This window comes from Streptacidiphilus carbonis (assembly GCF_000787775.1).
Lineage (GTDB): Bacteria > Actinomycetota > Actinomycetes > Streptomycetales > Streptomycetaceae > Streptacidiphilus > Streptacidiphilus carbonis.
The window spans coordinates 54910-95809 of the sequence record NZ_BBPM01000020.1 but is presented as its reverse complement, the minus strand read 5'-3'; the positions used below and the strand labels follow the sequence as shown (position 1 = coordinate 95809).

The 40900-nt window shown below is 72.6% G+C and carries 31 protein-coding genes, 1 pseudogene and 1 riboswitch; of the genes and pseudogenes, 20 read left to right on the top strand and 12 right to left on the bottom strand.

The features are described 5' to 3' along the window. Nucleotides 1–53: 53 nt before the first annotated feature. From TR46_RS17950 to TR46_RS17930, 5 genes are all read right to left on the bottom strand, one after another. Nucleotides 54–2528 (bottom strand): MFS transporter, encoded by a 2475-nt coding sequence (locus TR46_RS17950; RefSeq protein WP_084718656.1) that lies wholly within the window; start codon nt 2526–2528, stop codon nt 54–56. Between the two features lie 164 nt (nt 2529–2692). Further along, nucleotides 2693–4783 (bottom strand): DUF2264 domain-containing protein, encoded by a 2091-nt coding sequence (locus TR46_RS17945; RefSeq protein WP_042401868.1) that lies wholly within the window; start codon nt 4781–4783, stop codon nt 2693–2695. Beyond that, nucleotides 4780–5700 carry a carbohydrate ABC transporter permease gene (locus TR46_RS17940; protein WP_084718654.1) on the bottom strand — a complete coding sequence of 307 codons (921 nt, stop codon included), beginning with the start codon at nt 5698–5700 and terminating at the stop codon, nt 4780–4782. The genes TR46_RS17945 and TR46_RS17940 overlap by 4 nt, the downstream gene beginning before the upstream one ends. Beyond that, on the bottom strand, nt 5697–6632 hold the full coding sequence (locus TR46_RS17935; protein ID WP_152626552.1) for a carbohydrate ABC transporter permease: 936 nt from the start codon (nt 6630–6632) through the stop codon (nt 5697–5699). The genes TR46_RS17940 and TR46_RS17935 overlap by 4 nt, the downstream gene beginning before the upstream one ends. Before the next feature lie 70 nt (nt 6633–6702). Continuing rightward, nucleotides 6703–8037: an ABC transporter substrate-binding protein gene (locus tag TR46_RS17930; protein WP_052432895.1), complete on the bottom strand. Its 1335-nt coding sequence runs from the start codon at nt 8035–8037 to the stop codon at nt 6703–6705. 165 nt (nt 8038–8202) lie between these two features. Here TR46_RS17930 and TR46_RS17925 point away from each other — a divergent pair, with 165 nt between their 5' ends. Together TR46_RS17925 and TR46_RS17920 are read left to right on the top strand one after the other, a co-directional pair. Continuing rightward, a complete protein-coding gene (locus tag TR46_RS17925) occupies nt 8203–9366 on the top strand; it encodes a substrate-binding domain-containing protein (protein WP_042401864.1) in 1164 nt (387 codons plus the stop codon). Continuing rightward, nucleotides 9363–10379 carry a hydroxyacid dehydrogenase gene (locus TR46_RS17920; RefSeq protein WP_042401859.1) on the top strand — a complete coding sequence of 339 codons (1017 nt, stop codon included), beginning with the start codon at nt 9363–9365 and terminating at the stop codon, nt 10377–10379. The genes TR46_RS17925 and TR46_RS17920 overlap by 4 nt, the downstream gene beginning before the upstream one ends. A 102-nt stretch (nt 10380–10481) precedes the next feature. On the opposite strand, the gene TR46_RS17915 is transcribed toward TR46_RS17920, so the two are convergent. Further along, entirely contained in the window at nt 10482–11180 is a 699-nt protein-coding gene (locus TR46_RS17915) for a FadR/GntR family transcriptional regulator (protein WP_042401856.1), read from the bottom strand. 96 nt (nt 11181–11276) lie between these two features. On the opposite strand from TR46_RS17915, the gene TR46_RS17910 reads away from it, so the two are divergent. After that, nucleotides 11277–11780, top strand: coding sequence for a gluconokinase (locus TR46_RS17910; RefSeq protein WP_042401853.1), 504 nt, complete (start codon nt 11277–11279; stop codon nt 11778–11780). 64 nt (nt 11781–11844) lie between these two features. Next, on the top strand, nt 11845–13242 hold the full coding sequence (locus tag TR46_RS17905) for a GntP family permease (RefSeq protein ID WP_042401850.1): 1398 nt from the start codon (nt 11845–11847) through the stop codon (nt 13240–13242). Between the two features lie 66 nt (nt 13243–13308). Here the strand turns inward: TR46_RS17905 and TR46_RS17900 are convergent, their stop codons facing one another. Continuing rightward, nucleotides 13309–13749, bottom strand: a complete 441-nt coding sequence (locus TR46_RS17900; RefSeq protein ID WP_042401848.1) for an SRPBCC family protein — start codon at nt 13747–13749, stop codon at nt 13309–13311. A gap of 102 nt (nt 13750–13851) precedes the next feature. Between TR46_RS17900 and TR46_RS44295 the strand changes: the two are divergent. Together TR46_RS44295 and TR46_RS44290 are read left to right on the top strand one after the other, a co-directional pair. Then, a pseudogene (locus TR46_RS44295) lies at nt 13852–14301 on the top strand (class I SAM-dependent methyltransferase); the annotation flags it as partial. Between the two features lie 354 nt (nt 14302–14655). After that, complete coding sequence (locus tag TR46_RS44290) at nt 14656–15225, top strand: NUDIX domain-containing protein (protein WP_042402050.1); 570 nt, start codon at nt 14656–14658, stop codon at nt 15223–15225. 3 nt (nt 15226–15228) lie between these two features. On the opposite strand, the gene TR46_RS17885 is transcribed toward TR46_RS44290, so the two are convergent. Next, nucleotides 15229–16332, bottom strand: a complete 1104-nt coding sequence (locus TR46_RS17885) for a DUF4037 domain-containing protein (RefSeq protein ID WP_042401846.1) — start codon at nt 16330–16332, stop codon at nt 15229–15231. Between the two features lie 483 nt (nt 16333–16815). Between TR46_RS17885 and TR46_RS17880 the strand changes: the two genes are divergently transcribed. From TR46_RS17880 to TR46_RS17840, 9 genes are all read left to right on the top strand, one after another. Next, nucleotides 16816–18630 carry a 3-hydroxyacyl-CoA dehydrogenase family protein gene (locus tag TR46_RS17880; protein ID WP_042401845.1) on the top strand — a complete coding sequence of 605 codons (1815 nt, stop codon included), beginning with the start codon at nt 16816–16818 and terminating at the stop codon, nt 18628–18630. Between the two features lie 77 nt (nt 18631–18707). Beyond that, on the top strand, nt 18708–19571 hold the full coding sequence (locus TR46_RS17875; RefSeq protein WP_042401841.1) for a TetR family transcriptional regulator: 864 nt from the start codon (nt 18708–18710) through the stop codon (nt 19569–19571). A 413-nt stretch (nt 19572–19984) separates the two neighbouring features. Then, entirely contained in the window at nt 19985–21322 is a 1338-nt protein-coding gene (gene ccrA / locus TR46_RS17870) for a crotonyl-CoA carboxylase/reductase (RefSeq protein WP_042401838.1), read from the top strand. Nucleotides 21323–21325: 3 nt separating this feature from the next. Beyond that, a complete protein-coding gene (locus TR46_RS17865) occupies nt 21326–23368 on the top strand; it encodes a protein meaA (protein WP_084718650.1) in 2043 nt (680 codons plus the stop codon). Then, entirely contained in the window at nt 23365–24333 is a 969-nt protein-coding gene (locus tag TR46_RS17860) for an HpcH/HpaI aldolase/citrate lyase family protein (RefSeq protein ID WP_042401834.1), read from the top strand. The genes TR46_RS17865 and TR46_RS17860 overlap by 4 nt, the downstream gene beginning before the upstream one ends. A 2-nt stretch (nt 24334–24335) precedes the next feature. Continuing rightward, the gene (locus TR46_RS17855) at nt 24336–24839 is read left to right on the top strand and encodes a MaoC family dehydratase (RefSeq protein WP_042401833.1); all 504 of its coding nucleotides are present in this window, start codon (nt 24336–24338) and stop codon (nt 24837–24839) included. A gap of 142 nt (nt 24840–24981) precedes the next feature. Continuing rightward, nucleotides 24982–26193, top strand: a complete 1212-nt coding sequence (locus TR46_RS17850; protein WP_042401830.1) for an acyl-CoA dehydrogenase family protein — start codon at nt 24982–24984, stop codon at nt 26191–26193. A gap of 425 nt (nt 26194–26618) precedes the next feature. Beyond that, entirely contained in the window at nt 26619–27272 is a 654-nt protein-coding gene (locus TR46_RS17845; protein ID WP_042401827.1) for a phosphatidylserine decarboxylase, read from the top strand. Beyond that, nucleotides 27259–28128, top strand: coding sequence for a CDP-alcohol phosphatidyltransferase family protein (locus tag TR46_RS17840; RefSeq protein ID WP_439654366.1), 870 nt, complete (start codon nt 27259–27261; stop codon nt 28126–28128). The genes TR46_RS17845 and TR46_RS17840 overlap by 14 nt, the downstream gene beginning before the upstream one ends. A 69-nt stretch (nt 28129–28197) precedes the next feature. Here TR46_RS17840 and TR46_RS17835 read toward each other — a convergent pair whose 3' ends face one another. Beyond that, nucleotides 28198–29745, bottom strand: coding sequence for an MFS transporter (locus TR46_RS17835; protein ID WP_042401825.1), 1548 nt, complete (start codon nt 29743–29745; stop codon nt 28198–28200). 84 nt (nt 29746–29829) lie between these two features. Here TR46_RS17835 and TR46_RS17830 point away from each other — a divergent pair, with 84 nt between their 5' ends. Next, entirely contained in the window at nt 29830–30840 is a 1011-nt protein-coding gene (locus tag TR46_RS17830; RefSeq protein WP_042402046.1) for an Lrp/AsnC family transcriptional regulator, read from the top strand. 29 nt (nt 30841–30869) lie between these two features. Here TR46_RS17830 and TR46_RS17825 read toward each other — a convergent pair whose 3' ends face one another. The 3 genes from TR46_RS17825 to TR46_RS17815 all read right to left on the bottom strand — a co-directional run bounded on the left by TR46_RS17825 (nt 30870) and on the right by TR46_RS17815 (nt 34182). Next, complete coding sequence (locus tag TR46_RS17825; protein ID WP_042401822.1) at nt 30870–31361, bottom strand: MarR family winged helix-turn-helix transcriptional regulator; 492 nt, start codon at nt 31359–31361, stop codon at nt 30870–30872. A gap of 79 nt (nt 31362–31440) precedes the next feature. Continuing rightward, nucleotides 31441–32874 (bottom strand): hypothetical protein, encoded by a 1434-nt coding sequence (locus tag TR46_RS17820; protein ID WP_084718648.1) that lies wholly within the window; start codon nt 32872–32874, stop codon nt 31441–31443. A 183-nt stretch (nt 32875–33057) separates the two neighbouring features. Further along, on the bottom strand, nt 33058–34182 hold the full coding sequence (locus TR46_RS17815; protein WP_042401819.1) for an alpha/beta hydrolase family protein: 1125 nt from the start codon (nt 34180–34182) through the stop codon (nt 33058–33060). A gap of 222 nt (nt 34183–34404) precedes the next feature. Here TR46_RS17815 and TR46_RS17810 point away from each other — a divergent pair, with 222 nt between their 5' ends. From TR46_RS17810 to TR46_RS17795, 4 genes are all read left to right on the top strand, one after another. After that, nucleotides 34405–35841, top strand: a complete 1437-nt coding sequence (locus TR46_RS17810; protein ID WP_042401816.1) for an NAD(P)/FAD-dependent oxidoreductase — start codon at nt 34405–34407, stop codon at nt 35839–35841. Between the two features lie 145 nt (nt 35842–35986). Beyond that, on the top strand, nt 35987–36265 hold the full coding sequence (locus TR46_RS17805; protein WP_042401813.1) for a hypothetical protein: 279 nt from the start codon (nt 35987–35989) through the stop codon (nt 36263–36265). A gap of 80 nt (nt 36266–36345) precedes the next feature. Next, nucleotides 36346–39849 (top strand): hypothetical protein, encoded by a 3504-nt coding sequence (locus tag TR46_RS17800; protein ID WP_152626550.1) that lies wholly within the window; start codon nt 36346–36348, stop codon nt 39847–39849. A gap of 24 nt (nt 39850–39873) precedes the next feature. After that, nucleotides 39874–40082, top strand: a riboswitch (cobalamin riboswitch). A gap of 95 nt (nt 40083–40177) precedes the next feature. Then, on the top strand, nt 40178–40900 hold a 723-nt coding region (locus TR46_RS17795; protein WP_439654367.1), incomplete at its 3' end, for a cobalamin biosynthesis protein.

Genomic DNA, 40900 nt, shown 5'->3' with positions numbered 1-40900 from the left:
GTGTAGGGGGGTGGCGTGGGGGTCGGGGGTTCGCGCCTCGGAGAATCGGAGCCTCAGTCGTCCAGCCGGTGCGAGAGGTGGAGGTCGCGCTCGGTGTGGCCGTCCTCGATCCGGAGCGCGGTGGCGACCGGCGGGTAGCCGCTGGCGATCACGGTGTACTCCCCCGGCTCCAGGTCGGTGAAGCGGAACTGGCCGTCGGCGCCGGTGGTCGCGGCGGCGACCACGGTCCCGGTGGAGTCCAGCAGGGTGACCCTGGCGTCCTCGACCGCGTGCCCGGCGCTGGTGCGCACCGTCCCGCGCAGGGTGCCGCTGCCGGCCATGGCCACGTCCTGGCGGGTCTCCCCGCTGGCGGCGACGTCGACGGCCAGCGCGGCCGGACGGTACGCGCGGGCGCTGACGGCGAGGGTGTAGCGGCCGCAGACCAGGTCGCGGAAGTGGTACGCGCCGTCGGAGTCGGCACGGGTGCTGGCGGCGACCTCGCCGCGGGCGTCGGTGAGGGTCACCGTCGCGTCGGCGACCGGGGCGCCCTCGGCACTGCGGACCGCGCCCGAGAGCCGTCCGGTGCCGCCGAGCACCACGTCGAGGTCGACCGGGCGGTTGCCCACCGTGACGGTGACCGCCTGCGGCTGGTGGCCGGGGGCTGCGGCGATCAGCACGTAGTTGCCGCCCCGGGGCGCGGCCAGGGCCCAGCGGCCGTCCTGGCCGCTGCCGGCCCGGGCCACCTGGCGGCCGTCCATGTCGATCAGCGTCAGCACCGCCCGGGGCACCCCGGTCCGGTCGGGCTCCAGCACCGCCCCGCTGACCGGGGTGCCGGGCGCGCCGGGGACGCCCGCGGTGTCCAGCGGGGACGAGGGGGACTGGTGCGGCACGGGGACCTCCTGCGGCGGGGCGGAGTGCGGTGCCGCCCCGCGGGGGAGGCCGTCGTCGGTACCGGCCTGCGAGGCCGCGTGGGTGACCAAGGGTTTCTCCTTGAGCAGGAAGGCGAGCAGGAATCCCAGCGCCAGGACCGGCGCCAGGTAGAGGAACACCCGCGGCATCGCGGCCGCGTAGGAGTCGACATAGGCCAGCCGCAGCGGCGCCGGCAGTGAGCGCACCAGCTCCGGGGTGATCGAGTCGGTCGGCGGCGCCGCCCCGCCTCCGCCGCCGACGTGCGGCAGCCGCTGCTGCAGCTGGTGCGTCAGTCGGGAGTTGAACAGGGTGCCGAAGACCGCCGCGCCGACCGAGCCGCCGATCTGGCGCAGGTAGTTGTTGGCGGAGGTGGCAGCGCCCAGGTCGCGGGGGTCCACCGAGTTCTGCACCGCCAGCACCATCACCGGCAGCGCGAGCCCGACGCCGAGGCCCAGCACCGCCATGCCGGCGCTCTGCACCAGGTAGGAGCTGTCCGTGTGCAGCAGGCCCAGGCCGGCCATCCCCACCGTGGACAGCGCTCCGCCGACGATCGGGTACAGCTTGTAGCGGCCGGTGCGGCTGATCAACTGCCCCGAGGCGACCGAGGCGAGGACGATGCCGCCCATCATCGGCAGCATCTTCAGCCCGGAGACGGTGGCGCTGGCCCCGTCCACCATCTGCAGGAAGCTGGGCAGGTAGCTGGCCGCGCCGAACAGCGCGACGCCGACCACGACGCCGATGGCGCCGGAGACGTTGAAGACGCCGTCGCGGAACAGCCGCAGCGGGATCACCGGTTCGGCGGCCCGGCGTTCGGCCGGCGGGAAGAGCAGCAGCGACAGCACCGCCCCGCCGATCAGCCCGAGGATCACCGGAGAACTCCAGGCGTACTGGCTGCCGCCCCAACTCGTGGCCAGCACCAGGCAGGTGCCGGTCACGGCCAGCAGCAGCGAGCCCAGCACGTCCAGCCGGGGCCGGCGCTCGCCCTCGGCCCGGCGCCGCCGGGGCTTGAGCACCAGCGAGGTGACCACCAGGGCGGCCAGTCCCAGCGGCAGGTTGACGTAGAAGCACCAGCGCCAGCCGGGACCGTCGGTGAACCAGCCGCCGAGCAGCGGGCCGGCCACCGAGGAGAGTCCGAAGACCGCGCTGATCAGACCCATGTAGCGGCCGCGGGCCCGGGGCGAGACCACATCGCCGATGATCGCCTGGACGCCGATCATCAGGCCGCCGCCGCCGATGCCCTGGATCGCCCGGTAGGCGATCAGCTCGTCCATGCTGTGCGCCCAGCCGGACAGCGCGGATCCCACCAGGAAGACCGCGATGGCGAACTGGAACACCGACTTGCGGCCCAGCAGGTCGCCGAGCTTGCCGTAGACCGGCAGCCCGATGGTGGAGGCCAGCAGGTAGGCGGTGACCACCCAGGACATGTGCTGCAGGCCGTGCAGTTCGCCGACGATCCGCGGCAGCGCGGTGGCCACGATGGTCTGGTCGAGGGCTGCGAGGAGCAATGCCATCATCAGCCCGGCGAACACCAGCCGCAGTTGACGCGGGGTCAGTTCGGCATCGCCAAACTGAGCCGTGGGACTCCGCGGCGCGGGGGCGGATGGAGTCGGGGCCGGACGGCTCGTCTGGGTCACGGACATGGCACGGATCATTGCATTGACCACGCACCGCCCTCGAACTGGTCATACGATCAGTTCGAGGGCGGTCGAGGCACACAGTTCGTCAACCCGGCGCGATTACCAGCGAAAATGTGACGCCATGTCGATTAATTGCGAAACCTGCTTCATCGACATTCGGATCAGATTCACTCCTGCGGGAATTCCGTCGTCCCTGTGTTCCCCTCCGGGGACCCTTGCAGGAGCAGCTCGTCCCGGTGCCCGTCCGGCCAGCGGACCATCACCCGTCCGTCCTCGACCTCGGCCTGCGGCGCCGGTCCGGCGGCCTCCGCCGAGCGGCCCAGGGCGATGGCGGCGACGAAGAGCTCGCCCCGGTGGACCGGGCCGCCGCTCTCCAGGTAGGGGACGGCGGCGTGCGGGGCGTACGACGTGCGCCCGGTGGAGGTCCTGACGGCGGCGCGCAACCCGTCCCCGTGCAGGGCGGTGACCACGCCGCGCAGTCCGTCCGGCGCGACGGCCTCGGCACGTCCCCCGGCCGCCGTGGTCGCGGGCGGTTCCGCGCCGGCCACCGCCCAGCCGCCGATGCGCAGCCGGGTTCCGGGGGCCGGCTCGCCGTCGATCAGGACCGCGCGCACCTCCCAGGGACCGCGGAGCACCGATCCGGTGCTGAGCCAGGGACCGTCCGGGGTGTCGGCCTGCGGCCAGCGGGCCCGGTGCCGGGAGCGGCTGGCGCCCGTGCGGTGCAGCGGTCGGCGGTGCGAGGGCCGGCCCCCGGCGTCGAGCAGGGCGACATGCGAGTCCAGCGGGCCGCCGCCCGGCAGCTCCAGATCGGGGGCCGAGGGGCTGGTGACACCGTCCGCGTCGGCGCCGGGACCCACGCCGCCCAACTCGGGTCCGGTGGCGGTGGAGTAGGCCCAGCGGCAGTAGAAGGGATCGTATGCGGCGCGGCCGACCGATCCGCGGTCGGCGGTGGCGGCGTCGGCGGCGCTGTCGGCGAGATCGGCGCGGTCGGCGAGATCGGCGCGGTCGGCATGGTCGGCGCCGTGGTTGGCGATCCGGACGATGCCGTCGGCGCGGGTGCCGCTGGCCGTCCAGCCGGGCGCGTGCAGGGTGCGGACGAAGTCGCCGCGCTCGACCGGCAGCGGTTCCTCCACCGCGGTCCAGACCGGGTGGTCGGCGGGCAGCAGCAGCCCGGCGAAGCCCTTGCTGGCCCAGTACGGGGAGGCCGGACCCGAGTAGCTCTGCCGGATCGGCGGATGCGCTCCGTACCAGCCCAGCGGCAGCAGCCCGTTGGCGTCCAGGCAGCCGCGGTCGGTGAAGTGCCGCAGCATGCCGCTGCCGATCCGCCGGGTCAGACCGGGGGCCAGTCCCTGCGCCCCGAAGATCTGGTCGGCCCAGAAGGGCGCGGCGACCGCGTTGCGGTAGGTGAGCGAACGGCCCTGGTACAGCGGGGCCCCGTCGGCGCCGACCAGGTGCTGGATGTCCCGCACGTAGTCGCGCAGCCGGTCCCGGTAGCGGTCCGCCAGAGCGGGCCCGTCCGGGTCGTCGGCGCCGGAGATGCGGCAGTACCAGAGCGGGTAGAGGTGCATGGCCCATCCGCTGTAGTGGTCGAAGTTGCGCAGCGGCCGGTCGGTGTCGGCGCCGTCCGCGTACCAGCCCCCGCCGACGTACCAGCTCTCGGTGAGGGCGACGGTGTGATCGAGGTCGGACTGCTTCCAGGGGCCGCCGACCGAGCGCAGGAAGGCCTCGACCACAGCCTGGAACCAGACCCAGTTGTTGTCGGGGACCCAGGCGCCGACCATCTCGCTGAGCCAGTCCACCACCCGCGCCTGCACGGCGGGGTCCAGCCGGTCCCAGATCCAGGGCCGGGTCTCGTGCAGACCGAGCGCGATGGAGGCGGCCTCGACCTTGGCCTGGTTGCACGCGGACATCCGCGGCCAGCGGTCCCCCGCCGCAGGGTCGGTGCCGGCCGCGAGCCCGTCGGCGTACCACTGGGCGAGCGCGGCGACGCCGTCCGCGCCGGCGCCTCCGAGGCCGCCATGGGCCCCCGCGATCCGGAAGGCCGCCAGCAGGAAGGTCCGCGCGTACCCCTCCAGTCCGTCGCTGCGCCGCCCCGAGCCGCTGGGCGGCCCGGGGAGATGGATCAGCGCCCGGCCCGGGGTGGCGTACCGGTGGGCCGCGCCGAGCATGGTGTCCGCCAGCTGCTCCCAGTGCGAACGGGCCCACCCGGTGTGCGGGGACAGCTCACGGTCCTCGTCCAGCAGTTGACGTTCCGTCATCGGAGTCCTCCCTCGGCCAGCCCCCGCCGCCACCAGCGCTGCAGGGTCAGGAACAGGATCAGCAGCGGCACCACCGACACCGCCGAGCCGACCACCACCATCCGCAGGTAGTCCGGGTTCTGCGAGGTGGACGAGTTCCAGGTGAACAGGCCCAGGCTGGTGGTGAAGAGACGGGAGTCGGTGAGCATGACCAGCGGCAGGAAGAAGTTGTTCCAGATCGACACGAACTGCATCAGGAAGATGGTCAGCGCCCCCGGTCCCATCAGCCGCAGGCCGACGGTGAAGAAGGTGCGCAGCTCCCCCGCGCCGTCCATCCTGGCCGCCTCCAGCAGTTCGTCCGGGATCGAGCCGGCCGCGTACACCCGGGCCAGGTACACCCCGAACGGGTTGGCCGCGACCGGGACGATCACCGACCAGACCGTGTTGGTGAGGTGGACCCCGGAGAACAGCAGGTAGAGCGGCACGGCCAGGGCCGTCCCCGGCACCAGCACACCGGCGACGACCAGCCCGTAGAGCTTCTCCCGGCCGGGGAAGCTGTACTTGGCGAAGGTGTATCCGGCCATCACCGAGGCCAGGGTGCCGAGCCCGGCGCCCGCTCCGGCGTACAGCACGCTGTTGAGCAGCCAGCGCGGGTAGGCGCCGCCGTCCTGCTTGAACAGGTCGCGCAGGTTGGCCCACAGGTGGAAGCCGGAGGGCGCGAAGCCGTTGCTGCCGTAGAGGTCGGGCAGGGTCTTGGTGATCGCGAACAGCAGCCACACCAGCGGCAGCAGGGTGTACAGCCCGGCCACCGCGCACAGGCCCAGGTTGACGCCCCGGCCCACCGAGCGGTGCCGCACCGGACGCAGGCGGCCCGGAGCGGGTGGGGTGGCCCGGGCCGAGGGCGCGGGGGGACGCGCCGGCGGGTTGAGGGTGGTCATGAGTCCGCCTCCTGGGACGACCGGTCCACCCGGCCGACGAGCTTCATGGCGAGCAGCGACAGCACTCCGGCCACCGCCGCGAGCAGCAGCGAGATGGCCGCCGCATAGCTGTAGTCGTTGGAGTTGAAGGCCTCGGAGAAGGCCAGCAGATTGGGCGTCCAGGAGGCGGTGACGGTGCTCCCGGCGCTGCCCTGGAGGATCTTGGGCTCGGTGAACAGCTGCAGCGAGCCGATGACGGTGAACAGCCCGGACACCACCAGCGCCGGACGGATGTGCGGGACCTTGATGCTCAGCGCGGTGCGGATCTCCCCGGCCCCGTCCAACCGCGCGGCCTCCAGCACCGACGGGGAGACGCTCTGCAGAGCGACGTACAGCAGCACCGAGTTGTAGCCGATCCACTGCCACAGCGAGATGTTGATGATGGATCCGAGCACGCTGCCGCTGGAGAAGAAGTCGATGTGCAGTCCGATGTCGTTCAGCCAGGAGGTCAGCGGGCTGAGCCCCGGCGTGTAGAGGTACACCCAGATCAGCGCGGCGATCAGGCCGGGGACGAAGTGCGGCAGGAGCAGCAGCGCCTGGAAGAAGCGGCGCGCGGTGGTCAGCGCGCTGTCCAGCAGCAGGGCCAGGACCAGTGCGATCGCCAGCATCAGTGGGACGTCGACGACGGCGTAGAGCAGCACCCGGCCCAGGCCGTCCAGGAAGCGGGAGTCCTGCAGCGCGCGGGCGTAGTCGTGGAACCCGGCGAAGACCAGGTGCGAGCCGTTCCAGCCGAGCCCGGTGAAGCGCTCCCGGAACAGGCTCAGCACCAGTCCGTAGCCGAGCGGGGCGACGAAGGCGACGGCGAACAGCAGGTAGAACGGCGCGAGCAGCAGCGCGATGTGCAGCCGCCGGCGTCTGCGGGCGGGTGGCGGGGACGCGGTCAGCGCGGACAAGACTCCTCCTTGGCTCCTTGGCTCCACGGCATGTGCGGCGGTACGGCGATGCGGGTGCGGCCGCGGGACCTCAGCCGCTGACGTTCATGCCTCGTTCGCGCAGGTCGGCACGGGTGGTCCGCTCCCACGAGTCCATCGCGGCCCGGAGCCCGCCCGGGCCGGTCATCGACCCGGCCAGCGCGTCATTGAGGTCGCTGAGCGACTGGGCCATGTCGGGACCCCACTGCCAGCCGGTGCCGACCGTGGTACTGGCCTGGGCCGCGACGTCGAAGAGGGAGGTGCCGGTGTAGTAGGTCTGGGTGCTGTCGAAGACCTGCTTGGCGACCGGGATGTCGGCCAGCGCCGCCGGGTACGCGCCCGGGCTGACCGGTTCCACGGCCTTGATCGAGTCCGGGCTGTTGGACACCCAGTCGAGGAACTCCATCACCTGCTTCGGGTGCTTGCTGCCCTTCAGCAGCACCATCGTGGAACCGCCGTTGGTGCCGTCCCCCGCCGCCTGCCCGGGCCACTGCGGCATCGGCGCGACCGCCCACTTGCCGGCCGCCTTGGGCGCCAGCCGCTGGAGGTAGGCGGCGCTCCAGGGGCCGCCGATGGCGGTGACCAGGTTCCCGGCCTGCAGGTCGGCGGTCCACTGCTGGGCATAGGCGGGCTCGTTGGCGACCAGGCCGCCGCCGACCAGCGGCTGCCAGAACGCGGCCACCCTGCTGCTGGCCGCGTCCTGGGTGGAGACCTTCCAGGAGTCGCCGGGGGTGCTGAACCACTGCGCTCCGGCCTGCCAGGCGAGCCCGGCCAGCAGCGCGCTGTCCCCGGTGGAGAAGGCGCCGATGACCGCCTTGGGGTCGCGCCGGTGGATGGTCCGCGCGGCGGCCGCGTACTGCTCCCAGGTGGTGGGGACGGTGAGGCCGTACTGCGCGAGCAGGTCGGTGCGGTAGTAGAGCACCATCGGGGCGATGTCGCGGGGCAGGCCCCAGACCTTGCCGCCCTGGTCGACCATCCCCCAGACCCAGGCCGGGTACCTGGACCTGAGGTCCGCTCCGCCGTAGGGGGTCAGGTCCTGGATCGCGCCCTGGGTGGCGAAGGCGGGAAGCTCCGGGTACTCCACGGTGGCGGCGTCCGGCGCGTTGCCGGCCCGGACCGCGGTGAACATCTTGGAGTACCCGCCGGAGGTGCCGGCCGGGATCTTGCTGAGGACGACGTGCACATCGCTGTGGGTGGCGTTGAAGCGGTCCACGACCTGCTGCATCCCGCCGAGCCAGGTCCAGTAGGTGATGGTGGTCGGACGGTTCCCGCCGATGCTCGCGGCACCGGATCCGGATCCGCATGCGGCGAGCAGCAGACAGCAGACGGCCGACAGTGCCGCCGCGATGCGGCGGCGGGCTGCCGGTTGCGTGTCGCTGATGTGCATCGGCTCTCTCCCCTCAAGCCCCTGAGTAGCCGCTCACGATGCCCAGCAATCCGCAATGCGTCAACAGCTTCAACCAAAAAACTCAAGAACCTGCTATTTTCCGTAACGGGGCAGAAGTTCAGGCAGGGAACGAGCAGGATCAGTCCCGGACGGGATGGAGGGAACGTGCTCGCACAGCAGCGGCATGACTATGTACTGGGGCAACTGCGCACCCATGGGGCGGTCCGGGTCACCGATGTGGTCGCCGGGCTCGGGGTGTCCGACGGAACCGTCCGCAGGGACCTGGAACTCCTGGAGCAGCAAGGGCAGTTGACGAGGGTTCGGGGCGGCGCGGTGCTGCCCGCAGGGTCGGCGGCGGGTGCCGCCCCCGCCGCCGAGGTCCGGGCGGGCGCCGCCCCGGCGGAGCCGCTGCCCGCCGAGGGGGCAGTCGTCGGCATGCTGGTGCCTTCGGCCACGTATTACTACCCCGAGGTGATCAGGGGAGCGCGCAGCGCCGCCGCCCGCGCCGGGGCCCGGCTCGTCCTCGGCGTCACCGACTACGACCGCGGCCGCGACCTGGAGCAGGTCCGCGACCTGATCCGCTCCGGCAGCGGGGGGCTGCTGGTCACCAGCTCGGAGGGGCCGGTCGTCCCGGCGCCGCTGCGGGAGTTGCTGGAGGGCTCCGGACTGCCGTACGTGCTGGTCGAGCGCCGATCGGCGGCCGCCTTCGACCACGCGGAGTGCGTGCTCAGCGACCACCGCCAGGGCGCCTACCGCGCGATGGAGTACCTGGCCGGACTCGGCCACCGACAGGTGGCCCTCTTCGCCGCGTCCACCCCCACCGCCCACCCCGTGACGGAGGGTCATGCCGAGGCGGTACGACTGCTCGGACTCGACCCGTCGGCCCCGCGCTTCTCCGTCGAGGCGGACGCCGACCGCATCGCCGCGGTGGACGCCTTCGTCCGCGCCTGCCGCGCGTCGGGCGCCACCGCCGCCCTGGTCCACTCCGACCAGGAGGCGATCCTGCTGGTCCAGCGGTTGCGTTCGCACGGGGTGCGGGTGCCGGAGGACCTCTCGCTGATCGCCTACGACGACGAGGTCGCCGCCCTCGCCGAGGTGCCGCTGACGGCGGTGGCACCGCCCAAGTTCGAGGTCGGCCGCAGCGCGACCGCGGCACTGCTGGACCGGCTGGGCAGCCCCACCGACCTGCCGGTCCGGCAGACGGTGCTGCAGCCCCGGCTGCTGGTCCGGGACTCCACCGTGGGTCCGCCGGGGGCCGGGGCCCGAGCGGGGGCCGATCCGGTGGCTGAGGCGGGAGTCGGGACCGGGGCCGCGGCGGCTGCGGTATGACCCGCCCGGTCGCCGCCCTCGCCATGCGCTCCGGCATAGCCCCGGTCCTCTTCGACGCCGAGGCTGGGCAACGCCTCAGCCGCCTCGTCGAGTTGGGTCACGATCCCGAGCTGGTCCTGGACGAGTTCGACTCGCCCCGGGCCCGGGCCGTGCTGGCCGACGTCGAGGTACTGGTCACCGGCTGGGGCTGCCCCCGGCTGGACGAGGAGTTGCTCCGGCACGCCCCCCGGCTGCGGGCCGTGGTGCACACCGCGGGGACCGTCAAGAACCATGTGACGGACGCCTGTTGGCGCCGCGGCCTGCAGATCACCTCGGCCGCGGGGGCCAACGCGGTGCCAGTGGCCGAGTACACCCTGGCGGCGATCCTCTTCGCCAACAAGCAGGTGCTGACCACCCGCGACGGCTACCGCAGGTCCCGCGGGCGGAGCACCGACTGGCACGCCAGGCTCGCGGGCGCGGGCAACTACCGGCGCCGGATCGGCGTCGTCGGCGCGTCTAGGATCGGCCGCCGGGTCGTCGAACTGCTGGGCCCCTTCGACCTGGAGGTCCTGCTCAGCGACCCGTTCCTGGCCCCGGAGGAGGCGGCCCGGCTCGGCGCCCGGCTGGTGCCGCTGCCCGAACTCTTCCGCGGCTGCGACGTGGTCAGCGTGCACGCGCCGTGGCTGCCCAGCACCGAGGGGCTGGTGTCACGCAGCCTGCTGGCGTCCATGCCGGACGGGGCCACCCTGATCAACACCGCCCGCGGCGCGCTGGTGGACCAGCCGGCCCTGGAACGGGAGTTGGTCTCGGGCCGCCTGAACGCGGTGCTGGACGTCACCACCCCGGAACTGCTGCCGCCCTCGTCCCCGCTCTACGACCTGCCGAACGTGCTGCTCACGCCGCACATCGCCGGCTCCATGGGCGGCGAGCTCCGCCGAATGGCGGACTTCGCCCTGGACGAGCTGGAGCGGTGGACCCGGGGGGTACCCTTCGTCGACCCGGTGCATCCGGACACGTGGGACCGTACGGCGTGACTGCCGGGTGCGGCGTGTGCGTGGCTTGTCGCGCAGTTCCCCGCGCCCCTATGGGTCTGCAACTGGCCCGATTGCACAACCAGGCATACGCCGCACCCGGGCTCAGACCGGATCCGACGGCGCCAGTTCCTCCAGGGCGCCGGTCACGATCCCCCGCATCGCCCGCTCCGCCGCCGCACCGTCCTGCGCGCATACCGCCTCTGCGACCTCCCGGTGCAGCGCCACCGCGTACTCCGCAGGGTGGTGCGGCATCAGTTCGTGCTCGGTTCGCCCGGCGAGCACCGCGCCCACCGCGTCGGCCAGGTGGGCGAACATCTCATTGCCCGAGGCCCGCAGCACCAGGGCATGGAAGGCCATGTCATGGCGGAGGAAGGCCCGCAGGTCACCGCTGCGCGCAGTGACCGTGAGCTCCACCGCCAGCGCGCTCAGCTCGCGGCAGTGGTCGGCGGTCGCCAGCCCGGCCGCGAGGCCCGCTGCCACCGGCTCCACCGCGATCCGCAACGCCCCGAGCGAGCGGAGCTGCGCCCCCCGGTCGGCACCGGCCAGCCGCCAGCGGATCACCAACGGGTCGAACACGTCCCAGGCCTCGCGCGGCTGCACCGTGGTGCCCACCCGGCGGCGCGAGGCGACGAGTCGCATCGCCTCCAGCACTCGGACCGCCTCCCGGACGACCGTCCGGGACACCCCGTACCGTGCCTCCAGCTCCTCGCTGCGCAGCACCGAGCCCTCGGGGATCTCGCCGGAGGTGATGGCGGGGCCGAGGTCCGCGAGAAGGCGCCCGTGCAGGCCCTGGATCTCCATGACGCAAGGGTATCCGGCACCTCCTCAACCCAACTCATATGACGATTGCATTTCGGTGGCTTGAATAAGTCATACCTTTGGGGTCATAGTCGTCCCATGGCTTACAACGTCGTCGTCATGGGCGTCTCCGGTGTCGGCAAGAGCACCGTCGCCCGGCTGCTCTCCGAACGACTCGCCCTCCCCTACGCGGAGGCCGACGACTTCCACCCGCCCGCCAACATCGCCAAGATGGCTGCGGGCACGCCGCTCGACGACTCCGACCGCCGGCCCTGGCTGGAGGCCATCGGCGCCTGGCTGCAGCAGCACGACGACGCCGGTACCGGTGGCGTGGCCACCTGCTCCGCGCTCAAGCGCCGCTACCGGGACACCCTCCGCGCCGCCTGCCCCGACCTGTGGTTCCTGCACCTGGCCGGCGGTCACGACCTGGTCGCCGACCGGATCGGCCACCGCACCGGCCACTTCATGCCGCCGGCCCTGCTGGACTCCCAGTACTCGGCGCTCGAACCGCTCGCCGCGGACGAGTGCGGTGCCGTCCTGGACGTCGGACCGCCCGCGGAGGCGCTGGTCGAGGAGGCCGTCCGCCTGCTCACCACCCCTTAGCCGGACCCGTCCCCCTCTTTCCCGCACTCTTCGCCCACACACTCTTTGTCAATGGAGACAGCGCGTGACCCTCCTGCTGGCCGCCGATGCGGCCCTCCCCCACAGCGGCAGCGACGCCAGACTCGTCACCGCCATGCTGCTCGGCATCGCCGTGATCGTGGCCCTGATCAGCTGGCTCAAACTGCATCCCTTTCTCGCCCTGACCGTCGGCTCGGGCGTCCTGGCGGCCGTCGCCGGCACCCCCTTCGACAAGCTGATGACCAGCTTCTCGACCGGCTTCGGCGCAACCGTCACCAGCGTCGGCCTGCTCATCGGCCTCGGCGCCATGCTGGGCAAGCTGCTGGCCGACTCGGGCGGCGCCGACATCATCGCGGACACCGTGCTGGCCCGCTCCGGGCCCCGTTCGATGCCGTGGGCGATGGCGCTGATCGCCGCCGTGCTCGGGCTGCCGCTGTTCTTCGAGATCGGCGTGGTGCTGCTGGTCCCGATCGTGGTGCTGGTCGCCCGGCGCGGGAACCTCCCGCTGATGCGGGTGGGCATCCCGGCGCTGGCCGGGCTCTCCGTCCTGCACGGACTGATCCCGCCGCATCCGGGACCGCTGGTGGCCGTCTCCGCGCTGCACGCCAACCTCGGGGTCACGCTCGCCCTCGGCCTGCTGGTCGCCGTGCCCACGCTGGTCGTGGCCGGCCCGCTGTTCGCCCGGGTCGCCGAACGCTGGGTCGGACCGCTGGTGCTGCCGCCGACGGACGAGGCGGACGATGCGGACAGGGCCGCGGAAGCGGCGGAGCGCCCGAGGCCCAGCTTCGGTGCGACTCTCGGCACCATCCTGCTGCCCGTGGTGCTGATGCTGGGCAAGGCGCTGGTGGACATCACCGTCGACAACCCCAAGGCCACCCCGCAGCGGATCCTCGACTTCGTCGGCTCACCGCTGATCGCACTGCTGCTGGCGGTGCTCGTGGCGATGGTGACCCTGGGCCGTGCGGCCGGCTTCGACCGGGGCCGGATCTCGGCCACCGCGGCGGCCTCGCTCGGCCCGATCGCCGGAATCGTCTTCATCGTCGGCGCCGGCGGCGGCTTCAAGCAGACCCTGGTGGACGTGGGCGTCGGCAATGTGGTCAGCAGCTGGGCCACCCACCTGCACATCTCCGCACTGCTGCTCGGCTGGCTGATCGCGGTGCTGATCCGACTGGCCACCGGTTCCGCCACGGTCGCGACCATCACGGCCGCGGGGATCGTCGCCCCGCTGGCGACCGGCATGAGCACGACCCACACCTCGCTGCTGGTCCTCGCCATCGGCGCCGGATCGCTGTTCTTCTCGCACGTCAACGACGCCGGCTTCTGGCTGGTGAAGGAGTACTTCGGCATGAGCGTGGGTCAGACGCTCAAGTCCTGGTCGGCGATGGAGACGGTGATCTCGGTGGTGTCGATAGCCCTGATCCTGCCGCTGAGCCTGCTGATCTGACGCGTCGAAGGGCGTGGGCCCAGGGGCGAACCCCTGGGCCCACGCCCTTTGCCCATACCTCGGACCTCAGCCGACGGACGACGCCAGCCGCTCCAGCACCTCGTTGTTGATCCGGTTCAGGCCCTTCGGGGCGAAGGTCCGCTCGAAGAAGCCGCCGATGCCGCTCGCGCCGGACCAGGTGGTCTCCACCACGACCTTGGCCTTGCCCTCGCCGGCCGGGGTGACCGTCCAGGTGACCACCATGGTGGAGTTGGCGTCGGTCTCCACCAGCTGCCCCGGCGAGGGCTCGGTCACGGTGAACAGGCAGTCGCGCACCCGCTTCTCGGTCGCCTGCAGCTTCCAGTGCACAACCGTGCCCGCGCCCTTGCCGCCCTCGCGTACCTCGTACTCGCTGTACTGGGCCGGGAGCAGCGCCCCGCGGGACGACTCGTAGTCGGCCAGCACGTCGAAGACCCGCTCCGGCGAGGCGTCCAGCACCCGCTCGGTGACCGCGTAGACCTGGCCCATGGTTGTACTCCTCAAGCTCACTGTCAGTTCCTGCTCGTCCTGCTTACATGGCAAGGGAACCACCGCGCGACCTGCCGTCCAAACCGGACCGGCCGCCCTGCGATGATGTCCGCCATGACGACCACCTGGGACGCGGCCGACTTCGACGCCTTCGAGCGGTCCGGCTGGAAGGGCCGCGGCGAGGCCTACGCGAGCGGGTTCGCCCGGCTCACCGCGCACACCGTCGAGCCGCTGCTGGACGCGGCCGGCGTCACCGCCGCGAGCGCCGTCCTGGACGTCGGCACCGGCCCGGGGGTCGTCGCCGCGGCGGCACTGGCGCGGGGCGCGCAGGTCACCGCGGTGGACGCCTCCCCGGAGATGGCCGCGCTGGCGGCCGCCGCCTGCCCGGGAGCGGCGGTGCACACCGCAATCCTCCCCGAACTCCCTTTCCCGGACCACTCGTTCGATGCCGTGGTGGGCAACTTCGTGATCAACCACCTCGGCGACGCGCAGGCCGGCCTGGCGGAGCTGCAACGGGTGCTGCGGCCGGGCGGCCGGATCGCGCTGACCTGCTGGGAGCGGGAGGCGATGCGCGCCACCGCGGTCTTCGGCGAGGCCGTCACCGCCGTGGGCATCCCGCAGCCGGACGACCTGCCCTCCTCAGGCCCGTTCCTGGCCGGATCGGACGACCGGACCGCGTCGTTCCGCGAACTGCTCGCCGACGCCGGGTTCACCGGGGCACAGGCCCGGCGCGAGTCCTGGACCCACCGGGTCGACCCGGACGCCTGGTGGTCCGCCGTGGTCAGCGGCACCCCGCTGACCGGCTCCCTGATCGCCCGGCAGCCGGAGGCGGTGACCGCCGAGATCAAGCGCCACTACGACGCCCTGGTCGCCCCCTATGCCGGGGAGGCGACCGGGACGGTCGCCCTGCCCGCCGTCGCGCTCCTCGCCACCGGCCGCAAAGAGCCCCGCCACCCCCTCAGCACCGACGAGGTGCTCGACATCGTCGATGCCGAGGACAACGTGATCGGCCAGGCCACCCGCGGCGAGGCCACCGCGCGACGGTTGCGCCACCGCTGCGTGTTCATCCTCGCCCGGGACGCCGACGACCGGATCTTCGTCCACCGCCGCACCCCCGAGAAGCTGGTCTTCCCATCGATGCACGACATGTTCGTCGGCGGGGTGGTCGGCGCCGGCGAGGGCTACGACGAGGCGGCGAAGCGCGAGGCCGAGGAGGAGCTGGGCGTCTCCGGCCTGTCCCCCGTCCCACTGTTCCGCTTCCTCTACGAGTCCCCTGAGCACACCTGGTGGTCGGCCGTGTACGAGGCCGGGGCCACGACCGCGGTAGCCCCCCAGGTCGAGGAGGTCGCCTGGCACGCCTTCCTCACCGAGGCCGAACTCGCCGACCGCCTGACCGAATGGGAGTGGGTCCCGGACGGCCTCGACGCCTGGCACCGGCTGAACGCCTGGCGCACCGGGCGCCCGACGGCCGACTGACCGTCAGCCCTCTCCCGTCAGGCCCAGCGCCGCCCGTACCAGCGCGCGGCAGCCGGACAGGTCGCCGAGGGCGTCCGTGCTGTCGACGAACTGGTCGATGCCGCCGACCGGCGGCATCGCCCGGACCGCCGGGTCGGTCACGGCGTCCCGCAGGGCAGCTGTGAAGCGTTCCGCGTGGACGACCGGGAACGGACGGCCGTGGTAGCGGCGGACGGAGGGGTCGACCTCGTTGCAGACATCCAGCCGGTTCTGCCAGGCCCCGGCGAGGCTGCACGCCTCTGCCAGGGCCCGCCCGCGTTCTGACGGCCAGTCGGCCGCCAACGACGCGCGCAGCAGGGCGGCGATCGGGGCCGCCTCCGGCAGACGGCCGAAGGCCGTCCCCAGCCACTTGCCGTAGGGGGCGTAGCGGCGGGCCAGCAGCAGGCACAGCCGCATCAGCTCCCGCGCGAGCCGGGCCGCGACCACCCGGCTGCCGAGGTCGTCGCCGACCTCCGCGGTGCGGCCGACGAAGGCCTCCTCCTGGGAGATCCGCTGCCACTGGCAGGCCAGCAGATAGCGCCATACGTCGTCCGGGTACCAGGACAGCGCGGCGCGGGCAGCGGTGAGCCCGCCGAGGCCGTCGTGGTAGACGGCGCCGGAGACGACCTCCAGCAGCCGCTGGCCCGGGGTGGCCAGCCAGTCCAGCAGGCCGACCGGGCCGTCGAGCGGGTCGAAGCCCAGCGCCCCGCCGAGCCAGTCGGCCGTGCCGACGACATCGATGCGGTGGTTAACCGGGCCGGCGGTCGGCGTCATGACCTGGACCCGCTCCCCCGGCGGGGCGAAGTTGGTGGGCCAGCCGCGGACCTCCTTGGGGAGCCGTTCCGCGAGCAGCCTGCTCAGGTCCGAGGCATACGCGGCTGCATGCTCTGGTCGGAGGAGGAGCTGCAGCCGTGGACCCCACTCGTGGTCGGGAGACCGCTCAGTGTCGAAACCCAGCACCTCCGACCCCGACCCGATGCGCGCCGCCGTGTACGGCATCCCCGGATACACCTCGTCCAGCAGCGGGCGGACCGCCTCCTCGTAGAGGATTCCGCACAGTTCGAGCCCGGGCCGGAAGATCGCAGTCATGCCCGGAAGCGTAGGCGGCGCGGGCACCGTGCGCACGAGGGTTTCCCAGCTGGGACGAGCCGCCCCACTACCTGATCGTCGATCCGCGCGACGGCACCGCGCAGCACTACTGGCAGATCATTCGGCGCAACGGCCGCGCCGTGTACGACGCCCATGTGCCCTATGTCTTCGGCGACGGGATTCCGGTCGGTGACTGGGTCGTCGACACCGCCGAACTGCCCCGCTACGGCGAAGCCGCGCAGTAGCCCCTTCCTACCTGCGGGTAACGCCGGTACAGTGTCCGCACCAGCCCAGTCCGCGTCGGGAGCCGCAGCGACGGGTTGGCTGTCTGATGCAACGGCACGCCGTCCCATCAACGGACCGGGCAGTGCCGCTTCTCCGCACGGTGACCTCAGTCGCGCCGTGTACCCCCCCTCATTCTCTGCCGCGCGACCCTGCCGGACTCTTCCGGCGGGCGCGGCGCTCCCCGAGGAGTACCCAGCCATGACCCTGACTGAGCACACCCCCGAACCCGCCCCCGGCCTCGCACCCTTCCCCGTCGTCGCCGTCGTCGGCCTCGGCACCATGGGGGCCGGCATCGCCGAGATCACCGCGCGCAGCGGGCGCCGCGTGATCGGCGTCGAGCTGGACGCCGCCGCGGCCGAGGCCGCGCTGCGGCGGATCGAGGAGTCGACGGCGCACTCCGTGGAGCGCGGGCGGATCACCGCCGGGGAGCGCGCCGAGCTGCTCGGACGGATCAGCGTCGGGCACGATCTCGCCGCTGCCGCCGGGGCGCAGCTGGTGATCGAGGAGATCCCGGAGCAGTTGGAGTCCAAGCGTGAGCTGTTCGCCGAGCTGGACCGGATCTGCCCGGCAGAGACGGTGCTGGCGACCGGCACCACCGCGCTGTCGGTGACCCGGATCGCCGCGGCGACCCAGCGGCCCGAGCGGGTGATCGGGCTGCACTTCTTCAACCCGGCCCCGGTGATGGAGCTGGTCGAGGTCGTCCGCACGGTGCTGACCGGCGCCGAGGTGGCCGAGGCCGCCGCCGCGTTCAGCCGGGACCTGGGCAAGTCCCCGGTCGCCGCAGGCGACCGTCCCGGCTTCATCGTCAACGGACTGCTGTTCGCCTACCTCAACCAGGCGGCGGCGATGCTGGAGTCCCGCTACGCCACCCGCGAGGACATCGACGCGGCGATGCGGCTCGGCTGCGGCCTGCCGATGGGCCCGCTGGCGCTGCTCGACCTGATCGGCGTCGACGTGGCCAAGACCGTGCTGGAAGCGATGTACGCGCAGTCGCACGACCGGCTGCACGCCCCCGCGCCGATCCTGGGCCAGCTGGTGGCCGCAGGCCTGCTGGGACGCAAGACCGGCCGCGGCTTCTACACCTATGCCGCGCCGGGCTCGTCCCAGCCGGTGCCGGAGCAGCAGTCGGACGGCGCCGCCGTCCGGGCGGCGGGACGCCGGATCGACAGAGTCGGCGTCTGCGGGTCGGGCACCATGGCGACCGGGATCTCCGAGGTCTTCGCCAAGGCCGGCTACGCCGTCACCCTGGTCGCCCGCAGCCAGGAGAAGGCGGACCAGGCCAAGGCCGCGATGGCGAAGTCGCTGGAGCGGATGGTGTCCAAGGGACGGCTCAGCGAGGCGGACCGGGACGCGGCGCTGGCGCGGGTGGTCGCGTCCGCCTCGCTGGAGGACCTGGCCTCCGCCGATCTGGTGCTGGAGGCTGTCGCCGAGGACCTGGCGGTCAAGCAGGAGCTGTTCGCGGCGCTGGACAAGATCTGCCGGCCGGGTGCGGTGCTGGCGACCACCACCTCCAGCCTGCCGGTGATCCAGTGCGCGATGGCCACCGGACGCCCGCAGGACGTGGTGGGGATGCACTTCTTCAACCCGGCCCCGGCGATGCGCCTGGTGGAGGTGGTCAGCACGGTGCTGACCGGGCCCGATGTCACCGCCACCGTGCTGGAGCTGTGCACCGCGGTGCGCAAGCACCCGGTGGAGTGCGGCGACCGGGCCGGCTTCATCGTCAACGCGCTGCTGTTCCCCTACCTCAACGACGCGGTGCGGATGATCGAGGAGCACTATGCCTCGGTCGACGACGTGGACACCGCGATGAGGCTGGGCTGCGGCTACCCGATGGGCCCGTTCGCCCTGCTGGACGTGGTCGGCCTGGATGTCTCGCTGACCATCGAGAAGGTGCTGCACGGCGAGTTCCGCGAGCCCGGGCTGGCCCCGGCCCCGCTGTTGGAGCACCTGGTGGCGGCCGGATGCCTGGGGCGCAAGACCGGGCGCGGCTTCCGTGACCACGCGCGCCGGTGACGGCGCCGCTGCGGGGACGCGGGAACGGGCCGTTCAGGGTGCCCGTCCGGGCGGCCCCGGCGTGTAGCGTTCCGGTCATGAGCGGGGAAGACAACGGCGGGACGGTAGTGGCGGTCGAGCAGGCCAACGGCAGTCCGCGGCGGGTGACCGCGCAGCGGCAGCAGATGCGCCAGGACCTGGCGGCGGCGGCCATGGAGCTGTTCGCGAACCAGGGCTACGAGGAGACGACGGTCGACCAGATCGCCGCCGCCGCCGGCGTGGCCAGACGCACCTTCTTCCGCTACTTCCGGTCCAAGGAGGAGGCGATCTTCCCGGACCACGACGACACCCTGGTCCGGGTCGCCGACCTGCTGGCCGGCGCCGATCCGGCGGAGCATCCGCTGGACGTGGTCTGCCGGGGCATCAAGGAGGTGCTGCGGATGTACGCGGCCACCCCCGGCGTCTCGGTGGCCCGGTACCGGCTGATCCGGCAGGTGCCGACGCTGCGCGAGCGCGAGATCGCGGTGGTGGCCCGCTACGAGAGGCTGTTCACCCGGTACCTGCTGGGGCGCTTCGACACCACCGGGCAGTCCTCCGGCGGCTGGGAGCGCGGGGTCGGCGACGACGCGATGCTCGCCGAGGTGTCGGCGGCGGCCGTGGTCGCGGCGCACAACCATGTGCTGCGGCGCTGGCTGCGGTCCGGCGGCCGGGGCGAGGTCGAGCCGCAGCTGGACCACGCCTTCGAGGTGATCCGGCGGACCTTCTGGGGGAACGCCCCCTCGGCCGGGGCATCGCAGCTGGCACCCAGTGCCACCCATGGGGTCGCCGAGACGCTGAGCAGCGCGGTGGAGAGCGCGGTGAGTGCCACCCCTTCGGGTGAGGTGCTGATCACCGTGGCCCGTACCGATGCCCCGCTGGACGAGGTGCTGCAGAGCATCCGCACCGCCCTCGGGGCCAAATAGGCGGCGTAGCCGCAGGTCAGAGCAGAATCGTCAGGCCCCTCCGGCGTGCCGGGAGGGGCCTGACGCATGCCTTGGGGTATGTGTTGCCAGGTGATGACGCTCACGTCTACTGATGAGAAATTAGTGGCACGCAGTGTCTTTACGAGTGGCACAGGGTGCCAGTACGTTGTTACCCACTGGTCGCGGCGCCGCGGCTCCCCACCCTGGCGCGCCATGTCCAGGGCCCGCGCAACACCCTGGTGCGGGCGGTCGGCAGCAGCAGCCCCACCCGTACGCGACTGAGCGACTGAAGCGCAGCCCAGCAAGCAACAACCACACCCTCAGCACCGGTGTCCGTTCCCGGTACCCCCAACAGACGTCCCCGCACCCCTCAAGCGGGGAAGCCGCCGGAGGCAACCATGAAGGCTCCTGCCATGAAGAGCATCCTCGAAGCGATCACCAGCCGGGACGCCAGTTCGGCCGATTTCGCCGCGCTCGACGTCCCCGAGTCCTACCGGGCGGTCACGCTCCACCGGGACGAGGAGCAGATGTTCGCCGGCCAGGAAAGCCGCGACAAGGACCCGCGCAAGTCGCTGCACCTGGACGAGATCCCCGTGCCCGAGCTCGGCCCGGGCGAGGCCCTGGTCGCGGTGATGGCCAGCGCGGTGAACTACAACACCGTGTGGAGCTCCATCTACGAGCCGGTCTCCACCTTCTCCTTCCTGGAGCGCTACGGGAGGCTCTCGCCGGAGACCGCGCGGCACGACCTGCCCTACCACGTGCTGGGTTCGGACCTGGCGGGCGTGGTGCTGCGCACCGGCCCCGGGGTGCACGCCTGGAAGCCCGGCGACGAGGTGGTCGCGCACTGCCTCAGCGTCGAGCTGGAGAGCGCGGACGGCCACAACGACACCATGCTCGACCCGGAGCAGCGGATCTGGGGCTTCGAGACCAACTTCGGCGGCCTGGCCGAGATCGCCCTGGTGAAGTCCAACCAGCTGATGCCCAAGCCGGCCCATCTGACCTGGGAGGAGGCCGCCTCCCCGGGCCTGGTGAACTCCACCGCCTACCGGCAGCTGGTCTCCCGCAACGGCGCCGGCATGAAGCAGGGCGACAACGTGCTGATCTGGGGCGCCAGCGGCGGCCTCGGCTCCTACGCGACCCAGTACGCGCTGGCCGGCGGTGCGACGCCGATCTGCGTGGTCTCCAACGACGCCAAGGCCGACATCTGCCGGGCGATGGGCGCCGAGGCGATCATCGACCGCAGCGCCGAGGGGTTCAAGTTCTGGAAGGACGAGAACAACCAGGACCCCCGGGAGTGGAAGCGGCTCGGCGGCAGGATCCGCGAGCTGACGGGCGGTGAGGACGTCGACATCGTCTTCGAGCACCCGGGCCGGGAGACCTTCGGCGCGAGCGTGTACGTGACCCGCAAGGGCGGCACCATCGTCACCTGCGCATCGACAAGTGGCTATATGCACCAGTACGACAATCGCTATCTCTGGATGTCGCTGAAGCGCATCGTCGGCTCGCACTTCGCCAACTACCGCGAGGCCTGGGAGGCCAACCGGCTGATCGCCAAGGGGAAGATCCACCCCACCCTCTCCAGGACCTACACCCTGGAGGAGACCGGGCAGGCGGCGCTGGACGTCCACCACAACAAGCACCAGGGCAAGGTCGGCGTGCTCTGCCTGGCCCCGAGCGAGGGCCTGGGCGTCCGCGACGAGGAGCTGCGGGCCAAGCACCTGCCTGCGATCAACCGCTTCAGGGGTGAATAGCCGATGACCGAGCGAGACCGTCCCTGGTTGATGCGGACGTACGCGGGGCACTCCTCCGCGACCGCGTCGAACGAGCTGTACCGCAAGAACCTGGCGAAGGGTCAGACCGGCCTCTCCGTCGCCTTCGACCTGCCGACGCAGACCGGCTACGACCCGGACCACGTGCTGGCCAAGGGCGAGGTCGGCCGGGTCGGCGTGCCGGTCGGCCATGTCGGCGACATGCGGGCGCTGTTCGACGGGATCCCGCTGGAACGCACCAACACCTCCATGACGATCAACGCCACCGCCATGTGGCTGCTGGCCATGTACCAGGTCGTCGCGGAGGAGCAGGGCGCGGACATCGCCAAGCTCACCGGCACCACCCAGAACGACATCATCAAGGAGTACCTGTCACGCGGGACGCACGTGTTCCCGCCCGGGCCCAGCATCCGGCTGACCACCGACATGATCGCCTACACCGTGGCGAACATCCCCAAGTGGAACCCGATCAACATCTGCAGCTACCACCTCCAGGAGGCCGGGGCCACCCCGGTCCAGGAGCTGGCCTTCGCGATGTGCACCGCGATCGCGGTGCTGGACGCCGTCCGGGACAGCGGCCAGGTCGCCCCGGAGCAGATGGGCGAGGTGGTCGCCCGGATCTCCTTCTTCGTCAACGCGGGCGTCCGCTTCGTCGAGGAGATGTGCAAGCTCCGTGCCTTCGGCCGGATCTGGGACTCCGTCACCCGGGAGCGCTACGGAATCCAGGACGAGAAGCAACGTCGTTTCCGGTACGGGGTGCAGGTCAACTCGCTGGGCCTGACGGAGGCTCAGCCGGAGAACAACGTCCAGCGGATCGTGCTGGAGATGCTGGCGGTGACGCTGTCCAAGGACGCCCGGGCGCGCGCCGTCCAGCTCCCGGCCTGGAACGAGGCGCTGGGCCTGCCCCGGCCCTGGGACCAGCAGTGGTCGCTGCGGATCCAGCAGGTGCTGGCCTATGAGTCGGACCTGCTGGAGTACGGCGACCTGTTCGACGGCAGCCATGTCGTCGAGGCCAAGGTGCGGGAGCTGGTCGAGGGCGCGACCGCCGAGATCGACAAGGTGCTGGGCATGGGCGGGGTCACCCCGGCCGTGGAGTCCGGCTACCTCAAGGCCGCGCTGGTCGGCTCGCACGCCGAGCGCCGGGCCAGGATCGAGTCCGGCGAGGACAGGGTGGTCGGCGTCAACTGCTTCGAGACCACCGAGCCCAGCCCGCTCACCGCCGACCTGGACACCGCGATCATGCAGGTGGACCCGGATGCGGAGCGAGCGGTCGTGGAGGCCTTCGCGCAGTGGCGCAAGGAACGCGACGAGGAGGCGGCGGCGGCCGCGCTGGCCGAGCTCAAGCGCCGGGCGGCCACCGAGGACAACCTGGTGCCGGCCACCCTGGCCTGTGTCAGGGCCGGGGTGACCACCGGGGAGTGGGCCTTCGCGCTGCGCGAGGTCTTCGGCGAGTACCGCGCCCCCACCGGCGTCGGCGGCGCCCCGGTCACCGGCTCGGTGGAGGGCGGGCGCGGCGCGGAGCTGCTGGCCGTTCGCGAGGCGGTGCGGGTCACCGCCGAGCAGATCGGCGCCGGCAAGCTGCGGCTGCTGGTCGGCAAGCCGGGCCTGGACGGCCACTCCAACGGCGCCGAGCAGATCGCGGTCCGGGCGCGCGACGCCGGCTTCGAGGTGGTCTACCAGGGCATCAGGCTGACGCCGGAGCAGATCACCTCGGCTGCGGTCGCCGAGGACGTGCACTGCGTCGGCCTGTCCATCCTCTCCGGCGCGCACGCCGAACTCGTCCCCGACGTGCTGCGGCGGCTGCGCCGGGCCGGAGTGGAGGACGTGCCGGTGATCGTCGGCGGGATCATCCCGGCGGCGGACGAGCAGGACCTGCTGGCGCAGGGCGTCGCCGCCGTCTTCACACCGAAGGACTTCGGAATCACGCACATCATCGGCCGTATTGTCGACGAGATCCGTCGCGCACACGGACTGTCCCCGTTCTCGGACCTCACCTCGGACCTCAAGGAAGAGACCCTCACCGCATGACTTCTGCTTCGGCGAACCGCCTCCGCCCCCGCCGCTCCTGCCTCGCCGTCCCCGGCAGCAACCCGCGCTTCCTGGAGAAGGCCCAGGGGCTGCCCGCCGACCAGGTCTTCCTGGACCTGGAGGACGCCTGCGCGCCGCTGGCCAAGGAGGGCGCCCGCCACACCATCGTCGACGCGCTGAACCAGGGCGACTGGACCGGGAAGACCCGGGTGGTCCGGGTCAACGACTGGACCACCCACTGGACCTACCGCGACGTGGTGACCGTCGTCGAGGGCGCCGGCCAGAACCTGGACTGCATCATGCTGCCCAAGGTCCAGGACGCCCAGCAAGTGGTCGCGCTGGACCTGCTGCTCACCCAGATCGAGAAGACCATGGGCTTCGAGGTCGGGAGGATCGGCATCGAGGCGCAGATCGAGAACGCCAGGGGCCTGGTCAATGTGGACGCCATCGCGGAGGCCTCGCCCCGGCTGGAGACCGTCATCTTCGGCCCGGCCGACTTCATGGCGTCCATCAACATGAAGACCCTGGTCGTCGGGGAGCAGCCGCCCGGCTACGGCGCCGACGCCTACCACTACATCCTGATGCGGATCCTGATGGCCGCCCGGGCCAACGACCTGCAGGCCATCGACGGCCCCTACCTGCAGATCCGCAATGTCGACGGGTACCGCGAGGTCGCCGGGAGGGCCGCCGCGCTGGGCTTCGACGGCAAGTGGGTGCTGCACCCCGGCCAGGTCGACGCCGCGAACGAGGTCTTCTCGCCCTCGCAGGAGGACTACGACCACGCCGAGCTGATCCTGGACGCCTACGACTGGTGCACCTCCGAGGCCGGCGGGAAGAAGGGCTCGGCGATGCTGGGCGACGAGATGATCGACGAGGCCAGCCGGAAGATGGCGCTGGTCGTCTCCGGGAAGGGCCGTGCGGCCGGCATGCAGCGGACCACCAAGTTCGAGATCCCGGAGGCGTGACCATGCAGTTCGGGCGCACCTACGAGGAGTTCGAGGTCGGCGCGGTCTACAAGCACTGGCCCGGGAAGACCGTCACCGAGTACGACGACCACCTGTTCTGCCTGCTGACCATGAACCACCACCCGCTGCACCTGGACAGCAACTACGCCGAGGAGACCACCGACTTCGGCAGGAACGTGGTGGTCGGCAACTACGTCTACTCGCTGCTGCTCGGGATGTCGGTGCCGGACGTCTCGGGCAAGGCGATCGCCAACCTGGAGGTCGAGTCGCTGCGGCACATCGCGCCGACCTTCCACGGCGACACCATCTACGGCGAGACCGTGGTCCTGGACAAGACGCCGTCGAAGTCCAAGTCGGACCGGGGGATCGTGTACGTGGAGACCAAGGGGTACAAGCAGGACGGCACGGTGGTGTGCGTCTTCCGGCGCAAGGTGATGGTTCCGACCGAGCAGTACATCAAGGAACGGGGCGGGGAGCAGCCGGGGCGGCCGGTTCCCCTGGCGTGACGGTGCGGACCGCAGACGGTTGTTCGCGCAGTTCCCCGCGCCCCTAGCAGTACCCGACCTCCAGTTCTTCCCTCCCTCAGACGGGGTGCCCTGCGGCTGCTGCCACAGTCGCGGGGCACCCGCACCCCCTCAGGAGCCAGCCATGGGACGCCTCGCTCAGACCGAAGGCCTCACCGAGATTCAGCAGGACATCCTCAGCACTGTTCGGAGCTTTGTCGACAAGGAGATCATTCCGGTCGCAACCGAGCTGGAGCACCGGGACGAGTACCCCGCCGCCATCGTCGAGGGCATGAAGGAGATGGGCCTGTTCGGGCTCATGATCCCGGAGGAGTACGGCGGGCTCGGCGAGTCGCTGCTGACGTACGCCCTGGTGGTGGAGGAGATCGCGCGCGGGTGGATGTCGGTGTCCGGCATCGTCAACACGCACTTCATCGTGGCGTACATGATCGCCCAGCACGGCACCCAGGCGCAGAAGGACCACTTCCTGCCCCGGATGGCCACCGGCGAGGTCCGCGGCGCGTTCTCGATGTCGGAGCCGGGGCTGGGGTCGGACGTCGGCGCGATCCGGACCAAGGGCGTCCGGGACGGCGACCACTACGTCATCAACGGCCAGAAGATGTGGCTGACCAACGGCGGCACCTCGACCGTGGTCGCGGTGCTCTGCCGGACCGACGAGGGGCATCCCGAGGGCACGGCGCCGCACAGGTCGATGACCACCTTCCTGATCGAGAAGACGCCGGGCTTCGGGCCGAACGAGAGCGTTCCGGGGCTCACCGTCCCCGGCAAGATCGAGAAGATGGGCTACAAGGGCGTCGACACCACCGAGTTGATCCTGGAGGACGTCCGCGTCCCGGCGGACATGGTGCTCGGCGGGGCCTCGGGCCGCGGCTTCTACCAGATGATGGACGGCGTCGAGGTGGGCCGGGTCAATGTCGCGGCCCGCGGCTGCGGCGTCGCCCAGCGCGCCTTCGAGTTGGGGATCCGCTACGCCCAGCAGCGCAGCACCTTCGGCAAGAAGATCGCCGAGCACCAGGCGATCCAGTTCAAGCTGTCGGAGATGGCCACCAAGGTCGAGGCGGCGCACCAGATGATGGTGATGGCCGCCCGCAAGAAGGACTCCGGCCAACGCAACGACCTGGAGGCCGGAATGGCGAAGTACCTGGCCTCCGAGTACTGCAAGGAGGTGGTCGAGGACTCCTTCCGGATCCACGGCGGCTACGGCTTCTCCAAGGAGTACGAGATCGAGCGCCTGTACCGGGAGGCGCCGATGCTGCTCATCGGTGAGGGTACTGCGGAGATTCAGAAGATGATCATCGGGCGGCGGCTGCTCGAGGACTACCGTCTCGGGGAGTGAGACACCCTGCCTCGGGCAGGGTGAAAATCGGCCGGAACCACAGAGTTTCGGCCGATTTCCTCATTCTGCCTTCGATACTCCGGAGTAGGTGCTTCGGGCCCCCGATCGGCCGGGCGCGCGGGATCCTTCGCACGCCCCCCTTCGCCCTCGGCGAGCCCCTGACCATTCCTGAGAGAGTTGTCACCGATCCGGCGAAACGCTTGGCCCCAGGGGGTCGGCACCTCTACGTTCGTAGTAAGGGGCAAGGCCGTGGAGCGGTTCCCGGCTTCCTGGAGGTTGCCTAGTGACCGTCTGCTGCCGATAGCATCCACCCCTGGACAGATACGTCCCCGAACCCCTCGATCACGCGGCCCCTCGCGCGGTCACCGTACGCCGGTACCCTCGGCGTCCATACCGTTCCCGGGCCCCCGCGACAAAGGTCTTCGATGCCCCTCAGTCCGTCCCACCGATCCGCGAGCCGTCCCCGTGTCACGCTGGCACGTGGTTGCTCGCCCTGGCTTGCCCCCACGGTCCTCACCGCGGCCGCCTGCACCGCCCTCACCCGGCGCAGCGGCAAGTGGGCCCTGGCGGCAGTACCGGCCTCCGCGCTCAGCGCGGGGATGCTGTGGTTCTTCCGCGACCCCGAGCGCGCCATCGGCCAGGGGCGGGTGATCTCCCCCGCCGACGGCGTGGTGCAGAGCATCGACGCCTGGCCCGACGGACGCACCCGGGTCGCGATCTTCATGAGCCCGCTCAATGTGCACGTCAACCGGGCGCCGCTGCCCGGCACCGTCACCTCGGTCGAGCACGTGGCCGGCGGCTTCGTCCCGGCGTTCAACAAGGACAGCGACCGCAACGAGCGGGTCGTGTGGCACTTCGACACCGAGCTCGGCGACATCGAGATGGTCCAGATCGCCGGGGCCGTCGCCCGCCGGATCGTCCCGTACCTGCCGGCCGGGACCAAGGTCGAGCAGGGCGAGCGGATCGGCCTGATCCGCTTCGGCTCGCGGGTCGACACCTACCTGCCCGCGGGCGTCGAGCCCGGTGTGCAGGTCGGCCAGAAGACCACGGCTGGGGTGACTCGCCTTGACCGTGACTGACCCGGAGACGCTGCAGGAGTCCGACGACGACAGGGACGGCGCGGCCCGGCGGCTGCGCTGGATGCGGGACCGCGAACTGCGTGCGCCCCGTTCGCCGCAGCACCTGTCCACCGCGGACATGTTCACCCTGGGCAATGCCATCTGCGGCTTCCTCGCCGTCTACTGCACCACCACCGGGGTGCTCATCCCGCACCTCACCGGGGTCGCCACCACCGGCGACCGGCGCAGCGCCGCGACCGCGGTGATGCTGCTGCTGATCGGCTCGATGTGCGACCTGTTCGACGGCCTGGTGGCGCGCAAGCTGCGCTCCTCCGCGCTGGGCGCCGAACTGGACAACCTGGCCGACCTGATCAGCTTCGGCATCGCGCCGGCCTACTTCGTCGTGGTCTGGGGCATGGTCGCCGACGGGGCGCACCAGCGGGTGTCCGCCGGGATCGCGATCCTGGTGCTGCTCGCGGTGGTGCTGCGGCTGGCGAGGTTCTCCTGCACCACGATGCGGCCCGGGGTGTTCCAGGGGATGCCCTGCCCGATGGGCGCGCTGACGGTGATCTCGATCGTGCTGCTCAACCCCCCGTTCGTGCTGGCCGTGCTGGGCATCGTCGCGGTGGCCGGACTGATGGTCAGCAGGGTCGAGTACCCCAAGCCGCACGGGGTGCTGGCGACGGCGACGCTGTGCTGGATCGTGGTGACCATGGGCTGCCTGGCCGCCTGGGCCACCGGCGTGCCCGGCGGCGAGACGCTGCTCAGGATCGGTGCGACCCTGCAGGTCGCGCTGGCGCTGATGGCGCCGCTGATGGTGATCCGCCGCAAGGTCGGCGACGTCCGGGCCCGCCGCGCGGAGTCCCGCGTCAGCTGACAGCCCTGCACCGCCCCGAAGCCCCCGGGTCCGCGGACTGCGGACCCGGGGGCTTCGGCGTGCGACGGGTCAGGACACCTTGCTGGGCTGGGCCGCCTCCGTCTGGTCCCCGGCCGGCTCCGGCTTGCGCTCCCAGGGCGCCGGCTCGCCGCGCCGGACCAGGGCGAGGACCAGCAGTCCGGCGACGATGCCGGTGACGCCCGCGATCAGGTAGACCCGGTCCAGTCCGGCGGCGAAGGCGGAGTGCACCAGCCCCTGCACGGCGTCCCGCCGGTCCGCCGGGACCCCGGCCAGCACGGCCTGGGCCCGGCCGCCGCTGAGCGCGGAGGCGGTCCCGTGCGGATCCGCGAGGTGGCCGTGGCCGGTGACGTAGGACTGCACCCGGTTGGCGAAGAAGGTGCCGAGCACCGCGATGCCGAGGGCGTAGCCGAGCTGACGGCCGGTGTTGACCACCCCGCTGGCCATGCCGACCCGCTCGCGCGGCACGCTGCCCAGGGCGGCGGACATCATCACCGGCATCGCCGCGCCGACGCCGAGACCGCTGACGATCAGGCCCGGCAGCGCGGCGGTCCACGAGGAGCCCGGCGAGACCAGCGTCATCAGCAGCGCGCCCGCGCCGACCAGCAGCAGTCCCAGGCCGATCGCCAGCTGCGGCGGCGCCTTGCGGAAGATCCGGGCGTTGTTGCCGGAGACCACGAAGGCGGCCAGCGCCAGCGGGCAGATCGCCAGGCCCGCCTGGATCGGGCTGAGGCCCAGCACCGACTGCATCCAGATGCCGGTGTAGGTGAGGTGCGCGAAGGCGGCGGCGTTGATCAGCAGCGCGGCCAGGGTCAGTCCGACGAAGCTGCGGTTGCGCAGCAGCGACAGCTCCAGCAGCGGGTGGGGGACCCGCAGTTCGACCAGGACGAAGGCGACCAGCGCCAGTGCGGCCACGCCGAGCCAGGTCAGCACGGTGCTGCTGCCCCAGCCCTGGTCCGCGCCCTCGATCAGGGCGTAGACCAGCGCGCCGGAGAAGGCGGTGAAGGCAATCGCTCCGAGGTAGTCCAGGCGGCCCCGGCCGTGGCCCTGATCACTCTTCAGATGACGCAGGGTCATCACGATGGCCAGCGCGGCGATCGGCAGATTGACGTAGAAGATCGCGCGCCAGTCGATCTGCCCGGTGAGCAGACCGCCGAGGACCGGGCCCACGGCCGCGGCGCCGCCGCTGACGGCGCCCCAGATGCCGAAGGCGGTGCCGCGGTCGCGGCCCTGGTAGGCGGCGTTGAGCAGGGAGGTGGTGGAGGTCAGCATCGCGGCGCCGCCGACGCCCTGGGCGGCGCGGGCCGCGATCAGGGTGGCGGCATCGGGCGCCAGCCCGCAGGCGAGCGAGGCGAGGGCGAAGACGGCCAGCCCGGCCAGGTAGAGCCGGCGGTGGCCGAGCCGGTCGCCCAGGGCGCCGACGACCATCAGCAGCGCGGCCAGCACCAGCGCGTACATGTCCACCACCCACTGCAGGGAGGTGAAGGAGGAGTGCAGGTCGGAGGCCATGTCGGGCAGGGCGACATTCACGATGCTGACATCGACCAGCAGCATGAAGGTGCCGAGGCAGATGGCGATGAGGGGTATCCACTTACGCATGGCACCAGCATCAGGGGCCGACCGGTCGGTGCCCCAATCAGCGGCCCGTTATCGGCGGATCTCGACATTGCGTAGGCTGTGACGGTGAAATCCCACGAGTACGACCGGCTGGACCGGCAGCTGGTGCGCGCCCTCGAACTGGACGGACGGGCCCCGTTCAGCCGGATCGCGCAGGCCCTGGGGGTCTCCGACCAGACCGTGGCACGCCGCTACGCCCGGCTCCGCGGCCGGGGCGCGCTCCAGATCATGGGCCTGACCAGCCCGGCCGTACTGGGCGAGGTCCAGTGGATCATCAGGGTGCAGTGCACCCCGGACGGGGCCGCCCCGGTGGCCGAGGCGCTGGCCCGCCGAGACGACACCGCGTGGATCAGCCTGATCTCCGGCGGCACCGAGATCACCTGTGTGAGCCGCTCCGGCAACGACCGCGGCGACTCGCTGCTGCTGCAGCGGCTGCCGAAGACCCGCAGCGTGGTCGGGGTCACCGCGTACTGCGTGCTGCACACCTATTTCGGCGAGTCGCTCAGCCTGGTGAGCAAGCTGGACACGCTGACGGCGGAGCAGGTGCGGCAGCTGGCCCCGGAGCCTTCCACGGCCGCGCCGCGGCCCGCCGAGGCGGTGGACGAGGCGGACGACCGGATGCTGGCCCTGCTGCAGCAGGACGGCCGTGCCGGGCTGGCCGGACTGGCGTCCGCCAGTGGGCTCTCGCAGACCTCGGTGCGGCGGCGGATGGCCGAGCTGACGGCGAGCGGGGTGCTCTACCTCGACGTCGACTTCGACCGGCGGATCTTCGGGCTGAACACCGTCGCCATGCTCTGGCTGTCGGTGTCCCCGTCCGAATTGGCCCGCACCGGGCGCGACCTGGCCGCCCATCCCGAGGTGGCCTTCTGCTGCGCCACCACCGGGCCGACCAATCTGCACGCGGTGGTGGTCTGCAAGGACATCCCCGCCTTCTACACCTATCTGACCACCAGCATCTCCGCGCTGGACGCGGTCCAGCACGTGGAGACCGGGCCGGTACTGCGCCGGCTCAAGGCCGCCGCGCCCTACCCGAGCGCGCCCGGGGACGTCCGCTACTGGAGCGGCCGGAACACCTGACCGCGGCTCGGCCGAGGCTCGGCGGCGGCTCAGCCCAGCGGGGGCAGCGCCTCCAGGGCGTGGTGGCTGAGCCGGTCCAGGCCGTCCACCACCGCGCCGGCCTGCTCGGCCGGGAGCACGCCGAAGACATGGCGATCGAGTTCGCCGACATGGCTGCGGGCCGCCCGCACCAGCCGGGTGGCGCCCTCGGCGGTGAGGGTGACCACCTGGACCCGCTTGTCGGCGCTGGAGCGCTGCCGCTGGACCAGTCCGGTGGCGATCATCCGGTCGATCAGCCGGGTGGCCCCGCCGCTGGTGAGCACCAGTCGGCGGGACAGGTCGCCCATCGGGGCGCCCTCGGGCTTGGCGGCGAGCAGCAGCAGGACTTCGAACATGGGGTGGCTGAGACCGCTCTCGTGCTCCATCGCCGAGCCGAGCAGCCGCTCCAGCCGGTTCGCGGCGGTCAGCAGCACTCCGAAGGCCTGGATCCGGGAATCGGCGACTGCGTCAGCGGGCGAATTGATCCGTCCTTCGGCTGTCATGTCCACTCTCCTCACCGGAATGCTGCCACACACCGTACCCGTCGGCGGAGGCTTCCGGTGCCCAGGCCGGAGCCCGCTCTCAGCGCCCGCCCTCGTGCACGCTGAAGGCGCTGCGGCGGGCCGCCCGGGCCACCCCGGGGTCGGGGTGGGCGGAGGCCACCGCGGCGAGGACCTGGCCGGCCCGGGGGTGGCCGATCCGGCGAGCCAGCGCGAACAGCCGGCCGGGGTCGCCGTCGGTGGCGCCCTGGACGTGGCGGACCAGCATCGCGGTGTCGCCGTGCTCCAGCACGGCCGCACCGGTGTCCACCCACAGCCAGGCGGCGTCGACCTGGTCCAGCACGTCCGAGGGCAGCACCTCCTCGTCGGTCTGCTCGGCCAGCCAGAGCAGCGCGTAGGGGCGCAGCAGCGGCTCCTCGGCGCTGTCCCTGATGGCCGGCTCGGCCGGGTGCCCGGCGACCCGCAGCGCCTCGAACGCGAGCCCTCGCAGCAGCGCGTCCTCGCCGCGGGCCACGTCCAGCAGGTCCGCGACCGCGCTCTCGGCCTGCCGGGCCGCCAGCCAGGCCCGGTACTCGGCGCGGGCCGGGCCCGGGGAGTACTGGGCGCAGGCGGTCAGCAGCTCCAGCGCGGACTGCTCGATGTGGCCGGCCGCGGTCTGCGCGACGGTGCAGATCTCCTCCAGCTTGGCGCGCACCGCCCAGTGGCCCAGCGGGGTGAGCTCGGCGCAGACATCAGCGTCGGGGGCCTCCCGCCGGACCACGGCGCCGACGGCCGCGAAGCCGTCCAGCATCCAGTCCAGCACCCCGGCGACCTCGGCCGCGCCGGGCGTGAGCGTCAGCGCCAGCGCGCTGTCGCCGCGGACGGCGCTGACGGCCCAGGCGGCGTGCGGTACGGGGGCGCCCAGCGCGGGCGGCACGCCCCCGTGCCACTGCTCCTCAAGACCGCGGCGCAGCAGCTCCAGCAGTTCGGTGAGCGGCACCGGGCCGTCCACCAGGTGCAGGAAGGAGAGCAGTTGCGGGGCGTGGTCGACGGCCAGCCCGGCCAGCGAGGTCAGCGTGCGGTCGGGCACCGGCACCAGCAGCGTCCAGGCGTCGAACAGCGCCGCCCAGCCGCGCAGCACCGCCTCGTCGTCGTGCTCCCAGGCGTGCAGCCGCCAGCCGGGCCCAGCGCCGCTGCCGCGGAGCTCGACCAGGCCGGCCAGCCGGGCCCGCTCCCAGGAGGCGACGGCGGCGTCATGGGTCATCGCCAGGGCGCGCCCGGCCGAGACCACGTCGCCCTCCAGCAGGTCCCCGCGCCGGTCCACGTTGGGCAGTTCGCCGGCCCAGCGGGCGATCCGGACCGCGTCGGCGAGCAGCCTGCGGGCCAGCGGGGAGAGTTGGGCGGGGCCGGGCAGCCCAGCGGGGGGCGTGCGGCGGGCATGCGTGCCGGAGCGCGCTGCCGCGCCGGTGCTGCCCATGCCGCCTGAGGTGGCCGCGCGTGGCTGCGGCGGGCGGGCGGCGGTAGGCAGCCGGGTCACCCTCGCGGGCGCACCCTCCTGTCGCCCGCCGACGGTGTCGGGTCGGCCAGAAATCTCGGATCGGCCAGTACGGTCACGCGAATTCCGGGACGTCACGCCGTGCAGTCTTCCCCGTCCGCGGGCCAGTTGTCACATCCCCAGGCGCGGCGGGGTCCGGAGGGTCCCGGAATGGTGACGGAAGGGTCACAGGAGAGGGGTGAGGAATCTGAGCAGGGTCGCCTCGTAGCGCTGCGGATCCGCGTTCCACAGCGCCTCGTGCTCGGCGCCGGCGTACTCCTCGTAGACGACGAGCTCCTCGCGCCGCCGGGCCAGCGCCCGGGCCGGGCCGACGGCCGCGACGGTGTCGTCGGCGCTGTGCAGCAGCAGCACGGGGACGGTGAGGCCGTCGCCGAGGGCGATCCGGTCGAATTCGGCCGGGTCGACCGAGGAGCGTCCCTGGGCCGCCCGCATGCCCAACTCGGCCAGCGGTCCCGGCACTCCGCGCCGGGTGGCCTGCCGGCGCACCGTGTCCTGCCAGTCCAGCACCGGAGAGTCCAGTACCAGGCCGCGGACGGCCTCGCGGTGGTCGGAGCGGGCCGCCGCCTGCAGCGCCATGGTGGCGCCGACCGACCAGCCGTACAGCAGGATGCGGCGGGCGCCGCCGTCCACCGCCAACCGGATCGCCGCCTCCACGTCGCGCCACTCGGTCTCGCCCAGGTGGGTGAGGCCGTCGGACGAGCGCGGCGCGCCCTCGTCGTTGCGGTAGGTCACCACCAGCACCGGCGCCTTGAGCCGGGTCAGCATCGGCAGCAGCGGCAGCGCCTGGCGGCGGTCGGCGCCGATGCCGTGGACCGCGATGACGCACAGGTCGCGCACACCGGCCAGGTACCAGGCGGGCATGGGACCGAGCTCGCCGCGGACGTGGATCTCGGAGAACTCGAGGCCCAGGGCGGAGCGCGGGTCGCCGGTCAGGACCTGCGGGGTGATCCGCACGGTGGTGCCGACGGACAGCGGGTCGGCGCCGTCCGTCCCGGCGCTCTCCAGCCGGCGCACCACCGTCTGGGCGGTGGTGCCGACCACGTCGCCCACCACGGCGTGTCCGTCGCTCCACTCCAGGGCGTAGCGGCCGGGCCGCTGGGTCTCCCAGGAGCGGGTGAGCTCGACCCGCCCGGCGGCGAGGGAGTGCACCCGCAGACCGCCGGCCGCTGCCGGTGCCGCGCCGCGGGGACGGACCGAGAAGTCGGAGACCACCCGTCCGGCGAGCAGCGCCGCCGCACCGGCGCCCACAGCGGTGACCGTGGCGAGCACAGCCGTTCGTCCCCAGCGCATCTCGCTCCCCACGGTCGGTCGGTCGAGCCGGTACGACGTCCATACCCGCTGGGCCCCATCCCAGTACTCCGGGGCGGCACGCGCCAGTGGTGCGCGGCCATCCGACGGAGTGTCCGGGTCGGCGGCACACCTCTGACACAGTGCGCATTGCCGCTGGTCCGGGGCGTGGGTAGCGTGCCGGGCACTATCCGCAGCCACCCGCAGCATGGAAGCAGGTCTCCCGTGGGCACGTCCGCCACCGCCAACGGCGGTGTCTCGTTCTGGTACTCGGCCATCGGGCTCCCCACCCCGCGCGGACCGCTGGACGGTTCGGCCGAGGCCGACGTCTGCATCGTCGGCGGCGGCTACACCGGTCTGTGGACCGCGTACTACCTGAAGCAGGCCGATCCGAGCCTGCGCGTCACCGTCCTGGAGCAGCGCTTCTGCGGCTACGGCGCGTCCGGCCGCAACGGCGGCTGGCTCTACAACGGCTTCGCGGGCCGCGGAGTCTTCGCGCGCAGGTACGGCAAGCCCGGCGCGATCGCGATGCAGCAGGCGATGAACGGCGCGGTGGACGAGGTCATCGCGGTCTGCGCGGCCGAGGGCATCGACGCCGACATCGCCGAGGGCGGAACGATGGAGGTCGCCCGCACCCCCGCCCAACTGGAGCGGCTGGGCGCCTACGTGGAGAACGAGCACTCCTTCGGCGAGACCGACCTGGAGCTGCTGAGCCCGGCCGAGGCCGCCGCGCGGATCGACGTGGACGGCGTCCTGGGCGCCTCCTGGACCCCGCACGGGGCCCGGATCCAGCCCGCGAAGCTGGTGGTCGGCCTGGCCCGGACGGTCGAGGCGATGGGCGTGTCGATCCACGAGGACACGGCGGTCACCGCCATTCTTCCCGGAGGCCGCAGCGTGCCAGGGGATTCCGGCACACCGGCGAAGGCGGTGACGGCGCGGGGCACCGTCTCGGCCCGGTTCGTGCTGCGGGCCACCGAGGGCTTCACCTCGGCCCTGCGCGGGGAGCGGCGGTCCTGGCTGCCGATGAACTCCTCGATGGTGGTCACCGAGCCGCTGCCGCCCGCCTTCTGGGAGGCGGTCGGCTGGTCCGGCCGGGAGACCCTGGGCGACATGGCGCACGCGTACATGTACGCGCAGCGCACCGCCGACGACCGGATCGCCCTGGGCGGACGCGGCGTGCCGTACCGCTTCGGCTCGCGGACCGACAACGACGGGCTGACCGCGCAGAAGACGGTGGACCAGCTGCGGGCGATCCTGGTGGACTTCTTCCCCGCCGCGGCGCAGGCCCGGATCGACCACGCCTGGTCGGGGGTGCTCGGGGTGCCCAGGGACTGGTGTTCGACGGTGGAGCTGGACCCGGCCACCGGTCTCGGCCTGGCCGGCGGCTATGTCGGCAGCGGGGTGACCACGACCAACCTGGCCGCGCGGACCCTCCGTGACCTGGTGCTGCGCGAGGTCTCGGCCGGTGCGTCCGACACCGGTCTGACCGCGCTGCCCTGGGTGAACCACCGGGTCAGGCGCTGGGAGCCGGAACCGCTGCGCTGGATCGGGGTGCACGGCATGTACGCCGCCTACCACGCGGCGGACCGGCAGGAACGCGGCGGCAGGGCGACCACCTCGCCGATCGCCCGGGTCGCGGACGCGGTGTCCGGGCGGCACTGACGCGGGCGGCACCCACGCGGGCGTGGCGTCTCACTGTCCGCAGTCGGTTGCGGACTCCCCGAGATGCGGAACGGGTGGCGGTGGCTGACGCTGGGATCCGGGGGTAGTCGGAAGACCGCAGCAGCACTGACCGCCTGGGGTGCCCATGTCTGTCCTTCTCTGCGTCGTCATAGCTCCGATCGGCCTGCTCGTCATCCTGGGCATGTCGTGGTTCGAAGACCATGTCCTTCGCCCGCCCACCAGCCCCGGTGAGCAGGTCGTCCTCAGCCAGGTCGTCCAGGGGCAGGTGCTCCCGGGACCGGTCCTGGGCCCGCTCCAGGCACCGGCGCCGGCGTCGTCCGACTCCGGGTCGCCCACCGTCGAACTGCTGCGGATCGTCCGCACCCCGCAGCAACTGCCCCCGAGCAAGGACAACGCCGCCTGAGGAGGGTGTTGTCAGTGGGATGTGATCGGATGGACTCCGTCGGACCGGACCGGTCCGGCGGAGTCGTTTCGGGGGGTGCCGTGGGAGCTCTCAACGAGCGGGCCGCACAGGAGGAGTGGCTGCAGCGGGTCCTGCGGTCCGGGGAGCGGGCGCCCGAGGGGCCCGGGGCCGCGGAGACCGCGGCCGCCGTGCGGGCCTCGCTGGAGGCCCCCCGGCAGCCGCAGCTCGGCAAGCTGGTCGCGGCCGCCAGGGAGGCCGGGGGCCTTGACGCCCAACTGGCCTCCGAACTGCTCAGGGAGGCGCGCCCGGCCCGGCTGGTGCCGGGGATGCTGGCCGGGGCCGACGATCCCGAGGGGCTCCTCGACGCCGAACTGCGGGCGCTGGTCGCCGAGTTCCTCGGCACCGACGCCGAGCACTGGCAGGGCCTCCAGGAGAAGCTCTCCGGTTACCGAGGCACCCTGCCCGACCTGCTCGCCGCCCGGTCCCGACCCGCCGTCGGCCCGGAGGAGTGGTACCCGCCGAGCCCTGGCGTGCTGACCGCACTGGCCTTCCTGCTGGACCGGCTGCCGCCCGAGGGATTCGGACGATTGCTGCCCACGCTGCCGGACGCACTGGTGCAGCAGTTGCTGGGCTCGGGGTCGACGGCCTCACCGCGGCTGGTCGAGGCCGGGATCGCACACGGCGACACCCGGGCCAGGGCGGCGCTGGCCGGCCGTCCCAGGCTCGGCGTCCGACTGCTGAAACGGCTGGCCGACCTCGCCGACCCGGAGGTGGACGCGGCCCTGTTCGCCAATCCCCGCAGCACCCCGTCGCTGCGCCGGCTGATCGCACGGCGGCATCCGCAGAGCGTGCCGGCCGGCGGCGACGACCGGCGGATCCTGGCCCCGCTGATCGGCTGCGGCGATCCGGTCCTCACCGCCCGCGGCCTGGCGCTGGGCGTGCGCGGGGTGGCCGAGCAGGTCGCCCTGCTACGGGTGTGGGAACGGCACGGCGCCGACGCGGTACGGGCGATGACGGCCGACCCCGGGCTCAGGCGGCGGCTGAAGGACCGGGTGCTCAAGCAGGTCGACGCCGCGCTGGAACTGCCGGACGAGCAGGGCGCCGAGCTGCTGCGGAGCTCCGGCGAGCAGTACCAGGACCCGGCCGCCCTGGTCCGCAGACTGCAGACCACCACCGGCTCCGACACCGCCCGCGATCTGCTCAACGAGCCCTACGCACAGGACTTCCGGGCGATCGTGGCAGGCCATCTGGCCTCGCCCTACTCCCCCTACGCACTGGAGGAGCTGCTGCGGCACGAGGAGGCCACCGACGAGGACCGGGCGCTGTTCCGGCTCACCCTGGTCAACTGGGCCTGGCCGGGCGAGAACGGCGGCTGCCGGGAGGGTCGGCGGACCCTGTTCACCCCGCCGGCCGAACGGCTCGCCACCGAACCCCTGGCCCCCGGCTCCGCCGGCTGGGCCGTCGCGGCGGTCGAGGAGGGCCTGCTCGACCCGGCCGACCTGTTCGCGGTGGCCAGGCCGGCCCGACGGGCGCTGGACGTCCTGCACCGGTGCACGGACCGCCAGTTGGTGCCGGACGAGCTGCTGCGGGACTTCGCGGTCGAGACCGAGCAGGGCCTGGGCGGTGGTCCGGAGCGGCATCCGGAGGCCTGGGCGGTGCTGCGGGGGCTGCTGCCCGACTTCGCGGGGTCGCTGCGGGAGCTGGTGCTGACGGCGGGTCGGGTGGCCGGGCCCGCCCCCGAACCGCCGGCGGGGGGCGGTCCGGTCAGCGGTCCGGTCAGCGGTCCGGTCACGGAGGCGGCCGAATCGGAGGAGGGGTCGGAGCGGGGATCGGCGGAGGAACCGCAGCGCGATCAGCAGAACGCGCCCGCGCGCACGCCCGGTCCCACGCCCCGGCGGCCGCAGCCCAGGGTCGCGCAGTCGGCGCTGATGGCGCTGGACCTGCTGCGCCGGGCCTGCGGCGACGCCCAGCCGCCGCTGCCGGCGGACCGCGAGGTACTGCACGCCCTGCTGGCGACCGACTCCTACGACCTGCCCAACTGGACCACCCCGGCCTGGCTGCTCGACGCCTGCGACGCGGTCCGCCTGCCCCGGCCGGACCAGGTCTACGGCGGCCACACCAGGGAGCTGGTCACCAGCACCTTCCGCCGGTACTGCACCGACGCGTCCGCCGCCGGCCCGGACCAGGACGTCGCCGACTACGCGGACACCGCGCTGGCCCGCGGTCTGGTGCGCGGCCCGGACCTGCTGGCGGTGGTGCCCGCCCGCTACACCCTGCCGATGAGCTACAAGCTCCGGAAAACGGCCCTGGCCCTGGCGCTGGAGCCGCTGATCGCCGACCTGCTGGCCCGGGAGCTGGGCCAGGACGCCGAGGCCTGGCTGCGGCTGCTCACCGCCGCGGGCGCCTGCGCGGGCACCGCGGCGGCCGGTCGGGTCCCGGCCGCAGGCGATGGCGATGGCGGCGGCGACGCGCTGCCGACCTGGGCCGAGCTGCTGCAGCGGGCCGCCGGGACGACGGTGGATCAGGATCTGGTGGTCCCCTGCGACCGGGACACCCTGCGCAACACGGTCTGCTACGAGTGGGCGGCCGGCGAGGCGCTGCTCCACTACGCCCCGGCCGGGGTCAGGGCGGCCGTGCTGGCGCGGCTGCCGGAGGGCACCGCCGAGCTGCTGACGTACTACCAGGAGCAGTGGCAGCGCTGGACCGGCACCCGGACCGCGCCCGAGGGCGTCGCCCCGTACCGGTCCCAGGACCCGGATGAGATCGAACGGTGGTTCGCCACCGGCCCCAGGGCGGAGCTGCCGTACCAACTGCTGGGCTGCCTGGGCCTGCTGCGCCAGGGCGACCCCGAGCGGCTGGCGCTGCTGCTGCGGTCCGGGCGCGTCTCGACCTCGCTGGTGCAGGACTGCCGGAAGGCGCTGGCGTCCCCGGACCCCTTGGCGACACTGCAGGCCAGGGCCGACGCCGAGTTCGGCGCGGAGCGGCTGGTGGCCCGGATGCGGCGGATCGACGCGCAGCGGTGGCCGGGTCCGTACAACCGGCTCTTCGACGAGCTGCCGTTCGAGGTGGACTGGGACCTGCTGGAGGCCGAGCACGCCGCCCGGCCGTTCACCTCCTGGGCCCGGCTGATACAGCGTCCGCAGACGCCGGAGGACGTGCTGCAGCGCAACCTCGCGCTGCTCCGGCCCGCCGACGACCTGGAGCTGCTGGACGGCCCCGGCCGGCTCCTGCGGGCCCGGAGCACCCAGGGCTTCGGGAGGCTGAGCGACGGCCTGGTCGCCCACCTGCTGGACGGCGCACTCGGGGCAGGTCTGCTCGACGGTGCGGACCTGCTCATACGCACCGCCCCCGCGGCCCGGGTGCTGATGTACCTCTCCGGTGCGCTGGAGCGCGACGACCTGCCGCACGCCACCCGCGTGGCGCTCGCCACACTGGCGGAGCAGGCGCCGCTGATCCTGGGGACCGATCCGGTGCTGTGGGGCCGCCTGGGCGCGGCGCTGACGGGCCGTGACCCCGGCTGGGACGGCCACGGCAGCCTGACCGACCTGCTGGAGCACTGCGTCGACGGGCCCGCCGCCGGTTGACGCTCGGTCCGGCGGCGTGGTGGTATCAGCAGGCCAAACGGAGGCATGGAGAGGAAGCCGGTGAAGGGGGAGACCCCCAGTCCGGCGCGGTCCCGCCACTGTCACCGGGGAGCGCTCTCGAACGACGGCCACGGCGGCGGTCGCACCTGGTCCAGGTCGCGGCAGCTGCGGGAAGGCCCGGGAGCGCGTCGATCCGGAAGCCAGGAGACTCTCGCCCCCGGTTCGTCGATCCAGGGCGCGGACCCTGAGTGAGGACATCCACCGCCATGCGCGCTTCCGTCACGTCACCACCTCCAGCTGTCGTCCCCGCCGCTGCCCAGATCTTCGGCTGACGGCGGTGCGGGCGACGACCGCCCTGGGGCTCGCAGCGGGCTACGCGGCCGACGCTGCCTTCGGCGATCCCAGGCGCGGACATCCGGTGGCCGGGTTCGGGCGGGCGGCCGGGGCGCTGGAGCGGCTGGTGTGGCGGGACCGGCGCGATGTCGGCGTGGTCTTCACCGCGCTGTGCGTGAGTACCGTCGCCGTCGCGGCGCGGTGCACCGACCGCGCTCTGCGCTCCACCCCGGCCGGGGCGGCGCTGTTCACCGCCGGGGCCGCCTGGACTGTGCTCGGCGGCGCGTCCCTGGTCCGCGAGGCGCGGACGATCGGCGAAGCGCTGGAGTCCGGCGACCTGGCGGCCGCGCGGGAGCGGCTCCCCTACCTCTGCGGCCGCGACCCCCGGGAGCTGACGGAGCAGCAGATCGCCCGTGCGGTGGTGGAGTCGGTGGCCGAGAACACCGCCGACGCGGTGGTGAACGCGCTGGTGTGGGGTGCGGCGGCGGGTGCGCCCGGACTGCTGGCGTTCCGCGCGGTGAACACCCTGGACGCCATGGTGGGCCATCGCTCGCCCCGCTACCTGCGCTTCGGCTGGGCCTCGGCCCGGCTGGACGACGTGGCGGGATGGCCGGGGGCCCGGCTGACCGCGCTGCTGACGGTGGCGGCGGCGGGGCGCGGCCGCCGCCGCGGCGCCTGGCGGGTCTGGCGGGCGGACGCCGCCGGCCACCCCAGCCCC

Bases quoted from the DNA above. Each gene is read 5' to 3' on its own strand.
- TR46_RS17950 (WP_084718656.1), bottom strand. From the start codon at position 2,528: ATGTCCGTGACCCAGACGAGCCGTCCGGCCCCGACTCCATCCGCCCCC.
- TR46_RS17945 (WP_042401868.1), bottom strand. From the start codon at position 4,783: ATGACGGAACGTCAACTGCTGGACGAGGACCGTGAGCTGTCCCCGCAC.
- TR46_RS17940 (WP_084718654.1), bottom strand. From the start codon at position 5,700: ATGACCACCCTCAACCCGCCGGCGCGTCCCCCCGCGCCCTCGGCCCGG.
- TR46_RS17930 (WP_052432895.1), bottom strand. From the start codon at position 8,037: ATGCACATCAGCGACACGCAACCGGCAGCCCGCCGCCGCATCGCGGCG.
- TR46_RS17920 (WP_042401859.1), top strand. From the start codon at position 9,363: ATGACCCGCCCGGTCGCCGCCCTCGCCATGCGCTCCGGCATAGCCCCG.
- TR46_RS17915 (WP_042401856.1), bottom strand. From the start codon at position 11,180: ATGGAGATCCAGGGCCTGCACGGGCGCCTTCTCGCGGACCTCGGCCCC.
- TR46_RS17910 (WP_042401853.1), top strand. From the start codon at position 11,277: ATGGCTTACAACGTCGTCGTCATGGGCGTCTCCGGTGTCGGCAAGAGC.
- TR46_RS17900 (WP_042401848.1), bottom strand. From the start codon at position 13,749: ATGGGCCAGGTCTACGCGGTCACCGAGCGGGTGCTGGACGCCTCGCCG.
- TR46_RS17885 (WP_042401846.1), bottom strand. From the start codon at position 16,332: ATGACTGCGATCTTCCGGCCCGGGCTCGAACTGTGCGGAATCCTCTAC.
- TR46_RS17880 (WP_042401845.1), top strand. From the start codon at position 16,816: ATGACCCTGACTGAGCACACCCCCGAACCCGCCCCCGGCCTCGCACCC.
- TR46_RS17875 (WP_042401841.1), top strand. From the start codon at position 18,708: ATGAGCGGGGAAGACAACGGCGGGACGGTAGTGGCGGTCGAGCAGGCC.
- ccrA (WP_042401838.1), top strand. From the start codon at position 19,985: ATGAAGAGCATCCTCGAAGCGATCACCAGCCGGGACGCCAGTTCGGCC.
- TR46_RS17865 (WP_084718650.1), top strand. From the start codon at position 21,326: ATGACCGAGCGAGACCGTCCCTGGTTGATGCGGACGTACGCGGGGCAC.
- TR46_RS17860 (WP_042401834.1), top strand. From the start codon at position 23,365: ATGACTTCTGCTTCGGCGAACCGCCTCCGCCCCCGCCGCTCCTGCCTC.
- TR46_RS17855 (WP_042401833.1), top strand. From the start codon at position 24,336: ATGCAGTTCGGGCGCACCTACGAGGAGTTCGAGGTCGGCGCGGTCTAC.
- TR46_RS17850 (WP_042401830.1), top strand. From the start codon at position 24,982: ATGGGACGCCTCGCTCAGACCGAAGGCCTCACCGAGATTCAGCAGGAC.
- TR46_RS17845 (WP_042401827.1), top strand. From the start codon at position 26,619: ATGCCCCTCAGTCCGTCCCACCGATCCGCGAGCCGTCCCCGTGTCACG.
- TR46_RS17835 (WP_042401825.1), bottom strand. From the start codon at position 29,745: ATGCGTAAGTGGATACCCCTCATCGCCATCTGCCTCGGCACCTTCATG.
- TR46_RS17825 (WP_042401822.1), bottom strand. From the start codon at position 31,361: ATGACAGCCGAAGGACGGATCAATTCGCCCGCTGACGCAGTCGCCGAT.
- TR46_RS17815 (WP_042401819.1), bottom strand. From the start codon at position 34,182: ATGCGCTGGGGACGAACGGCTGTGCTCGCCACGGTCACCGCTGTGGGC.
- TR46_RS17805 (WP_042401813.1), top strand. From the start codon at position 35,987: ATGTCTGTCCTTCTCTGCGTCGTCATAGCTCCGATCGGCCTGCTCGTC.